Genomic DNA, 57,671 nt, shown 5'->3' on the forward strand with positions numbered 1-57,671 from the left:
CCACCGCCTAAAAATATGGCTTGGCTCAGTAGGATGACAAGTAATCCTGCAGAAAAACTTCGACGAAAATGCATCTTTATTCATTAAGAGCATCCAAGGGCAAAAAATCCAGTCTATTTTTAGAGGGGATACTTGATCTTCGTCAAGTGATCAGTCGGTCAGAAGAGAGATAATTTTCTGATTTCCTAGCGACTTCGCAAGGTCAATCGGCGACTTTCCCCACTTGTCCTTTGTTTCATTATCAGCACCGGCCGCCAAAAGAAGTTTGATGAGTTCCATTTTTTCATTTATGATCGCACTATGAAGTTTAGTAGAACCATAGGAATCTAACTTGTCTAAATCTTTTTCGATCGTTAACAAAGATTTAACTGCATCCCAATTTTCATTAATAATGGCTAAGTCAAGTGCCGTTTTCCCTTTTTTATTTCGAATCTCAGCAGCCGGATTTTTTTGTATCAGAAAATCCAAAATTGACTGTCTGCCACCTACAACCGCGTGGTGAATGGCCGTATTGCCATCGTTATTCTGCAAATCAATATTGGCGCCCGCATTCAATAAAATATCAATGATTGTGGGTTTTTGTTTATCTGAATCCACACCTGTGCCCATATGAATCATAGCGATCAATGCCGAACTTCCTTCGTTGTTTACTTGATCAACTGGTGCACCTGATTGGAGCAGGAATTTAAGTAAGTCGATGTTTTGGATAAAAACGGCATTCATCAAAGGCGTTATGCCAAATTTATTGACGGCCTGAATATTAGCACCTGCTTCGATTAAAAATTTAGCATTGTCCTTCATGATAAAATCGAGTTGGGCTGCGGAAATCAGAGGTGTCTCCGTATAAAAATCTATAGTTTCCAAATTAGCGCCCTTCTTTAGAAAAAGAGCAAAGATACCTTTGTCGATTTTTCTCGTCTTTGTTATATAATAATGAAAATGGCTTCTTTGCGAATCGTTACTTCCAAGCTTGAAGTTTGGATCTACTCCCGCATCCAATAAAAATTGAATCACTTCTTTCTTATTAAAGTTGATAGCAACTCCAAGAGGCGTAGCTCCAGATTTCATAGTCGGATTTAAACTTGAGCCTTTTTTAATCAAAAAACTAGCAAGCTCTACATTTCCTAATTCTGCTGCATAATGGAGTAACGTATAACCATCGCTAGATCTAACAGAGTTTACATCATAGCCTTTATTTACTTTTTCCATAATGGATTTTGGATCTCTCATTTTTGAAATGTCGAGATCGGCGCCATGAAGGTTTGAGATAAAAAATAAGAGCAAGAAATGTGAATAAATTTGTTTCATGTGAGCTCCCTTGACCAGAAACCAATTAGAACCGTTTTTTAACCAACGTCAAGTCGTATGATAAACCATTCTGAATCCATTTTTATCTTTTGTATAATATCCTTTCAACTTGGACTCGATTTTGAATCCAAAACTTGAATAGAATTTTATGGCAGGGCTATCCTCTTCCACCTCCAAAGTAATCCGTTTTGTATTTTGATTCGCATATTTTTTGAATGCGCTTTCCAGAAGTGCCTTACCAATACCCTGACCCTGATAGGGAGAGCGGACGGCTAAGTTATAAATTCTTAAGTTATTTAGAATAGAATGATGGCGAATGAGGATTGTAATTTGTCCGATCGCATAGTTAGTATGATCTGTAGCAACCAAGATGCTCTTTTTGGCTAAAAGATATTTTAACTGTCTCGAATTAAAAGAAACATCAGAACTGAAACATTCCGATTCGATCAGAAGAAGTGCCTCAAGATCGCCAGAGACTCCTAAACGTATCCTGTAATTTTTCATACCGCACAACTAGCACTCCATTTTGGCAGCATCGAAATAGGATGATAACTTCTTTTGGTCCAAGCAAGCGAAGGGACTCCCCAATCATCGCCTGCATTGCAAAATGTTGAATCTTTCCAATATCTTGCTAAGAATTCACTCCAAATAAACTCTGCCGATCCCTTAAAATTCCTATCAGTTTTCTCAATGATGATATTACAAGTGTCATTGTTTAGGATTTCGCCAAAAGTGAAACCAGCCAATTTTCCATCGATATTTAAGGTCATCCCCGTCAGATTCAATTCCCGAAAATGATTTAATGCACGCAAGGTGGACTGGTAATCTGCATCTCTTTTTTTCTGTTGGTGAATCTCATTTTGAAAATTAGATTGGGGGTGCCACTTATCCAAAAGCTCGATACAATCACCTAATCTTGATATGTCGTAAGGTAAACATTCGACATCTGAATAGTTTTTTAAAAAAGAATTTCTGGCATTGCGTTTGGATGCGTATCTGCTGCCTTTGAGATCAATAATGCTTTGTGTCTCATATATATAGTCACTATAAGGTTCATGAAGATTTAGATTTGGAATAAAACCCGATTCTTTCTCATCAACAAAATCGATGTTTATGATGGGCCAACCAAAGAGATGTGCTAATTTTTTGAAGGAGACAAAGGCTGATTTTTTATCCCCAGGCCCTCGTGGTACAAGTGGCACGTAGCTTTTCCCATTATTGGAAATTAATATCAAACAATCATTTTCAATTTTCCACCAGGTAGTATTGTCAACATCCCATATGAAGATTGAGGAAAAAGTGGAGCAAGAATGTTGTACTTCTTGGTTTAATAATAAAGGTTCCAATATGGATCTATGTTCCAAGGCTAATCGAACGAAACCTTCTTCCTTTAATTCATGACCTTCTGAGAGCACTCTACCTCCAAAATTTGATCAATACTGCCCCTCTCAAACATGGAAAGTCGCAAAAAAGGCCACCGTGCTGATTTAAATTGGGACGATGATATCCTATTATTTTACAATTTCCAATCTATTTTCTTTTTTTCTCAACTTACTTGCGAGGTCGGCATCACAACTTCGTACCGTGTATGATTTCGAATTCTTAAACGGAAAAGACTCTAAATCCCGACAGGAAACATGTGGATTTTAGTACAAATCCTTACTATTTCAATCTGTTCCGTCGGCTTTTTTCTGTGCACCGTGCCCTAGTTCGGAAAACATGGAGATAGTGACACCAAAATAGAAGGTGGATTATGAAACGCACGGAACTTGAACGCAGAGAACGCGATCTGCGAAAAATGGAAAAGAAAAAAATCGTAAATGGAGAGAAGGAAAGCATGAGTGTCGGTGACTATATCGATGCCCTATTTGGCTTATTCCGTTACGACACCGAAGAGATTTTTAATGCATCAGATGATGAAAATGTATTAGAAGTACTCGAAAACATGAAAGGCGAACATCCTGAAAAACAATGGGATGTGATTATCAGAAAAGCCGTAAACAAAACGAAAGTGAACCAGAAAGAGAAGGCGTATGAAGCGCTTAGAACTCTGGCAGGAGTAGAGGCTGGAGTTGCTTAGCAACTCCGCCATTTTGGTTTAATTACACATCCGCATAAATCGAAGTATTTAAGAACCTGGAAATATTGTCCAAGTTTCTCGCGATATCACGGTAGAGAAGTGCTGATAGAAAATTAGATTTCTTTTGGAATTTTTTCTTACGTATCTTTGATTCATTCTTCTTTAAAATTTGAATCATCTTTCCTCTAAACTCGCGACTCTGCGTCCGTATCTGCGGGTTGCCTAAAATATCAAAAGATCCACTCTTTTCTAAATTGCTAAGGAGCAATTCATAATGCTCTTTTAAAAGTTCAATTTGAGCCTTGATATTGGCTTGGAAACCTTTATCTAAGATAAGCTTTTGTCTATGTGCCTTTCTTATTTTGCGAGCTATCCCAGCAAAATTATCCCCCATTTCTTCAACAGCTTTCACCCGCTCCATGATTCCTAGGACATCCTTACCATAAGAACCCGTAATCCCTGTTTCTTGGATCTGGTTTAGATATTCCATAACTTCGGATCGAGTGACATCAAGCTCCTCTTCTTTTTTAAGCACTTGTATCACTCTGCCTGCGTTGTAAGGATCCAGGATCAACTGTTCTGTCAGACGGAAAAAGTCATAGGTTTCTCGAATGATCTTTTTTGTGTACTCACTGAGCTCCACCATGGCAAGTTCAGTCGTTTTCACAGCGCCAGATTGGAGAAGACGGATCGAATTCTTATCTTTTCGTCCTGTTTTATTCGCTAGGGCATCCACAATTTTGCTTACAAATTTGGTAAGTGAATTCACAAACCAGATGAGTATCAAAGTGTTCATCACATTGAACATGGTATGGAACAATGAGATATGAAATCTTGTGGATTCTTTATCTGTCAGAGGATCACCCGGGATCAGATCATCAATCAGGCCGGTAAAAACTCTAAAAAATAGAAGAGCCCATATCACACCGAAGATGTTAAAAACCGTATGAGCTAAAGCTGCCTTCTTTGCATTTCGATTCCCAGCGATGGCAGCCAAGTTTGCCGTAATCGTGGTCCCGATATTTTCTCCTAAAATCATCCCGTAAGCTGCATCGATCGGGATGAATCCGGAAAAAGCAAGAGTGATGGTAATGGTCGTCGAAGCAGAGGAAGATTGGATGATGATGGTAAGTAAGGCACCAATGAGAACGAACAGAAGTATCGTATTAAATCCCATATTCGTGTATTGCTGCAGAAATTGAAATGTTTCCGGATTTTTCGCGGAATCGGGGACAGATGATTTAAGATAATCTAGACCGAGAAATAAAAATCCAAATCCGATGAGAAAACTCCCCCAACCCGACCGACTTTCCTTGGAAGAAAAATGAAGAACCATACCCGCTGCAATCGCTGGCAAAGCAAACGTAGAAATATTGAACTTAAATCCGATCACGGATACAATCCAAGCTGTAATGGTCGTACCAATGTTGGCACCCATGATCACTCCGACTGCTTCTGTTAATTGCATGAGTCCGGCATTTACAAATCCAACAACGAGAACTGTCGTTGCTGAGGAAGATTGGATCGTGGAGGTAATAAAGATCCCGCTAAAGACTGCAGAAACTCTATTTCGGGTCATGGACGAAAGGAAGGATCGCAAACGATCGCCAGCGACACGTTGCAGGGATTCACTCAGAAGCTTCATCCCGTAGATGAAAATTGCCAGACCACCGAGTACTTGGATGAGTAGAGACCAGTTCATATTTTTTTTTAAACCGATTGTAAAAATCTCAGAAGCGACTTTGGTACCAACCTTTTATTAGGTTGCACATTTTTTTTCCGCTGGGATTTTGTTTAGAATATGTCAAATACGATCACTACAGGAAAGGTTGTAGGATTTTCTTACCACCTGAAAAACTCTAAAGGAGAGACTCTGGACCAATCAGAAGAACCTCTTATGTACCTTCATGGCGAAGGAAATATCATTCCAGGTTTGGAAAAAGAATTGGAGGGTCTGAAAGACGGAGATTCTAAGAAAGTGGAAGTTTCTCCTGAGGATGGCTACGGGACATATGACGAGACCCTTATATTTCAAGTCCCCAAAGCGGAACTTCCACCGGAAGCAGAACTTGAAATAGGAATGGAATTCCAGACCGATACTGCAGATGGAAAGATGGTACTATACCTCCAAGAGATTCGTGAGGCAGACGTTGTACTTAACGGCAATCACCCGTTAGCTGGCGAAACTTTACACTTTGATGTGACGATTAAAACGGTCAGAGAGGCCACAAAAGAAGAATTGCAGCATGGACACGTACACGGACCAGGCGGACACCACCACCACTAGAAGATCGTAAAGCACACATTATTTACTCTGAATCATTTTATCACTTGCTATTTTTACGAGTCAATTTAAAGTGGTGGGAGATTCAGAGTATTGTAGATTTTTCACCGCCGAAGTAGTCCTTTCTAGCTTGCACGCCGATAGCTTTCTTAAGTTTTCCTGCATTTCCCTGGAGTTCCTACCACAACCCACCTTAAACCTTGGGTCACCCGTCGATTGAAACTTCCAGAATACAGAGTCCAAATTTGACTTTAGAGGACATAATATGTCAGTAAACATTTACGTTGGAAACCTTTCTTATGACATGACCGAAGGCAAGCTTAGCGAGCTTTTTGGTGCACACGGCGCAGTAACTTCTGCTAAGATCATCACTGATCAGTATTCTGGACGATCGAAAGGTTTTGGCTTTATCGAAATGAAAGATGGTCAGGAAGCTGACAATGCGATTAAAGATTTGAACGGTAAGAACATCCTTAACCGTGAGATGAAAGTAAACATCGCAAAACCAAAAACTAACAACTGGAGATAGTCTCCATTTGTTGCCACTGTGGTGGGTTCTTAGAACTCACGACGGTGGTTTTAATTTCTTTCACCCTTCTCTTAAATCCTCTGGTAATATTTCTACACTAAATCCTTTAGCCATCTTTAGCACCTGTTCATCGCTAATCCCGTGTTGATTCTTTCCATTATGTCGATTCTCTACAGTGCAGACAAAAAGTTGGTATTCATACTTTTTGGCTAAATCTAGATAGGGCTGCATTTCCCACAAAAGTGCAAAGGTCTGGTCCACGAGAATGATACTTTCTTCCATTTGCATCGCCTCTTCCACATTGCTTTGGCATGCCTTGTAGGCTAAATGGTTTCTTTTGTAATCAAATTGATACTCTCCCTTTTCATTGGTAAAATAGGAATCTAGAGAGAAACAGGAAAGCATCCTGTTTTTCACAAGCAAAGAGGCAAGAGTTGTTTTTCCAGCTCCTGGAAGGCCGCGTAGTAAGATGAGAGATTTATCTTTCATTTTTTAGTATTTGAATCAATTAAATGTTCGCAACTGTCTCTGCCAAGCCAAAGGATGAAACCTAATTACTTTCGGAGAACTGATTATGCCTTACACTTTTTATAAAGTTTTACATCTGGTCGGGATTTTTCTCTTTTTTCTTTCGCTTGGTGGAATTGCTCTGTTTACCATCAATGGTGGAAAAAAAACGACTAATACTTGGCGGGCTAAGGTCGCCATTACTCATGGCATTGCCACCTTACTTGTTTTAATTGGCGGATTTGGTCTTGCAGCAAAACTTTATGGGACCACTTGGCCGATGTGGCTGTACCCAAAAATTCTCATTTGGTTTGTCTTTGCGGGAGTTCTCGGTGCTGCCTATCGATCGAAAGCCATCGCACAGAGTCTTTGGATCGCGCTGCCCGTACTGGGTCTGATTGCCTCACTCCTGGCGATCTATAAACCTTTTTAGACCATTTTCCTCTCTTTTCCTGCCTTTGTGCGAAAGCTTGGGCGGGGAAAAGCCTCCTCTGCCTTCCAAAAATACCCGATTTTTCCGAATTTTATCCGTTTTTAAGGATTTTCTCATACATTTGGAAGAAAAAATTTCCAAATATTCAATATAGCAGATCTTTTTGTTGACTAAAGCGGAAATTATCCTTGGATGGCGCTACCAGCCGAACAAGGAGGCCTGAGATGAAACAAAATATGAAAAAAGAATTCTTGAGGATTTGTCTCTGCGCGCTCCTGCTTGGATCTTCGCTGCTGGCGCAAGGATCTCAAAAGGATAAAAATAAAACGGACAAGGTTGCTGAAAATGTTTTGGATTTAGATCCGCCTGCAGAGATTAAATATGAATCCCAGCCGAACGATGGAAAGGGCATTGACTCCATAAAACAAGAATTAGCGGAAGAAGAAAGAAAGAACGAAAAGGATTATTACGTTAATCCCAAGAGTTATGGCACCACGAGAATTCTAGTTCCGCAAACTTACGTGAAAACTTTGAGCCAGACTGGTATATCCTCTCTTAAAAACTTAGATTGGATTGAAGCGGGCCTTGACTACAGAACTCGCTATGAACACAGGGAAAATGACTTAAGAAGACCTGATGCTGGCGTCGACCGTCCTCTCCTACTTAGAACCAGGGGATATTTTGGAATCAAAGAAGTATTGGATCCGATTCGCTTTGCCGTCGAGATTGAAGATGCGCAGCGTGTGAACGGTAAATATGAGGTGGACAATCGCGATGTTAATCGTGCTGAACCAATCAATGCCTATGGTGAACTTTTTTTTAAAGATGGGGTAGGCCTCAATCGTCCACTTAGCATTCGCTATGGGATTATGTGCTTTGAATTTTTGGACCGAAGGCTAATCGGTCTAAATGAATGGAGAAATACAACCAATACCTTCCAGGGAGCCAAAATCTCTCTTGGCAAAGACCAAAACAATTGGAGCGTCGATTTCCTTGCACTTAAACCCTTGGAAAGACTCACGAATGAACTTGATAAACCAGTCAGAAATCAGTTGTTTGGGGGTGTCATCGGGCATATTCGTCACTTTTCGAAAATCATAACAATCGAACCTTTCTATCTAGGTCTCAAACAATCGAAATTGGACCAATCCAAGTTCAATGAAACAAAACTCGCCTTTGAACCGAACAATCGTATCGGAAGAGAAATTCATACCGTAGGTGTTAGATTCTATAATGTATATATGTCTGGCTTCGATTATGACATTTCAGCAATGACCCAATTTGGCGTAAATGATACAGACAAACAACAAAGGCATGAGGCTATGGCGTATACTTTTGAAACTGGTTATTCCTTCCAACATCCCTGGAAACCACGAGCAGGGTTTTTCTTTGGATATGTGTCAGGAGATAAAAATCCAAATGATAACACCAACCAAAGATTTGAGAGACTATACGGCTTTGCCAGACCTTGGTCTAGCAACGATTATATCCAAATGGAGAATTTAAAATCTCCAAAACTTGTTGTCGAATTCGAACCATTGCGAGGCGTAAAAGTTGATACCGCTGTTGTATGGTTTTATTTAGCAAGTGCCAAAGATAGATGGAGTGGAGTTGGCAATTTACGAGACCAAACAGGACAAAGTGGTGAATATATGGGATTCGAATACAATTTCAGAGCGAGATACGACCTAAATTCCCGCGTAAAGGCTAACATAGGCTATGCGTATTTTAAGCCAGGTGACTTCACTATCAATACCACAGGTCGGGAGATGAACTCCCACTTTGGATACTTAGAACTCATGTACAGTCTGTTTTAGGAGAAGGAAATGAATCGATCTAGAAATCTAGTAGTATTAATTATGATCTTAACCGCAAATTTTTATAATTGTAATGAAAAAAAAGAAAAAAATTTAAACGAGTATGGTGAGTACCTGAGATTATTACAAAATACTTCCAGTGGGAATTGTGCTGTGATTGAGAAAACAGAAACCGAAGCAGGTAAAATTGTTTACAATGCACAGGCTAGCGTAGTTGGATCAGGAAGGTGTCGTGAAAATAATTTCTTTTCCTTTTCGACCAATGCGGAAGAAACGATTTCAAAAGTGGCAGCTTATTATAACAGCATGACTCTCGTATTCAATAACTACTCTGATTGTTCAGAAATCGTAAAAACAGCGTTGGCTGCTCGGGAACAAATTACGGTTACTTCGATCTCTGAGGGTGCCAAAAATAGCACGACTGGATGCGTGAAAGTGGTACCAAAAGTTTATTTTTGCAAGGATTCCGAGAGTTTGACTTCACTTAGCAATCGCTATAGATATCTTTCGATTGCAAATGCTAAATCCGATATGCGCATCAATTATGATAGCACTGTCTCCATCAATGCTGTCACGAATAAAGCACTAGATTTGAAATACGAGGATGTTCCTCTTGGAAATCTCAGGATTGCTTCGGCTGCGGAAATCGCTTTGTTTGAAGGAGCAGAGTCAAATTCTCTTGTGTCAGCTACATTTCAGGATGCTGCTTGTTTTAAGAAAATCATTCTGGGAAACACGACATTAAAGACTGCTTTCAGTAAAATTCCGACAGTACAAGAATTTTTCAAAGAAGAAATCAACGTTTCCGATCGAAAGGCAGTGACAGAAACGATAACCCCCAATCTAGCATGTCGCTATGGTAGCGAAGTGACAGAGTTACCTGCGATTGGCACTACAGCGGCCTTGGGAATTTGTCCTGCATCATATCCCGTATTTTAAAGGATCTAAATTTTAAATCACTAAAGGAAATCAAAATGACAAAATTTTTAAAAAGAGTAACACTTTTCTCTCTTCTTTCTCTTCAAACGATAGGACTGATAGCAGGGGACCTAAGCCTGTTAAATGTATCTTATGATCCAACTCGTGAACTTTATGCAGAGTATAACAAAATGTTTGTGGACTATTGGAAAGCAAAGACTGGTGAAGAGTTAAAAATCAAACAATCTCACGGTGGAAGCGGCAAACAAGCAAGATCCGTCATTGATGGACTGGAGGCGGACATCGTAACGCTTGCCCTCGCTTACGATATAGATATCATTGCTTCGAAAGGACTAATCTCACGTGATTGGGCTAAATCGCTTCCCAACAATAGCACGCCTTATACTTCGACCATTGTATTTGTGGTCAGAAAGGGAAATCCGAAAAAGATTAAAGATTGGGATGACTTAATCAATCCGAATATCGGTGTCATTACTCCCAATCCAAAAACAAGTGGCGGTGCTCGCTGGAATTATTTAGCCGCATGGTCATTTGCTGATAAAAAATTTAACAAAGACAAGGCGAAAGTGATGGCGTTTATGAAGACACTTTTTAAAAACGTTCCTGTACTTGATTCTGGAGCACGAGGTTCAAGTACAACCTTTGCGAAAAATGAAATAGGTGATGTGCTACTCACATGGGAAAATGAATCTTTTTTAATACTTGATGAATTCGGTAAAGATAAATTTGAAGTCGTCTTTCCTTCCAGAAGTATTCTCGCAGAGCCTCCGGTAGCACTTGTAGAAACAAATGCCCAAAAGCATAAAACTTTAGAAGCATCGAAGGCATATTTGAAATCCCTATATTCTGAGCCCGCTCAAGAAATCATCGCCAAACATGGCTACCGACCACGGAGCGCGACCGCATTCAAAAAGTATGAAACCAAGTTTCCAAAAATTGAAATGGTAACAATCGATGCAGATTTTGGCGGTTGGGTGAATGCCCAAAAGGATCATTTTGCAGATGGAGCTTCCTTCGATCAAATTTTTGCAAAATGAGGATCTGTTTCTCCTATTTTTTTTAGTCTGATGAATAGGTAGATACCATGACTCCATTGGCAGACGTCCCCTTTTCCATATTAGATCTATCTCCCGTGGTTGCGGGAGATTCTGTTTCGGATGCGTTTCAAAATACTGTTCGGCTCGCTAAATTAGCAGAGGAATTGGGATACAACCGATTTTGGCTGGCGGAACATCACAATATGCCTGGCATCGCAAGCTCAGCCACAGCCGTCTTGATCGGACATGTCGCAAGCCACACCTCCATGATCCGAGTGGGATCTGGAGGGATCATGCTACCAAACCATGCGCCGCTTGTTGTCGCAGAACAATTTGGAACGCTCGCATCCCTCCATCCAAATCGAATCGACTTAGGGATCGGTAGGGCTCCTGGAACAGACCCCGAGACCACTCTCGCACTGAGACGTCAGCCCACATCTTTAGGACAAGAGTTGCCAGCACTACTCAAAGAATTACGCTCTTATTTATCTCCACCTTACCCTGGTCAGAGGGTGAGGTCGATACAGTCAGAAGGAAAAGAGATTCCGATTTGGCTTCTTGGATCTAGTGGCTACAGTGCAGAACTTGCAGGGAGACTCGGTTTACCCTTTAGTTTCGCTGGACATTTTGCACCCGAGCAAATGATGTATGCCATCGATCTCTATCGTCGTGTATTTACTCCTTCAGAACATCTAGAGAAACCTTATGTGATGATGGGAGTGAACCTTCTCATTGCAGATAGTGTTGAAGAAGCAAATGAATTAGCTAGCTCTCAAATATTAAGTTTTTTAAGTCTATTAAAAGGTGCACCAAGGCAAATGGAACCGCCGAAACCTGAATCCTTAAAACATTTAAATTTACAGGAACAGGCATTTCTCCATCAAAGATTACAATCCTCCATCTTTGGTGATAAGGATTTAGTTACAGAAAAAATATCCGAATTGTTGGGTAGAACACATTCCGATGAACTCATTTTTAATACGATGGTTTACGATTTCGATGTCAGATTGGAATCCTATCGGATACTTGCTGACATCGGAAACTTGAGACTTGATCCATCGCCAAGCATCGGCTAGATGCACCTTCGATAGAATTCTATTTTTTTCTATATCGACTGTAAAGTTGATTCAGGTAATAGCCGATCGTAGCGAAAACAGCAAGGCAGGGCAGGATCCAAATCAGATAATACGTGAGCTCTAAAAAAAGATTCAAAAGGCCTATGAATGCATTCTTGTAGGCAGGAATTTGAATGGCATCTGATGGCGTGGGTGTGGTATAGCTGACGTTTATAGTTGCCCATTTCACTCTATCCGTGATTTTCCAAGTTTCCTGTTCCGCTAAATCCAATTGGTCTTCACTATTCGAGACAGAATCCTCTACCTGTTGCCAATTCTTAGCTCCAGCCGTAATTTGCCCGCTAGCCAAATTCCTTCGGCGTTGTCTTACAGTTTCACGACTGGCCTTTCGTTTCTGCCAAACCATAACTTCCGTATGATCCGTAGTTGAAATATCTTCTGATAACAAAAGTCCCAATTTATCTAAGTCTTGTAAGGCGTCATATAAAGCATTAGCTGATACATGGATTTTTGCCGTCATAAAAGGTGACGTACTATTGACTGCGGAGCTTGATTCCAGATAACCATATTTCGAGATAAAGACTAATAGCTCTTTTCTCGTTTTGATTAAATCATTACAGTGATAGGATAACTGGATGTTATATTCTAGTAGTCTTTCTTTACTTGTATTGATGGGTGAAAATACTTTACCTAACTGATTTTCCGGCTTTTGTTCGATTGGAATCGGAGTGGATTCTCCAGATATAGATAATGTTGATTCGTCCGTGACGGGACTTACGACTGGTGATGCCTTTCTGGAAGCAAAAGATTCCTCCTGCGTTTCACTTGGTTGCTCTGCGTTCTTCCCACAAGACAGAATTAAGAAGAGAATCATCAAAATAAGCTTTAGTTTCAAAAAGATGCTCCGAATTTAAGTACCTATACTAATGATAACAATCACGGAGATTAAATTTTCAGCAGGTATGAGAATATTTTGCCTGCGTTAAAAAATAATCTGTGTGATTAAAGCGATGAAAATTTAAACTAACCTTTATCATATTTTTCTAACTTTGTATACTCAAATTTCCAGCTTTCTTTTTTTTTAGTTTAGACTACTAGTCTAAATCCCAAATTAAAAACAATTCCAACAAATAGATTAACTCTTATTATGTGATTTCTTTTCTGTCTTTTGACAAATAGATTTGATTATAATTGTAATGCAAAGTATCATTCAGTATAATCTCTTTTAGAAAGAAACCCATGCATCTTTCTATCAATGAAGAAAGCAAATGAAAAACAAATTAATACGAATCCTACTCGTCGAGGATGAGGAGATCATCGCACTTCAACAAAAAAGAAGTTTAGAGAACGAAGGTTATGTTGTCCTTCATTTTCACGATGGCGAATCGGCGGTAGAATACTGTAAAACCCATGCTACTGACGTCGATTTGATACTCATGGATATTGATTTAGGTGAAGGGATTGATGGAACAGAAACAGCTATCCAAGTCTTAAAAACTCAGGAAATACCGATTATCTTTGTCTCATCCCATTCAGAAAAGGAATTTGTCGAAAAAACGGATTCGATTCCAAACTACGGTTATGTCATCAAAGGTTCAGGAAGTTTTGTCATCGAAGCAGCCATCAAAATGGCATTAAAACTATCCACCGCAATAAAAGAAAAAAATCAAATCAATCATAAACTTTCAGCAACACTAGATGCGTTGCCCGATCTTATTTTTGAAGTCGGCCTCAGTGGAACCTATTACGATTTTCACACACCGCGAAATGATCTCTTGTATATTTCGCCCGATGAAATTTTAGGAAAGAATATCTCCGATGTATTGCCCAAAGCGGCCGCAGAAACGGGGATGAAAGCAATCTTAGAGGCATCAACCTCTGGCAGTTCGATCGGTCATCAAATCGAATTAGAAGTCCCCGCGGGACCAAGGTGGTTTGAGCTGTCTGTGGTTCGAAAAAAAGACTCGGATGGCGAAGAACCCAAATTTATAGTAGTTTCCCGAGATATCACCATAAACAAGTTAGCCGAAAAAAAGATCACTCGATTAAATCATGCATATACTGCGCTCACTCATTGCAATCAAGCGATTGTTCATAGTAAGACAAGACAGGATCTTTTTGACCAAATCTGTCAAAACTTGGTAACGAATGGTGAAATGACCACTGCCTGGATCGGAATCATAGATGAATTCACAGGGAGAATCGAACCGAAAGCACATTCAGGCAAGGGCTCAGAATGGTTGAAAGAAATTACGCTCACAAATCAGTTACAACATCCGTTTGGTCTTGGTACTATTGGGAATAGTATCAGAAATCAGGAAGGTTTTTTTTGCCAAGATATGAGTGCTGATCCAAGCTTTTCCGATTGGCGCGAACATTCCAAGACGTACCAGTGGTCGTCTGTCGCAGGAGTTCCATTAGTAGAAGGAGGTAGAGTCATCGGTGTACTTTTGGTTTTTTCTTCCGAGAGAAATGCATATGATGACGATATAAAAAATCTTCTGAATGAGATGGCAGCAGATATCGGCTATGCACTTGATAACTTTACTCTAAATCAATCTAAGGAAGCAGCTGAAATTTTTATTCGCACCTTAACGGATATTTTACCTAGTATGTTAGGCTACTGGACGGTGGAATTAAAATGTCGGTTTGCCAATAAAGCTTATATCGATTGGTTTGGAAAAAATCCAGATGAAATCATCGGAGTGGGAATCGAGGAAGTTTTAGGAGAGGTTCTGTTCCAAAAGAATGAATCATATATAAAACAAGTTCTTTTAGGCATTCCTCAAACTTTTGAGAGAACGATTGTCAAACCAAATGGAAAGATTGGATATACTCTCGCCCAATACATTCCTGACCTTAGAAACGGCATCGTGATCGGCTTCATTGCTTTGGTTACGGATATCTCAGTAGAAAAATTATCTGAAATTGCCCAACATAAAGCAGAACATCTTTCCCGAGCAACCTTAGATGCACTCAGCGCGCATATCGCAATATTAGACGAGGAAAGTAGGGTCATCTACGTCAATCAGGCTTGGAAAGATTTTGCCGATACCAATCAATTGCATTCTGCCAATTATTCTATTGGAATGAATTATATTGAAATCTGCTCTTCCACAGAAGGACCGTTCGCTGAAGAATCGGAATCGTTTTTAAAGAGTCTGCAAGATGTAATGGATGGAAAGTTGGAAGATTTTTCTCTTGAATACCAATGCCATAGTCCCATAGAAAAACGCTGGTTTGTCGCCAGAATCACGAAATTTAAAGGGGATGGTCCTGTAAGAATCGTGGTAGCTCACGAAAATATCACAAAACGAAAACTGGCCGAGTTTGGTTTAATCGAAAATGAAGCAAAGTTCAAAACGATATTAGAACATATTGTCGATTCCGTCATTATCATTGATATCGAAGGAAATATCCGTATGGCAAACGAGTCAACGGTAAACATGTTTGGCTATGGATTGAGAGAACTTACCGGTAAAAATATTAAAATTTTAATGCCTACTCCCTTTCGAGAAGAACATGATACCTATCTATCCAACTACCATTCCACAGGGATCAAAAAAATCATAGGAAAAGGAAGAGAAATCTCTGCATTAAAAAAGAACGGAGAAGTATTTCCCATCGATCTATCTGTATCAGAATGGATGTTTGAAGGTGAAAAATTTTTTACAGGTATTGTGAAAGACATCACTTACAAAAAGTCGATGGAATCGCATTTAAAACAATCTCAAAAACTGGAAGCTCTCGGCCAAATCTCCGGTGGCATTGCACATGATTTTAATAATATCTTAGCCATTCTTATGGGAAATTTAGAACTAATTGCTAGGAAAATTCCGATTGAGGATTTGAAAGTGAGAAGTAAGATCGATGCTTCCTTGCGAGCAGTTGATCGCGGCTCTCAGCTAACAAAAAAATTATTATCCTTCGCTAGGAAACAAGCCTTCTCTCCTCAAATTTTTGATTTAAATGAAGTGATTAGGGATAATGAAGAAATGTTAGCGAGGGTAATCGGGAAGGAAATTGAAATCCAAGTTGAAACTTCTGCCGAGCCTTTGCTCGTTAGTTTAGATAAAAATGAACTCCAAAATGTAATCTTAAATTTAGCCATCAATGCTCGAGACGCGATGGATCATGCGGGAACACTTACACTACGAACGGAAAGATCCAATAAATTTTTTGATCCAGAAAATAACATACCCAGTGAAAATGAAAAACTCTTTGCGGAGTTGACCATTCTAGATACTGGTTCAGGCATTCCAGAAGAGATTAAGGAGAAAATTTTTGAACCCTTTTTCACAACGAAGGCAAAAGACAAAGGCACAGGTCTTGGGCTATCTCTCACTTACGGTTTCATGAAACAATCCGATGGTTTTATCAAAGTTTATTCAGAACTCGGAAAAGGAACATGTTTTAAATTATTTTTTCCTTTAACAGAGGATATGTTATCTTCTAATGAGAAGAAAGTCATAGAAAAAGAGGACGCTCGAGATAACACAAAAAACAAAAACTTTACGGTCTTATTGGTTGATGACGAACTTCCTATGCTAAAAATTGCTGCTTATATTTTAACAGATCTTGGCTATCAGATTTTCACTGCCGCCAGTAGCCTGGAGGCAATGGAACAACTGAGAATACATAAAATAGATCTGATCATCACTGATATCATTATGCCTGGTGAGACTAACGGGATAGCTCTAGCAAAATTTGTCCAAACAAACTATCCGCAATTAAAGATCATATTATCATCTGGATTTCCAGGCCATTTGCATGAAAAGGAATCCGCAGATCTTCGAAGTTTTACTTTCATCGAAAAACCGTACCGCATCAAAGAGTTTGAACAAAAAGTTTGGGAAAAATTATATGATAAAATTTAATAAAGCAATCATCATTGATGATGACATTGATATTATCGATATCATTGAACCCATTTTAGAAGAAATAGGCTTCATTTCGATTCAGAAGATCGTGCAATCAGCAGACATTCAAAAGATTTATAAAGATGATATCGATTTGATCATACTTGATTTATTTATGCCCGAAATGGACGGTGTTGAAATCCTACGTTATTTGGGAGAAAAAAGTTCAAAATCTCACATCGTATTGGTGAGTGGCCATAGCAAACAAGTGTTAGCAAGCGCTGAACAAGTTGCAAAAGCATACGGATTAAATATTTTGGGCACGATCACCAAACCTTTTTCCATCAATACTTTATTTGAATTGATTCGGAAGTTTAATGAAATCCCAGACAAAGTTAAAAAAATTGCCATTCCTGCAGATGAATTTACAATCGAATTTTTTAAAGAAGCGTTTTCCGAAAAATATTTCCAACTCTATTACCAACCTCAGCTTGATTTAAAAAAAAAGGAAGTGAGTGGTTTTGAATCTCTAATCCGAATCAACCATCCAAAATTCGGACTCTTGTTTCCAGATCAATTTTTACCAATTATCGAAAAGCTAGGCCTCATGACGGAAATGACAATGTTTGTGATCTCAGAAGCCATATCCTTCTTAGGTGGACTGAAGAAAAAAGGATATGAGAAAAGTATTTCCATTAACATAAGTATACTTGATCTGCTTGATACGAGTCTTCCCGAACAAATTGAACATCTAGCAAAAAAATATGAGATCAATCCAAAATTCATTATGATTGAACTCATCGAGACAGGAAAAATTGGCAACAATCCTCGTTGCCTCGAAATTTTAACAAGGCTTTCTATGAAAGGCTTTAGTCTCTCGATAGATGATTTCGGTACTGGGTACTCTTCTTTAGAACAACTTGTGAATGCACCGTTTGATGAATTAAAAATCGATAGAAGTTTTGTTTTAAATCTATCCGACAAGCGAGAATCTAGAACCATCATTGAGTCCGTTGTTGCACTGGCGCATAATATATCGTTAAGTGTAGTCGCCGAAGGGATCGAGACGAAAGAGATAGCAGGGATACTCGCAGACATTGGTGTCGATCGAGGCCAGGGTTATTTTTTTAGTGTTCCGATCCCTGCAAAGTCTGTAGAAGGTTATCTCACGAATTTTACCTTCGCATAGTTGTTTTTACCTTTGTTTTGAAAGTATTTTTTCTTAATAAAATTTGACAAGTGAGCCTTCTAAAAAAGACTTGAAATGAGAATCAATCTCATCTTTAGAAAGAATATAAAAATGCGGAACACCATGGCTCACCAACTCCCTACAAAATCCAAAATCTTGTCTCTTTTCCTAATCATTTTACTTATCGAGTGCCAACCACAAGAGAAAAACGACCAAGTTTCTCTGCTAGCCGCCATTGCTTTGGCAAGTGGTACTACTTCTGTGGTAACGACTCTTTCTGTCTCAGGATTTAGTAAACCCGAGGCCATAGGAGTCAATTCTGCTGACGGAACACTTTATGTGGCAGACACGACCAACAAACAAATTAAGAAAATTACCAAAGAAACCGAGGTGACCGTATTTTTGGATACGAATGGACTCGCAAGTTACCCACTCAACAATCCAGAGGGAATCTGTGTGGATGCATCTGGCAATGTGTTCGTAAATAATACCAAAAACCATAATATCATTCGCATCACATCAGCAGGTTCCGCCTCCATTTATGCAGGGGGAAACGCAGTTTCTGGAACAACAAATGGCGCAGGCACAACGGCTCGTTTTTTTGAACCTGAAGGGATTTTCTGTGGCTCATCTAACACGTTCTATGTGGCAGACGTGGACAATAACCAGATACGTAAAATTTCAGATACTGCTGCCAACGTAACACTTTATGCAGGTTCATCAGCAGGTACTTCTGGTTTTATCAATGGACAAAGCACCGATGCGAGATTCTATAACCCTAAGGGAATCACAGCGGATAGCTCTGGCAATGTTTTTGTTGCTGACAATTTAAATCATGTCATCCGAAAAATCTCTACCGCTGGTGATGTAACCACTTTTGCTGGTTCGTCAGCGGGAACGGCAGGAAATGTAGACGGAACGGGAACCGCTGCAAGATTTAACAAACCATATGCACTGACCATTGATAGTTCTAATAATGTCTATGTTTCTGATTCAAGCAATCATTCTATACGAAAAATTACTCCCGCAGGAGTAGTAACCACGGTTGCGGGGAACGGTGTTGCCGGTAGTGCAGACGGATCCGGAACAGCTGCCTCCTTTAACGATCCAAGAGGAATTACTTATGACAGCACGAACAAGGTTATCTATGTTAGCTGCGCGGGTGATAACAAAATCAGAAAAATTACTAATCCGTAATTTCAAAAGTGAAATTAATTTCTATTACCATAAAGATAAATTCTTTTAATATTTTATTAATAGGTTTATCTTTTGTTTTTTTAACTATAGGAAACTGTACTCGTAATCGTACAGAGATTACATTAGAATCCCTGCTCAATGGATCGTTGTACACAACATCACGAACCTATGATACAACGGCTATTTTTTCAAACTTAGGAAACAACGTCATTCTTGCAGGTTACACTTCTCTCTCAAATGAAGCAACTACCTTTAAAACCGCTGCCGATAGCTACTCTCAAAACTGTGCTAATACGACCGCTTTGCAAAATTTACAAGACCTTTGGAAAGTCAACTTTACAAAACTTAAGAGCATTGAAATTGTACAGTTTGGGCCAGCTGTGCAAGGTGGGTATTATGAAACCATTGATCCTTGGCCAACTTCCTATCTCTCTAATCCCGCTGATACCTCGGCTATCAATGAGTTTATCGTAGGTTCAACGACTATAAATACATCTAACATTGCCTCACTCAACAAACTGGCAAAGGGTTTGCCTGCCATTGAGTATCTTTTATTTGACGATGGAACAGGAAATTCGAGTCTGATTTCGATTTGCAATAACTTAACGGGACGCAGGTTATCATTCCTTGTTTCCTTAATTTCAGATTACGCAACAAATGCAGGATCATTAAAGAACGCTTGGTCTGAAACTGGTGGAAATTTTTTAAAAGAGCTCACCTCCGCAGGACTGGGCAGTAGCTTCTTTGAAACTAAAAAACTAGCACTAGATTCTCTTATCACTCAAATGGTGACTGTTCTCAATAATTTAGTCGATAAAAAACTCGGCTACCCATCAGGACTCAATATCGCCTCTGGTGGAACAATTCGCGCCTCAGCAATTGAATCTCGTTATGCGGATGCTTCGATGGATGGGCTTGTTGCAAATTTAGTTTCGCTCCAAGTTTTTTATACAGGAAATGGAGGGGCCGGGATATCCGACTACGTTCGCGCTACAAATCCTATACTAGATCGTAAGATTATTTTCCAGATAGAAGAAGCTATCTCAAAATCAAAACAGGTATCTAACCTCCGTATATCTCTCACTTCGAATGATCTTTCAAAAATTCGCGATGCTTATGAAGCCATACGAGCTTTAAGAATTACCTTAACTACAGATTTATCTGCACTTTCGGGTACAGGAACGAGTACCGTTACTGGGGACGGAGATTAGGCAATGATACTGAAGCTAAATTTGCAAATTGCTTTCCTTCTCTTTCTGTTTCCACTGGCTCTCTCCTCCCAGGAACCGAAAAAAAATCAGGAAACCAAACCACTTACGGAAGAAGAGAAAAAGAAAATTGAAAAGTTTGAGGATTATTCTTCCACGAAAGGCCAGATCAATGTCATAGGTAGCAACAAAGACTCACTCAAAAAAATTCCTGGTTCGGCAACCGTAGTGTCAAAAAAATTCTTAGAGGAAACACAGCCAGTAGATGCGATGGAAATCTTACGAAGAGTTCCTGGAGCCTCCATACGCTTCCAAGATGCCGCCGGTTTAACACCAAACATTGGTTTTAGAGGAGTCAGTAACGAAGAATCTCGTAAAACTTTGATCCTCGAAGATGGAATTCTAACATCTCTTAGCCCGTATGGCCAACCCGAAAGTTATTATGCGCCACAAATTGACCGGATGCAGAGAGTCGAAATCATCAAAGGTTCCGGTTCAATCCTTTTCGGACCATCAACCATCGGCGGGATCGTCAATTTTGTCACACGACGCCCACCCGCGACGCCTACTTTCTCGAACAAGAGCATCGGTGGCGAGAACGGATATATGTCAAACTTTGCACAATATGGCGGAATGTTTGGTAAAACCGGAATCGATGTTTCCTACTTACACAAACAAGGTGATGGTTTCAGGGATTACCAGGGTTTTAAGTTAGATGACGTATCCGTAAAAATCATCCATGAGATCAATGAAAAACACTCTGTTACCTTTAAGCTGGGGTATCAAGTACAAGATGCACAATCAACTTACTTGGGCCTCTCCCAAGGTTTGTTTTGGAAAAACCCCCGAATCAATCCTGCGGCTTATGATAGAAAGTATCTGAACCGAAACTCTGCAGTCATCGGACACGAGTATACAATTTCGGAAAACACAAGGCTCATAACAAGAATCTATACAAACAACGCTGTTAGGAATTGGCAACGACAAGACTTTGCGTACAATAACTTAAATACATTCGGAGAACCAGCTCAACCACCTAGCGATAACTTTGCGACATTTAGCCCAGGAATCATCGGAGTTCGGCCAGGCGATGTCATTTATATGCGAAACTCAACTCCGTTAAGGAACCAAAATTTTGCTACGACTGGTATCGATGTTAAACTAGAGACCGAGTTTAAAACTGGCGAACTCAAACACGAGGTTGATGCTGGTATACGAGCACATCTTGAGAAGAACAGGGTGAGTACAGAGTCGGTTCCGTATCCAAATTTAAAAGACGGCTTCCCGTATAGCCAACAAGACCGAAATGCAAAGGCATACTCGATTTACGCACAAGATCGAATCAGTCTCACGGAAAAATTTAAAATCATCCCTGGCGTTAGATACGAATGGATCGAGCAAGGCGTATATAACAAACGTAGATATGCGACTAACCAAGATGTAACAAATCGATTAGCGACAAAAACGGGCGATATCTTGTTTGTGAACCAGGGAAACGAAAGTTATACGAAAATTCTCCTGCCAGGTATTGGAACTACGTACGATTTAACCGATACCTTTACATGGTTCACAGGAGTCCATAGGGGATTTTCTCCTCCCACCTACGGAACAGCTGTCAGTCCTACGGGAACAGACTACCGTCTCAAAGCAGAAACATCCATCAATTATGAAACAGGACTTCGTGGCGATCTGACAAACTATCTTTATGCAGAAGTAGTCGGGTATGTGATGTATTTTAGGGATCAAATCATCAATACAAATGAGATCGGCGGTGATGTGGGAACCAGGCCAGTAAACAGTGGTAAGTCGATTCACCGTGGAAGTGAAAATACAGTTACCTTCGATTTTGGTAAATTTTTTGGATGGTCGTGGAATGTTCCATTAGATTTAATTTACACGTATACAAATGCAAAATCGCTCACTTATACACCGTTTCCATACGTGACAAATGCTGATGGCACCACTCAACTTGTAAATCGTCCAGCATTTACCTTGGATGAGAAAGGACATTTGATGAATAACGATACAAACGGGAACCAACTACCCTACGTGCCAATGAATGTCTATACTGCTTCTCTTGGGGCCAGTCATCGAAATGGTTATTACATCCGAGGTGAATACCAGTACGTTGATCGTCAATATTCTGATCTCACCAACTCACCAAACGAGAGTACAGATGGAAACAGAGGGATCATCCCTGCCGTGGGTCTCGTCAATGCTTCTCTCGGTTATAAAGATCCTGTCAAAAAATGGTCTATTTTTGTGACTGGAAAAAACCTTCAAGACAGAGAGTATGTCTCGGGAAGACTACCGATCGGAATCCAGCCAGGGCCATTTCGACAAATCAATTTTGGTGTAAGTTTTGAGTTATAAATTTAAAAACCGATGTATTTAATTCTGAAATGCAAAAATCCATATTAGGTTCTATTTTTTAACTTCCTCATTACTTTTAGAAACGGCATATAGAAAATCCTAAAGAGATTGGTAAAATCTTTTCCGTTTTCATCCTCTGCCAGACCAAAAATGAGTTCTTCTTTTGCTGTGGGAATATATAAGGTCCCATAAAAATAATCCCAAAATCCAAAAATAGCGCCTAAATTTTTATCAAGGTGCTTTGGACCAATGCTGTGATGGATTTGGTGTTGAGCTGGACTTAGCAAAATATAACTCAATGTCTTTGGAAAATTCAACCAAACATGAGTATGTCGAAGGTTGCTATACAGATGAAATAAAAAGAGTCCAAAGTTGACTCCCGCTAAGGTGTACATGGTGATCCCGGGAAAGAACAAAACGAAAACTCCTGTTACAATACCAGTGCTGATCCCACTCAGTGTATTTAAAAGGAGGCTCTCTATTGGATGGATCCGGTAAACGGTGAAGGGATTCAGAGTCTTTGCCGAGTGATGGAATTTATGAAATTCCCAAAGAACTTTATATTTATGTTCCAGACGATGGATATAAAAGCGACTAAAGTCATAGGCACATAGAAAGATAAACGTATAGATTATCTGAATCCATACCGTGGAACCCAGATTGAATGTTCCCACTAAGGATTGTAAAGTTGAAAATGTAAGGATGGAAACTGATAAGGAAGTGATAACAAAGTAAGATAGAAATGATGTATATAGAATTGTTTCTACAAAATAATACACATAATCAGTAATAGAAGAAGGATGTTTCCAATGCGCGAAATCAAAAGATTCGCGAAGCACATTGCTCATGGTTAATTGTTTGTTTTTCCAAAGAGAGAGTAAGATAGTTAAAAAACCAAGCACAAGTGCACTCAATAGATATAACCATGAGAGTCTTCCGGTGGTTTTTAAAATGTTTAAGATAGGAAGTGCTAGAACATCTAAAAACGAACTGAGCAAAGAACTGAAAGGAAAATGCTCGATTTTTAAATCCATAGAATCTAAACTAATGCTATGAAGCTTTTTGTCCGCGTCAATATCCTTATCCTTATTTCGATTTTCTTTACCTCAGGATGCCGGTCGGTCACCTATGCAGATCCGAGTCACGTACAAGGAACAAAACAATGGGGAGTCAAAGAAGTCAGAGAGACTTCCGAGAGTATGGTTAACTCACTCTCAAATCATTATTTTACAGAAATCAAAAACGGTTATTTCGAATGGGAACGATTTAAGAACAATACCTCGGAACACATTGATACCGATCTCATCAGCAATGAAATCTCAACGGGACTTGTCAAAAGAAATGTCCCGTTTGTAGACACGAGACTTCGTGAAAATTCCAGTAAAGAAGTCAGTTTTGGTCAAACAGGTATGGTAAATGGTGAAACCAGAGTCGCCATCGGAAAATTTAAATCTCCATCGCATGCATTAAAAGGCGAGTTAAATGATTTAGTAAATTACGAGAGTGGTAAAAAGATTCAGTATATTGTGGTAACATTAAGATTAATCAAATTGGATTCCACCAGAGTAGAATGGATGGAACAATCAAAGTTTTTAAAAATAAGCACCGTCGAAGGATATGGACTTTAAACTTTATTTATCAGTGTCTGAGAAAAATCCATACTGGATCGGTATTTTTCCAAAAGGTTTCACGATACGAATCGACTTCGCCTTACTATTGCTAATCGGAATATCTATTCTCTTTGTATGAGAGGGCGTAATCCAAATGTATTCTGGTAAAAAACGAACATAACGATATTCTTTAGATGTATCTAAGTCTTCTTTGATATTTTTGGCTGTCCCTTCGATTGCGACTTTACTCCATTCCGCGCCTTTTACTAAACCAAAGACCATGATCGCTAATCCAATCGCCCCTAGCTCATTTATATTATTGGTAACCCCGAGATACGTTAATCCTCCTCCTGCGGCGATAATAAGTGAGCTTGCTACTATTATCGCAGTAATTTTTACTCCACCTTTCGCTCCTTCTTTAAGAGCCGATGCCGACATTCTCTGAAAGTATTTTGAATCCTCGATTAGCTCATGTATGGAATTATCTCTCGTTAAATGCCTCTGATTCCATGAATATGTTGTTAATTCAGGTTAGGCTTTGTTTTAATTACTGGCTCTGCACCGGGTCCGCCAAAAATAAGTGTAAATCCAGCAGGAGCCACTTTCATATTCGAAAGAGAACGTAAATTTTTGTTTTCTGGGGCAAGGATGGATGCTTTCTTAAAATCAACTCTTGCTTCCTCCCAGTTGCCGCAAGACAACCAGAGACTGGCTAAAAGTACACGCAAAGTAGGGTCATCAAACTGACCTTCGGCACTCCATTCGCCTGACAATAAATTGCCCGCGTAACGAGCCTCAATCGCGGCTTTTTCAAATTGTTTATCTCGAGCAAAATACAAACCAAGAAGGATATGCATATAAATGATTTCTGCTTCGGACGCATAATATCCTTCACCAGTTTCTAAATAAAAAAACGATCTTAATTCCCTAGAAGCACTAAACCTAAGCCGCTCTTTGCTAGTTTCCGCCAATTCTGCTAGATCGGAATAATCAAACTTATCCTTTAAGAAACCGATATGTGCCTTTTCCAATGTTGTAATAAATTGCCCAGATTCTCCTGATGGAAATCTCTCAAAAGCCAATTCTGGATTTGTGTCTGCCCAAGCATCTTTTGCTCCTTGATAGTCTTTGCGAACAAGAAGGCTTTTACAATTCAGAAGAGAAATAATTAAAAAAAAACCCACAAAGATTGTGGGCTTTTTAACAAATCTTAGTCGAAACAAAAGATTTTTATTATTTTGCTACAACTTGAAAAGTCACTCGTCTATTGATCGCATCTGTTTCTGAAAATCCAGAAATAGGTGCAGAAGAACCAGCAGCTTTTGTTACAATTCTGTCTGCAGGAATGCCTTGTTTTACGAGAGCATCTTTTACAGCATCAGAACGAATTTGTGAGTAATAGCTATTTCCTTTTTTTCCGCCCTCAGCTTCTTCTGGACCAGATGCATCAGCATGTCCGATGATTTGGAGAGCATATTCAGCCGGAAGTTTGTTCAAAGCTTCTTTAATATAAGCAACGTTATCTTTTGCCCAAGTATTAAAATCTTCCTTTTGGATGTCGGCTTGCTTGTATGCAAAACCTCTCTTACGAGCACCGTCTGGATAGCGGTAATCTTTAAGAGCTGTGTTGATTTCATCCAACATAACTAAACTCATGTCCCGGTTAGCGACCGTATCAGTAGTAGTAGTGGATGTAGTTTCTGGAGCTGGTTCCGTTTTTGGTTCTGTAGAAGAACAATTTACGATTATGAGAGAAATACCAGCGATGATTGCGAGATTCGAAAGAATTGCTTTTTTCATCAGTTGACCTACCTTATACTGTCCATAGTTTAGTTCTTTTCACTAGATAACAACCGAAAATGCAAATAAATGTCACCGTTTCTGAAGATTACACGGATTCCAGGCTAGATGTTTTCCTAAAAGAAAATGCTGGCGATGATCTTTCTCGCTCTACCGTCCAAAAATGGATTGATTCTGGATTTGTCACAGACATTGCTACGGGCAAGTCCATTCAGAAAAACGGATACCGTGTCACACCTGGGGAAACCTTTTCGATTCTGATACCACCGAGACCAGCCTCCCGCCTCGATCCCATCCCTATGGATATCCCCATTCTTTATGATGAGGAGGAATTTATGGTCATCCACAAGAAACCAGGCATTGCTTGTCATAGTGGGCCAGGAGATGACCAACCTTCCCTCGTCAATGGGCTTCTCTATCAATTCAAACAACTCTCCAGCGTTGGTGGCGAACGTAGGCCGGGCATTGTCCATCGATTGGACAAACCGACGGAGGGGGCACTCGTGATCGCCAAGTCGGACAGAGCACATGCAGCTCTTTCAAAAATGTTCCAAGACCGGAAAGTGAAAAAACAATACAATGCATGGGTTTTACAATCTCCCGTCGAAGCACAAGCAACGATTCGTATGCCTATCGGTCGAAACCCGGTGGAAAGGATTAAAATGTGTGTGAGGGAAGATGGACGTGATGCCATTACACATTACAAAACCGAAGAGATCATTCAAACACAAACTGGTAGAAAGTTTTCTTTTCTTTCCGTAGAGATCGAAACAGGAAGAACGCACCAAATTCGTGTTCACCTACAAAAAATTGGATGCCCTGTGGTTGGAGATAGTTTATATTCTAAATCCGCCAAGGAATATGCCCAATATGGTATGTTACTATTTGCACGGAGCATTCAATTTCCACACCCATTCCAAGAAGGTAAAGTCATAGATATCGAATTGGAACTACCGGAAAGATTTAAAACGTTTGCGAGAAAATGTAAAAGCTATTGATTTCTTTACCAGATGAGTTAGATTAGATTTAACATGGAAAAATTGATACGCAAAGTTTTAGTTCCCGTAGATGGATCAGAAAGTTCCAAGCGCGCACTCGAGATGGCACTCGCCATTGCACAAGCGAGTAAAGCAGAGTGCATTGTCCTAGAGGTAATTGAAGATTTTGGACCTCTTCCTGGTTATTATGATGCGGCTCCTGCAGGAAAAGACCGAGTCAAATGGATATCAGAACAAAGATTTGAAAAAGTGCATCCAGCCTTAGAGAGTACCCAAGTCAACTGGAGAAGGGTCGTTGTGGAAGGTTACCCTGCGGAAGAAATCATCAATGTCTCCGAGTCAGAAAAGGTTGATATGATCGTCATGGGAAGTCGAGGTCATGGAGTCATCGGAAGATTTTTAGTGGGAAGTGTTTCCGATCGGGTTGTGCACCATGCTTCCTGTAGCGTAACGGTTGTAAGGTAATACTCCTCTGATTATATTTATAGAACTTGATATATATTTACAGGATTGTCTTTACCTCTTAGATGGATCTCTCCTAAAGAAACAAAGTTGTATTCAGACATGATATTTGCTCTTAAACTTTCTGAAATTAAGATATCAGCTCCATATTCCTTACAGAGAGATTCCATCCGACTTGCTACATTGACCGTGTCTCCGATGACTGTGTATTCTAAACGTTCGCGAGTTCCTATATTTCCGACAATGACTTCCCCGTAGTTGATAGCAATTCCATGAGTTAATTCTGCTTTTCCGGCTTTGTTCTGTTCGGCGTTAAACTCTTTCAAAGCTGTACGCATATTTAAGGCTGCAGATAATGCATTTTCAGCATCAAGGGATGTTGTGGTGGGTGTTCCAAATGTGGCCATGATCGCATCTCCAATATATTTATCAAGAGTTCCATTAAACTTAAACAACACCTCTACCATTCGAGAATGGTAACGAGATAATAATTCGACAACTTCTTCTGGCGAAAGTGACTCGCTCAATTTTGTAAAGCCTCGAATATCACAAAACATGACTGCCACTTTCGACCTTGTTCCGCCAGGCTGAAAGAAATTATCATCTGCTGCCGTTATCTTGTCGGCGATACCTGGTGAAAAATAACGCTGCATTTGTGCTTTATCTTTTTCTAGACTCACCGCTTTTCTAACGGTTGTTCGTGCGATCCAAGTAAGAAAGGTAAGCGCCATACTTCCAAAAAAAAAAGGGATAGCAACATGTACTACAAAGTAAAGAAAATAACTAACCTTATCCGAAAGAACATGTTCATTAAACGTCTTCGTATTCATATCTCCCGCAATGGAAACAGCAAACACAAAAAAGCCTATTTGGCCGATTGTAAATACGATGCCAACAATTGCTGGGTAAATCGGTTTTAAGGCAAAACTATTCAGAATCATCAAGCCGACACTGAATGTATAAATCGAAGACTTCAACAGGAAGGCTGGAGTAACGGAAGTGCCGCCTACCGCCAAGTACCAGATAATGACTAAGATCGTTAATGACAGTCCATCCAGTAAGGCACTTAAGGTTCCGACTAAAGTAAGTAACTTCTTTTGTCGGATTAGAAAAAGAAAAAGACAAATCATAGTGATGACAAAAAAGAATGTAAGACTGGCATACATTCTTTCAAAATGATTGGCTTCCGGAGAAAAACTTCCTCCTAGCATTGTGAGGAAAAAAAATATCTTTAATAAGAAGGAGATACGAAGTCCCTCGTATTCTCTTTCAAGTAATAATTCGTCAGTTTTTGTCATGCCTTTAGGAACGTATCCCTCTCGCCCTTTTTCAAAATCAATAATTGATTCATCTGCCAAAATGATGGATTGTCCACTGAATTTTTTTGGAACCTTTTTTTCAAATCTGCCAATTTTTCAAATTCGTAAAAAGATTTGCTGTTGATCTTCAATGCCTGAATGAAACACCTTGGGTGATCCTTCAACAATGATGTTACTCTTACGACTTCTATTTCTGGCGCTATTATTTTGGTTTTTACAACCTTCCTTTGATGCCATTTATTACTATCACTTTGGTGAAGTGACAAACAGTGATGCCCTTTATCCTTATTTGTTTGTTAAGGATTTCAATCTCTCTCACACTTTAGTGAATGGCTGGGTTACTCCACCTTCACATTGTTTGTTTCCTGATTTGATCGTCATCTATATCCTTTCCAAATTCACTAGTAACATTTACTTGATCCACTTTGGATTTGCATTTTTCTGTTTTTTTTCCGTAATTTTTCTGCTTAGAGCATTAGGCCATTCGAGGAGCGTTGGACTTGTCGCAGCTTTACTCTTTCTCAGGATCGGAGAGATGTTCCCTCAAAGCTGGGGTCAATTTTTTCTACCTTCCTTTCATGGAACCGAATTTTTATTACTTGGAGTTTCTTTAAATATCCTTAAATTTAAGGAGACATTATCGTATAGACGTTCTCTCTTATTGGGCTTTGTTTTCGCACTCTCGGTTTACTCTGAACTTTGGTTTTTGGTACATTCATTTTTACCACTAACCCTTGTTTGTTTGGTTAGCGAACGCATACGACCAAACAAAATCCTAACTGCTGTTGCGTCTGGAGCCTCTTTTTATTATATATTTCTATATTTTCAAAGACAAACGGGTATCGGCTCCTATCTTCCCAAACAATTTCCCTTAAAGGAATCCTTAAAAGATGCCTATACCTCCTTATCCCAAAATCCAGGAGATTTTTTTGGTCAACTTTTTAGTTTGTCAAAAAATTTGCCAGGGAACGATTTCCTCCTCCCACTATTCGCGATTTTATTTTTCTTAACAATTTTTCAGAGCCTAAAATACAGAAATCAGCTAAAATTTTTGATCTTACCGTTTGGATTTTTATTAAGCTTAATTTTCGTTATGATTAGCAAAATTGAACCAAATGCACGTTATTTTTATTTTTTACCTCTATCTTGCGTCTCTTTATTCTTTTTTCAACTACAAGCAAAACCAAAAATGATGAAGCTAATTTCCTACATTTTCCTGATAGGGCTAATCTTTGTTTCGCATCGTTATTGGACCTCCGAATCAATTCAGGCAAAGATCAATTCTGGTAAAAATTTGCAGGAGCAAAGAATTAGCTGTGCCATAGAAACGCTTTCGCAATGGGGAATTTCACCCGGCGCCGCGACATATTGGCCAACTAAATACTTGCGCGCGTTTAGTGACGCCAAATTACAACTTGTCCCTTTTACACCGGAAGGCATTTATTACCCTTGGGTGCATAATTTAAATTGGGACAAATCACATCCATCCCTTCTACCGAATGCTTTCAAATGGGGGATTGCTGTACCTGGTCAAAATCAACTTTTTGGAAGGACCGGGATCGAAAACATTGTCTGTTCCGATTGGTTGCTAATGCGTATTTCCAAGTAGGTGTATTTTTTTTTGTAGATTTTTATCAATTTCTTTTGGATGCTATGGTTCAAAGGAACTTCCATGATAGAACTATTCTCAGACCCTACCGTTTGGGCTGCCCTCATTACGCTCACTGGCTTAGAGATCGTACTCGGTATCGATAATATAATATTCATTTCCATTCTCTCGTCACGTCTTGCCAAAAACCAGCAGAAAAGTGCCCGCCAGGTAGGTCTTATTCTTGCCATGCTAACGAGAATTATGTTACTTTTTTCACTTTCCCTGATCATGAAATTAACAGAGCCTTTCTTCACAATCCTTGGACACGCGATCAGTGGACGGGACTTGATTTTGATTGTCGGAGGACTCTTTCTAATCGGGAAATCCACGACAGAAATCCATCATAAATTGGAAGGGGAAGCAGAATCCTCAGAGAGTGAAAAAAAGAAGGTTACATTTACGAATGTGATCATTCAGATCATGATTCTGGACATTGTCTTTTCCTTAGATTCTGTTATCACTGCCGTAGGTATGACAGATAATTTACTAATCATGATCACCGCAGTTGTCTTGTCAGTAGGATTTATGTTACTGGCAAGCGGAGGAATTTCCGACTTTGTCGATAGACATCCTACAATCAAAATTCTCGCTCTTAGCTTTCTAATATTGATCGGACTAGCACTCGTTGGCGAAGGGATGGAGATGCATATACCAAAAGGATATATCTATTTTGCTATGGCTTTTTCTATCGCGGTAGAATTCCTAAACATGAAAGTTAGAGGGTCGAGCAGCAAACCCGTAGTTTTAAAAGGTAAATAGCATGAAAAGGCAAACGTTTTTAAGAAAATTTATATCCTTAACATCGTTTGTCTTTCTTCCATCACTTCTAAGGTCGCAGGAAAACAATATGTCAAAAGATAATTTTTCGAATGAATTAGAGAATGCCAAGTCATTGAAAGAGTTATCTCAAGTTTTAACAAAACTAAGAGAGGCAGAAAAAAATTTAGCGATCGATGGAACTTGGAGTTTGGGAACTGTTTTTTCACATTGTGCCCAAAGCATTCAATATTCAATCAATGGCTACCCTGATATGAAATCTACTCTATTCAGAAGTACGATTGGAAGCGCGGCCTTTGCCGTCTTCTCTCTACGCGGAAAGATGAGACATGGTCTGGAAGAACCGATTCCCGGATCGGAAAAGCTTGATCTCCAAATTCCATTTTCAACCGGACATAAAGAACTTTTGGAAGCTATCGCTTATTTTGAAACTAAAAAATCTGAAGATCTGAAGCCTCATTTTGCATATGGAAACTTAAATAAAGAAGAATATGATCAGGCACATGCACTTCATATTAAAAATCACTTTGAAAGAATTACTTTTATTTGAGTCTAGGGACTCTTGACAGTCGAGATTTTTTCCACCAAACGTTCAATAGATAGAATTTTGGATAGATACATATCCACCATATCATCCAAACCCTCCTCCTTTAAAAACGACTGATCTTCCGATAATGAAATGTCAGAACTAATCAACACGACAGGAATTTTCAGATCTCCTCTCATGGCTTCCCATTCATGCAAAAAAGAAATTCCATCCATAACTGGCATTTCCTTATCAGTGACGATCAAAGTTGGCTTAATGCGTGCTAGATGATTTAAAGCCTCTTCCCCGTTTGCTGCCTCAATTACAATCCATTTTTTACGTCTCAATTCTTCCGCCAAACGGGAACGATACGTATCTGAGTCGTCAACCAGAAGCACAGATTTTAGATGTCTGGAAAACTGAATTTGAAATATAGAACCTTTGCCTAACTCACTTCTTATTCTAAGTTTGCTAAAATGAGCATCTAAGATATTGATACAAAGTTTTAATCCAAGCCCACTTCCAAGTTCACCATTTGTGCCAGCCCTACTCTTGGTTGTTTTCTCACCCATGATTCTAGATATAACATCTTCTTCCATTCCTATACCAGAATCTCGAATTTCTATCGCGACCCAATCACCTTTAGTATTCTCCAAGATGTCAACACTTGTCTTTGGATAGGAAAATTTTACTGCATTTGTGAGAATATTGATGAACACTTCCTCAAGTAATGCCCGATCGCCAATGATGTAACTATCGTTCTCGACGACCATGTTCAATTGGATTTCTTTAATCGTTGCGATAGGCTTAATAAAGTTTAACACATCCGTAAGTAGTTCTTTGAGTGAAAACAGACTCTGCTGTAATTTAATTCCGTCTGAATCGAATCGACTGACATCGAGTAAAGATTTGAGCATTCTTAGAGAATTATTTAATCCGTCTTTGCATAAGGAGATAAATTTAAGTTTTTCGCCATCAGGCATCGTCGCAAATTTAAACTGCAATACGTCGAGGATTTGGTTTACGCCAATAAGCGGGGATCTTAAATCATGCGACATTAGGGAGACGAAACTCGCTTTCCACCTGTTTGCTTTTAATAATTCTTTTGTTCGCTCCTGTACTTTGTTTTCCAACTCTTCATTATTTTTGATGAGCTGACGGGAGATTTTTTCTTCAGACTTAAATATCTCGACAATGGACCGAGTCAGGATATAGGATTGGGGAACAAGAAAAAAAATCACATTATAATACCCAAGTGTAATCTTAATATTTAGATAATTTCCATTATATAGTATATCAAGAATCGCACCCAAACAGATTAACGTTAAACTAAATAGATAAAGTAAACTGTCTTTCTTTTGTTCGATCACAGCCCTCACGGTAAATATTCCCCCAAGAATGAAAAAGAATATGACACCAAACTCAAATGGATATGAAAGCGCTCCTAAATAAGACACCGGCGTGAATAAGCACACTAAAATATATATTAAACAATATACTTTTGTGAAAGATATGATTGGTTTAAATCTTTGGTTTAAAAACAAAAGATATAAAACCTGACTACCGTTATAGATACTTATAGGAAGTCCAATTTTCGAGATTCGAATCAATAAAGTGCACCACTCATCAGGAAAAATATTAAATAATATTCGCCCTTGAGAGAGAGTAAGAAGCATAAGGATGATTCCAATATAAAGAAATCCTAGATGGAAGGAGGCTGCCTCCGATTTTCTCAAACCATAAATTGAAAAATGATAAAATGCCAAAATGCCGAGAATTAAAATGATCAACCAATTGATAATATAGCTCTCTGCACCGGCTGAATAGATTTTATCGATTCTCCCTAGAGTTATGTACTCTTTCATCCCCGCTATTTTATGGGTATAATTTGAAACTTCTAATTGGATTCTTAACCGTTTCTTGTAACTCTGAATGGGAAAAATTTTCGTATGATAAGAAGGTCTGTGCACCATTTCGTATTCAGATACGATTCCATTTTCGTACTTTAACTCCCCATCAATGTAAAGTCGATAGGCTGTATGAATCACAGGCACAGCTAGTGCCAATGCCTCATGTGATTCTGGCAATATGACATCAAGACGGTATGTGCCATAACCAAAACTAGGTAGATTATTTCCGTCTTTCTTTAAAGACGTCCAATGTTTACCTGCGGGTTGTAAGTATCCATTTTCTGGGTCTACTTCATTTGGATTGAGAAGCTGTTTCCAGAAAAAACGCCACTCTCCTCTCAGCTCTAGATTTGACTTCGAGATGAACCAATTCTGTGCATCTAGGATTCCCGCTTCGCCTACTGGTACTGATTTTTTTTGTGCACAAGAAAATGTTAAGAGTAGAACGGCGAGTGCAAAAATAGCTTTGCAATGGTTTAACTTTTGGTTATGTTGAAATTCAAATCTGTTGAAGTAGCTCACGTGGAACCTATAAAAATTGCAATCTTAGAAGATCATTCTGTCGTAACCGAAGGCATCATCTCCGTCCTCAAAACGAAGCCTTTCTTTCAAGTATTGGGAGAGTTCCGAACTTGCACAGAAATTAAAAAATTTCTGAGTGAAACGGAAGTTCAGTTTTTGTTACTAGACGTGGATCTTCCGGACGGCAGCGGACTTGATGTTCTTAGAGAAGTAAAAGCAAAATACCCAACTACAAAAGTTGCTATGTTTACCCTTCACTCGGGACAGATGTATGTCGAAAATGCTATGAAAGCAAAAGCAGATGGTTACATACTCAAATCAGATCCTATCTCTCAACTACCCACTGTTATCGAGACGATTTTAAATGGAGATTATTTTGTCTCTGACGGAATCAGCTCCGTGGTGCTTCCCTTTTCATCCTTTCAAATCGAAATTTTACAACTTCTCATCCAAGGCCTTTCTCAAAACGAAATTGCCGATCAAATCAACAAATCGAGAAAAACAGTAGAATACCACCTCAACCAGATGCGAACAAAGTTTTCTTGTAAAAATAATAACGAATTGATCTCAAAATACCAGAAAGAAATGCAAAAGTAGTTTAATAGTCATCCTGCTTCCTCGATGGTGATTTAGAATCACTATATATGAAACATATCTATTTACTTCGACATGCCAAATCAGAATGGGACGAACCTTATCTTTCCGATGAAAAACGAGGTCTTTCAGAAAGAGGAAGAAAACAAGTCAAGGCGCTCAGGTCCTATTTACTTGATTACCAGTTAGATATCGATGCTGCCTTCGTCTCCCCTGCCACCCGCGCGGAAAAAACATATGCTTCCCTTAGAAAGGAATTTCTCCGGTTGCCAAGACCAGAAAGCAATGGATCGATTTACGAAGCTGGAGGTGAAGATTTGCTTTTTCTCTGCCACGGGATTCCAAACAACATTCACTCTGCCATGATCGTCGGTCATAACCCAGGTCTCGAAGAGTTTGCCAATGGACTGCTCTTTGGAAATACGGAGCCAAGCCGAATACAAAAATTCCCAACCGCAGGTTTCATGGGTCTAACATTCGCAGGTGAAAATTGGAAAGAACTAGCATGGGGCACCGCTCGGCTCAAAGTCTTCTGGATTCCAGGAAAAATTGGTAAGGAATGAAAGCATTATTTTCAGAGGAACGCATACACACCCGGGTGGACGAACTGGGTCGCGAGATTTCCAGAGACTTTTTAGGCCAAGATTTGCTTCTCATCGGAGTTCTGAATGGTGGCTTCATTTTTACCGCTGATCTTTGCAGGTCTATTGCCATTCCTCATGAAATTGATTTCATAGGTGCCTCCTCTTATGGAGACGGAACATCTTCTACAGGAACCATCGAATATACTAAATTATTAAAGAACTCCATAGAGAAAAAATCCATATTGATTGTGGAAGATATTGTTGATACAGGTAAAACTTTAGAATTTCTTGTGAATGACTTACTCAAACAGAATCCAAAGGAATTAAAGATTGCGGCACTCTTTTGGAAGAAAGAAAAGGCAAATCCAAACTTAAAAGTGGATTATCCCGGATTTGTCATTCAAGATGAATTTTTAGTAGGCTATGGCTTAGACTATGCTGGAAAATATAGAAATCTTCCTTACGTGGCCAAATTCGAAGCTAAGGATCTAGAATGAAAGAAGCAATATTTAATCAAAAATTTGGTAATCTCAGCACCTTTCCCATACTAAAAGAAGAGGTTCTAAAAAAGGCAGAAGGCGTAATTAGAAACTCGGAGGATTTAAATCTCACTCGGATCAATCCATTGGCCTTTGCAGCAAAACACGACTTAGGTGAGGATGAAACGGTAGACTTTTTTGTCCATGCCACTAAAGTAGGACTGTTTGATTTTGCTTATAATTTACTTTGCCCGCTTTGCGGAGGAATCGTTCATACCCATTACAAATTGGACCAAATCCAAAGTAAAGATTTCCATTGTGTCGTTTGTAATTTTGTAGTTCCGACCCTACTTGATGACCAAGTGGAAGTTTCTTTTGAATTGCACCCTTCCCTCTATGAAAACAATGTAGACCCTTTTGCTTCCTTAGAAGAATACTATGACTACTATTTTTCAAAAAATTATGTAAAATCGGAACAACTCATTTCTTGGATACGTAAGACGATTCGAAAATTCGCTGTTTTAAAACCAGATGAAAAGTTTGAATTTGATATTGACCTCGTATTAGGTGAAGATATGGGAGAGATATTACAGATCGTCTCCATCAATAGAAATGCTGCCGCCTTCTTTAAGGCAGATAAAAATGCAGAACCCATCGACTCTCATATTTACGTAGACCTTTTGGATTCTGGTTTTCTGCCGAGTGAAAAAAGCTTAAAACCAGGCAAGTATCATATTACGGTTCAAAATCGATCTCATGCAATTGCAGGCATTCAAGCTTTAACACCTAACTCAGAAATTCTGCAGTCAATTTATAAAAAATTTCCTACAAAGATCACACCATTTCTCACGGCAAAAATGCTCTTAAACAATCAGTCGTTTAGAGAATTATTTAGAATCCATAAACTTTCCCCAGATCTCAATCTAAATGTAAAGTCGCTCACGATCATGTTCACAGACCTTAGAGGTTCTACAGAAATGTACGACCAAGCCGGCGATATCCTTGCTTACAGGCTCGTCCAAGAACACTTCCAACTCCTTACAGACACGGTCAGAGAATATAAAGGAGCAATCGTAAAAACGATGGGAGATGCCATTATGGCTACGTTCTCAACTCCCATAGAAGGACTACTAGCATCCTTAGAGATGCTTAAAAAAATTGAAGGGATGAACCTTGCATGGAAGAATGAAGGGTATGAAATCGGTTTGAAGGTAGGCTTAAATGAAGGATCTGCTTTAGCGGTCGTTAATGATGAGAGACTTGATTACTTTGGCCAATCAATCAACATCGCTGCGCGAGTCCAAGGACTTGCCAGTTCAGGAGAGATTTGGATCTCAGAATCCGTTTGGAATGCTCCCGGGACCCAGGCAGAAGTGATCAAATCAGGATTCCAGTCCGAAAGACTATCTGCACGGCTTAAAGGTGTTGGCACACCGGCCACCGTGTTTAAACTTATGCCAGCTTCTCTTACCTAGCCTCGGAGGAGACTTCTACCTCAGGTAGACTTGCCCGCAAATAACCGGATTTTAAGATTAACTCTTGTCCCTTTTCACTCGTAAGATAAGTAATGAAGGCATCAATCTTATCACCTTGGTCGGTTTTATAGATTGCGAAAAGTTCCCTTGCTAATTTATATTTTCGATCAAAAACATTTCGCGCAGATGGTGTCACATATTCGTCTTTTGGAGTCCGTGCATATTCAAGGGCTTTGATTTTATCCTTATGATCAACTGTCGCACTCCCCATTCCCATAAAGCCGATCGCATGCGGATTGGATTCAAGGAAGTTGGCCATTTCCGCATTGTCCTTCACGATCTTTGCATCAGAGGAAATGTTTCGCTTTCGATTTTTTTTCATATGCAACTGCACCTAAATCTTTTTGGCGAAGGATATGGTTTTCAAAATAATCGAGTGTTCCTGATTTTTCATTGCGAGCAACAATTTGTATGGGCTGGTCAGGACCACCTAACTCTTTCCAGTTCTTAATGGTTCCAGAAAATATATCTGATATTTGTGTGAGATGGATTTTTCCGAGAAAATGATTTCGATTCACAACGATAGCCACGCCGTCATAAGCAATTCTTACTTTATCCAAATTGCCCGTTTTGCGCAAATCATCCGTTTCACTTTGTGTGAGATCACGAGAGGAAACGGCAATATCGATAACACCTTTTCTAAGAAGGTCGATCCCTTGTTCGGACCCGCCACCTTCTACTTTTACAAGGATATCAGAATTCGTATTTTGATACTCCGATCCGAGATAACGCATCATCGCATTCATGGTCTCGGAACCAGCAATCGTCAACGTCTGTTTTTCCTTACAATTAGAAATTCCCATTGTAATCAAAATGTAAAATAGCAATAACCGTTTTTTCATGACTAGGAAGGGGATGAATCATGCAAAAGCATCCGTCAATCGTAAAAAACGTAATTATTTTTCGATTCGTACGTTTATTTTTTTCCCGTGACCCCGATGCTTAAGGTGTGAGAACAATCGTAATCGGAATCCTCTTTCTTCTCTCCTTTCCGTCCCGAGCAGAGGGTATAGAGCCAGTCAAATTGCAATGGAAATGGGAAGAAAAGCAAGTATTGGAACTCAATGAATACCATGATGTGAATTTCCGAGTCGGAACCAGAAGTGTTTCCCGGGAGGACAGAAACAGAATCCTTTTAAAAACGACAAAGTGCGATTCCGTTGGCTGTCAAGTTTCGGCATTTTTTGATACCTACATACGATTTGGCAAAACGACTGGACCATTTCAAAAAGACAAAAATTTCGAATCGGATTTTAAAATCTTAAGAAATGGAAAATACGAAGTAGCAGATCAATACATCATGCCCAATTTGAGAAGTTTCCCAACTTTTCCTGATTCGCCCGTGCTCGTCGGAGATACATGGAAATTACCAGCAGAGGAGTCTTTCGATTTCTCCGGCGAACGGATCAAAATTGATGTGGAACCTGAATACAGTTATCTGGGCAAGGCTAAATGGCAATTTCAAAATCAAACGGGTTTCGCAGATAAGATCAGTTACACATATCCTATCTATTTCAACAAAACTGATAAAAGTAAAAGAAATGCAAATTCTCCAAATAAAATATTTGGCTTCGCTCGAGGGATTGTCTACTTCAATGCGGAGAAAGGACTTCCAGAATTTAAGGAGGTTAAGCTCTCGTATACATTTATCTTACAAGATGGAACAGTACAGGAAGCAAGTTATGATATCCAGGGGATTTACCAGTCACGTAAAAGTCTAAATACAGTCGAAAAAGAAAAAATCACCGAAGATGTGTTAAAGGATCTAATTGTAGATGATTTCTCAAAACCAAATCCACTTAAGTTAAACCAGGCGACCGAATCACCAGTTTCAGTAAGGACCTCGGAGGATGGAGTGATTTTTTCATTGGATTCCATTTTATTTGATTTTAACGATTCGAAGTTAAAAACCGAAGCAGAATCCGCGATCAAAAAGATTTCCGAAATTCTCAAAAAATATCCTGGTCGTGAAATCAGGGTTTCTGGCCATACAGATAGTACTGGAAGAAAGGAATACAATCAAAAACTATCTGAGGAGAGAGCAAAATCTGTATTACATGAGTTAGTTGATATACATAAAATGGAAGAATCCAAAATTTCGTTTAAAGGTTATGGCGATGCGATTCCCGTAGCACCCAATGATACAGATGAAAACCGTGCAAAAAACAGACGCGTTGAAATCACGCTTGTACTCGATTAGCCGATATTGATATCGAGTCCGACCGAGTAGGGAGCGACAACGGGCTCAGTTAAATTTTTGCCTCTTTCGACTAGAATCTCCATTTGTTTTCTGATCTCAGACATCAAGGCTACGATGCCCTCTCGTTTATTGGAGAGAAAAATCTGATGGTATGGTTCAATAGAAAAGGCAGTGCCTATGAGAACTTGGGCTTTTCTTGCTCTGTCTTCGCTTTTCCCAAAAACATGCCTTTCAAAACTACAGATCCATTCGAACAATCTTTCGGCAGAAGGGTATTGGATTAGATTTCTTGGTTTTGTGATGAGGAAGGTATAAGCTGTATCAACGAGCTGTTTTGCTCTTCTGATATTTTGTGGCGAGAGCTCTTTCGGAGTTGTTGGTAAGGGAGACCCTGCTTCCAAGCTATCGATAGCCGTGAATAGTTGTCGGATCTTTTCTATGGCGTGATCCGTATCTTTAAATTTTACGTTTAAGATGGATGCTGCTTGGTTTAAAGCGGTATGGCGAGCTCGACCTAGACGATAATCAAAATCCTTTCCATCGATATCAGCCTTTGGAACACCTAATTCAAATTCGGTTTCTTCCAACAAAACTCTTCCTACCGTCAAAAAACGTCTCAGCAATGTCCTTCCACCAGGATATAGTTTCAATTTTCGCTCAATTCTCTGGAGAGATTCTTCCACCTTACGAAGGATAGAATCCTTTGATCCTGAAATGATATATTTAACTGCCGTAGGCAGTACCATCAACTGTGCAGAGGGATCTTTTTTTAAAGCGTCTTCTAAACCACCATAGGCGACCTGAGCAACACCTGGCATAAAAGACACAAGATTATCATTTTCACCTGACATCATACCCTCGGGATAGAGGACTAGTTTACCATCAGAAGAAGATAAAATCTTTCGAGACATTTTAATCGCATCGCGATCGGCGCTACCTGTCAAAATAGAAAAGGCACCTACTCGTTTAATCAATTCGCCAACGAGTCCAAATCCCCAATTGAATATATTTCTTGAGGCCATAAAGTGGAATCTAGTTCCCATTTGATTTGCCACATGATACGCGATAATCGGTTCTACTTCGGAAGGATGGTTTGATAAATATAATAATCGTTTATTGCGAAACTCTCGAAGATACTTTAGATCCTCGCGCGCAATTTCTACACTATCGAGATTGAATAATAATTTGGAAAGTAAAGGAAAACTAAAATCTAGTGTTAGAGCAACAGGAAGTTCAAATGCGGGAGGAATGAAAGTTGATTTCATAGTCGGTGTGTAGATCAGATTGAAAAGGATACTATCGTTTTCTACCTTTTTTTATTCATGAATGTATCCCCATGTTTCAAGAATTTTTTTTACTTCCTTGCCCATCTCCTTTTGGATGCTAGATTCCGTAGTACCACTAAAGGCTCCATCATTATAGACCCAAGGTATGTCTGATGTCATCCAACCCATTGGATTTTTCTCCGAAAGTATAAACTCTCTTGTCTGGCTAGGATTGCTGAACGCTGTTTCAATGCCCCATTTCCCGAGCCTGTAGGAAACAGGTAACCCATCGCGGGAAAAACGAAAACTTCCTTCCATCTCTGGATTTACCGTATGAAACATAATTTCCACGGGTTCTACTCCCGTTTCCATTTCGAAGATCAGAGATTTTGCAGAACTTGACTGTATACTTACGGTAGACGATGTTTGCCATTGATAAAAAGAACCTTGTAGCGCTAGACTCCCGTTATCTCTGCATTTGCTCGTCGGACAAGGTGGGAGCCGAAGATGGATTCGATTCCGTGTAAGAAAATTACCGTTTTCAAAATCAATGCGAGCTCTCGCAAGTAAGTTTGAACCTTCTGCTAAAATGGAGAGATTTACTTTTTCTTCTGGATCTTTTTTTAAGTCATAGAGCTCTTCTTGCATCTGATGCGGCTCACCATCAAATGTTCTTCTAACAGTCGTAAAACCAGGGTATCTGCGAATGTATTTGTAAGCTTCCGTTCTCACAGATTCAGACATTCGTCCTTCTGTATAAATCTTATCTTCTTTCGGACAAGGTTCAGACGAAAGAATGCACACCGAGTAATCGACTCCCTTGAAGGAAAATGCTTCTGAATCAAGACCAATGAGTCCAAGCACTGTGGGAAGAATCGAAAGTAAGGAGGATTGCCCATCGATTTTGTTACGCACCGCTTTTAAGGGAGAAGGTAGTTTGATAAAGTATGGAACGTTAATCTCTTCATCGTAATGTGTTTCCCCATGCCCAAATCTTGTTTTCATAATGAAATGATAGCTATAATCATGATGTGGACTGAATAATTCTCCATGGTCCCCTGTAATGATGATCATGGAATTGTCATAAAGATCTAAAGCTTTTAACTTTTCGATTAATTTTCCAATCTCTCTATCTGTATAAACCATTTCACCAATATAACGCTGAACAGGTGATTCAAACTTATAGAATGCTTCCGCTGGTATAATTTTTTTCACATAGTTCATATCTTCTGGCGGGGGCGAATAAGAAGCATGGGGTGTATTCAAATTAAAATGCAAAAAAAATGGAATATCTTTTTTCTCCTCCACAAAGTCCAAAGCGTGTTTGGTCAATGCCTCTGTGTCAAAGATATCCATCCCGACTTGAAAGGAATTGTGAAAACCTAAATCAATTCCTACAGTCGTATAATCTAAAAAGAATACATTATTCATAATCGACTTTGTATAGTAACCCCTATCTCTAAGAATAGAAACCAGGTTCTCTCTTTTTTTGCCGTAGTATACTTTTCGCTGGTACGGCTTTGTCGTGAACCAAGAGTTACCAAGCCCTAAATTGGAAGAGTATTCTGAATGGAAAAAAGACATCATCGATGGTTTCGTCCAATTTCCATTCGAAAATGGATTTTCGAAAACTACGGATTCTTTGGCTAGCTGATCCATATTTGGTGTGATCGGATACGGAAATCCATAACTTCCAAAAAAGTCTTTCCGAGCAGAATCTAGGACAATCAAAATGATATTTGGTTTCTTTTCAAAATTATTTTGCATTAACAGTGGTTCTGCTAAAAATAAATGATCGTCCTTACTTTTCCAAGTGATTTTAAGATTTTTTTCAATTTGCAACCGCAGATGAAATTCATTCCAGACCTCAACATCTGTATCCTTAATCTCCCTCTCCATGAGGACCTTCTGGTTTGACTCTATGATCAAAACCCCATTGGCATTTCGTTTGTTTTGATTCTGATTGAGAAAACCTATTAGAGCCTCAAATTGATAGCTACCCGAAGCAATCTCAAATTCATAACTAGCATTTGGCGATAAATATAAAGAATCTAGAGAATGATTTACAAACAAGTTTTTGTCTGTATTAAATGTGATTTGTGTATTCTCCCATTTTCTTCCAATGGGAAGTTCGCTTTGCCTGCCCGGATTTTTTTTCCAGTGATACGTAAGAGGATCGGAGACTTCAGGCATGCCTGAAACCTTCGTGGAAGCTTTCTTCAACTCTCGCGTTAGATCATAAGATATCCCTGTAAATTTATTTCTTTCACCACATTGAAATAATAAAGCAGCGAGGAAAAATAAGACAAGGTTGAATCGAAAGTATCGAGAAAGACAAAGCATCTAAGACTAGAATAAAAAACTAATTTTTACTGGCAAGTGCCATCATACTCGATCGCTCCTGCGCTGATACCCGTTACCGAACCTGGACGAGCTGCATTGAAAATATCATACGCAGGTGAACCGAGAGTGTTGAGTATCCGTGTGGCCGTACAAGGAGAACTAGAGGAATAGTTGCGAAATTTCATGCTATAGGTGGTGGTCGTAACACTCTGCCGAGGGTCTACATAGACATTTAAGGTTGATATGGTGGAGATAGAGGACGTGCCACAAGCGCCATCGCTCACAACTCCTCCCGAACAGATATTATCAGCCGTTGTCGATGGATATTTGACTAAAGTGGGACAACCATAAAATACATTTCCCTTTAAACTCGTTAGATTGGTAGCCTCTGTCAGTCCGTCATGCAACAAACAATGGCGAGTGCTTGCTCCAACTTCCGTGTATAGAATGTTGTTTTGGACATTTGCATTTTGTGAGCTGGTTCCCAGAAAATATAACGGTATGGAAATATCTTCTGCCACACCAGAGTAGATCGTATTATAAAATATATTGGTTGCAAAAGTGTTCTGGTTGAGTGCCAGGCCGAGCGACCTGCAAGTATACGTGGAGTTGGCAAGAGAACACGTTCCGCCATCTATCATATTATTGTAAATATTGAGAGAAGAAGAAACACTATTAAAATAAGCACCGAAGGTAAAGGAATTACTCGTTCCATTATTTCTACTATTTCCGGCTGAAATATGATTTCCATCGACGATTGAGGTAGCACTTGGAGATGAAATATCTAGTCCATATGAAAATGAAGCAGAAGAGCCCGTCGCCGTCGCGTTTCCACCATAAATCCGATTGTTATTGATCGATACTACCCCACTTGCTGAATAAATTCCTCGTGTTGTCGCCGAACTCGAAGAGGTAACATTGCCGCCATGGATAGAATTGGAGAAGACGCTTCCGCCTGCGGGCATCCGAACACCATACGAAAACAGTCCACCAACGCCACCGTATACAGTATTACCTGATTTGAGGGAATTGTCCCCGAGAGCAAAGGAACCCATGGCTACTCCTAACGAAACACCAACCGACGTCTCCGCAGTTCCCGCACTTATGGAATTTCCATATATTTTTCCTGCCACAGAGTTATTATTTATGTGCAGACCTACACTCTCGGATCCTGAAAGAGAAGAAGAAAGTGTTCCTCCGTTGATTGTATTGTATCTAATTAAAGTTAAATCAGGTGAGGACGCCGTTACGAGATAAAACCCATAGCTCTTGCAAGAGAGCGAACTGCAGGTTCCGCCAGTGATCGTATTGCTTTGTAGGAAGGGAAATAATCCGCCAGTCGAGCTGAAATAAAAGACTCCATAGGTTTCGCAGGATACAGGAGTGCAGCTTCCGCCAGTGATCGTGTTACTTAGTATCGCTCCCATTGTCGTATCACTTGTGTTACTGCCACCAAAATTACTTAGAAATAAGCCTGCTGCTTTATTGCCCGTCCCACCCTGAAGTGTATTATTCGATAGGATGACCTTTCCCGTGATTACGGATACTGCAACCGTTTCATTCGAATCGGTGGCTCCTATGATTTTAAAGCCATCGACATACGTCGCATTCGTAACAGCAGGATCAATGCGTAATGTAGGACAAGGATTAGGTCCACTAAACAAAGCACCGCCACAATCTGTAGGCGTAGATTTTTGAATGATCGTCTGCCTTGCCGAAGAATTGCGCGTTGCAAACGAGGTGCCAGGCGTATAACCACCGTATAATGACACGTTATTATATACAGTAATATTTGTGGTCGTCTCGTATGTTCCATCCTCGACCAATATGACACACGGAGGAGTACCGCAAGGATTCATAGCCCCAATCGCATACTGAATTGTGGCGTACGGGGAAGCTGCTGTGCCAGGATTGGCATCACTTCCTGAAGCGGTGCTCACATACTTCGTACTAGATGGAATCGTATAACGAACAGCAATCGAGCCAGAGGCTAACGAATTGCCTGCGGCGCTCGTACAAGTAAATGTATGCGAGACAGATGCCGGATTCCAAGTAGTACTTGTAGAAAGTGTGAGTGTATCATTTGTCAAATTCGTGGTGCTTACGGAGAATGATGCCGTTCCACCTGTTGTTAAATTTCCAGTTCCAAAGGTACAACTCGTATTTGTAACAGCTGCAGAAAATCGAAAGACTATCGATTGGTTTGTATTTAAAACTGAGAAATTAGCAGGCGTTTGAGCAAGTAAACTAAAACAATTCACTGTGACCGTCGCATCAGAGGTGGAAATGGTACCTGTCGCAGAGCTGAGAGCACATACATGAGAAGAGGGAGAGGATGTGACTGTAACAGAATAACCGCTTCCGATGGCCACATCCGTTGGAAACACAAAGCTTCCATTCGAAGTAACCGTTAATGAATCAGAATTGTTATTTGATAGGGTTAAATTTCCAGAAGCGATTCCGGAAACGTTCACGCGAATCGCACGTCCTGTGGTAGTACAGGAAATACTAAGATTGGAAATATTGTTTGCAGAAGTAAAGCTTCCGCTTCCGTTCGTAACCGAGCAAGTTTGTGTTGGATGGATGGGTGAAGTCGTGACAACAACAGAATACGTTGCTCCTACATTGTATGTGGTGGTAAATGCAAAGGATCCATCAGAAGAGAGGGAGAGAGTGTCTGTGCCGTTGTTTGTCAAAACGAGACCTGTCCCGAGTAAACCCGAGATGGAACCACCTAAGGTGTATCTTGTGGTACTGCAATTGACAACTATTGATTTGATATCTCCCGATACCAATGTTCCTGTTCCGCCCGAAACGGAGCAGGACTGAGTGGGATTTGTCGGCTGCGTTTTTACTACGACAGCGTAAGTCGCACCTTGTGCGATGAGAGTATCGAAAAAAACCTCTCCATTCGAATTGACATTTAAATTTTCCGAATCATTGAGCGTTAAGGCAAGACCTGATCCTTCCAGTCCGCTCACGGTCACAAATACTTTTCCGGTTGAGGTAATAGCAGTTCTTGTACTTTGGTTTCTCAGAAAACTAGCTAGTTCAATCCAACTTTGTTGCACGGGGGCGATGCAAGAGGTACAAAACGCCAATCCAATCCCGAACAAAAGCATATATCTGTTTTTTAAAAATGACATAATCATGCGCAAATTTTGTCCTCTATTGGATATAACAAATGAAGAGGGAAAAATTGTCTATAGATTCCACTGACTGGCCTTGAAACCAAAATTTGGAAGGAAAAGTTGTTTCTTTTTCCGTTTCTCCCAGTCATTTTAGCATTCTATGAGCATATGGCCGAATACGTTTACCCGTGAGGAATCTACATTCGTAAATAAAGATGGCGGTAAAATTTTTTATCAGATCTACCGCCCTATGTCGGGTGCCAAGCGTGTGCTCATTGTACATCATGGTTTCGGCGAACATAGCGGTCGTTATTCTAACCTCATTGATTCCTTTTCAAACAAAGAATTCGTAATTTATCTTTTAGATGCGCGTGGACACGGACGCTCGGACGGTAGAAGGGGTGTTGTAGGACATGTATCTGATTTTTTTGCCGATCTAAATCAGCTCATCGGGATCGCAAAACAACGAGAGGGCGTCAAAAAAATCACTCTTTTGGGACACTCCATGGGTGCCGTGATTTCCTTTCTATATACCGGCATCGACAACCACCAAGAGGACATTGATGCTCTGATCACGAGCGGACTAGCGATCAAAGTACAAACTGACCTAATGATGGAAGTAAAAAAAGGAATCGGTGGATTTTTAGCAAATGTTTTGCCAACACTTACAGTTCCGGCAGGCCTTGATGTTAATTTTTTATCTCATGATAAAAATGTTGTGGAGGCGTATGTGAATGATCCTCTTGTGCATGGAAACATCTCTTCCTACCTTGGTGATTTTTTACTCAACTGCTACGAGTTAGCTTTGAATACTGCAGCTAACATCAAAATACCGATTTACATGTTTCATGGAAAAGAAGATAAGATCGCTTTAGCTACTGGGAGCTCTGATGCATTTGAGCGAGTTGCCTCGATTGACAAAACTTTGAAATTATATGACGGATTGTATCATGAAACCATGAACGAACTTCCGAAAGATCGTGCGAACGTATTTAAAGAATTAGTGACATGGATAGACAAACATTAAGGAGAACATAGCCAATGGCGATTAGCAAAGAGATAGTTGGTAAAAAACTAGATCGATTTGAATTTACTGTGGAACGAGGCAAAATTAAAGAATTTTGTTTAGCGATCCATGAAAAAAACCCCATCTATTTTGACTTAGAAGAAGCGAAAAAGGCTGGTTATACGGACATTCCTGCACCACCTACGTTTCCGACGGTCATTATGTTTTGGGGATACCCGAAAATTTGGAATGATATGGCTGAGCTTGGGATCGATCTTTCCAAAATCTTGCACTTAAAAGAGGAATACACCTACCATAAAGTTTTGTATCCAGGAAAGGTATCTGCGCAGTCCGAAATTTCAGACGTGAAAGTAGGAAGAGCTGAGATTGTTACATTTAAAACTACAATCTACGATGCAGCAAATGATCCTATTCTCTCAGCCGAGATGGCGATTTTCATTCGTAAGGATTAACAGGAGAACAATTACTATGGCTAAAATCAATTTTGATCAAGTAGAAGTAGGACAATCTCTCACTCCGTTGGAGATAGATCCCATCACTCATGCGCATCTAGTTCGTTATGCGGGTGCATCTGGAGACTTCAATCCTATTCACAATGACCCTGATTTTGCAAGGAAAGCGGGTCTCGAGGGAACGATCTCTCATGGTATGTATGTGATGGCTCAAGTTGGTCGTTTGTGCACGTCATGGGCGGAGCAAAAGGACATTGCCTATTTTGGAGTCACTTTCAAAGCAATGACAAAACTCGGAGAGAAACTTACTGTAGTGGGAACCATAAAAAAGAAATTCGAAAAAGATGGTAAAAAAACAGTAACCGTTCTTGTGGAAGCAAAAAACGAAGCGGGAGAAGTGAAGGCAGGCGGAGATCTAGTCGTCAACGCAGTTTAAAAAGTTTCACTTTTTATGTTATGCGGGCACGGATTAAATTTTTACGTGCTCGCAAATTTTCAGTCATCAAAAACGATGACTATTAAAATGATCGCTTATCATTTTAATAAAAAATTTTACGTATTTTCACTCATCTTCATCAGTTTCTTTTCATTCTGTAAACCGTTAAATTTACGAAAAGATTGTGATCCAACATCCTTAGATTTTCTAAAAATATCTCTTCTCGTTCAATACTTACAGATTCGATCCGCTGGCTGTTACCCACCTTTTTTTGCTGCAAATATAGATCCTTCGGTTGCGAGTGAGTCGGCTCCAAATTCATCATCTGAAATTCGAGTTCCGCTTTGGGGATTTTTTTCTATCAATGCAGGTGCTGGTTTAGTACGAGATATTAAAATCAATGGAACCAAGGCCTATGTCGGCGGTGTTTTTGACTACATCGGACCAAACACTGGTTCCTTAGCCATGTTAAATGGAAGCGACCAAGTACTTCTTCCTCAGACCTCTTGTCCCTACTTTGAAATCGACGGGAATGTCAATCGCATCCTCAGCGATGGCAATGGAAATGCTTTCGTTGCTGGGACCTTTAATCATATCTTTGGAATCCCAAGACGAGCCATTGCCAAAATCAAAGCAGATTGTTCTATCGATACGACTTTTAATGTCAATATGGCGGATTCCGGTGCTGATGTCAGGACTCTTCTTCTCCACAATGGAAAATTGTATCTTGGTGGGGTCTTTTCTGGAACCTTTGCCACAACTGGATCCGATACCAGAACTCATCTTGCAGCCGTTAACCCCAGCTCAGGTGCTCTGGATACCAGTTGGAATCCAGTCATCACTGGTGGTGAAGTTAACGATATACAAACTGACAACACGGATCTCTATGTTGGTGGGCAGTTTAGCCAAATCGGAGGATCTACTTTGTCAAATCTTGCTCGGATCAATTTGACAACAGGTACCGTTGTGAATGCATTGGGAGATCCCGATGGTACGGTTCAATCTATCTTCCTTGAGGGAACAAATCTCTATGTGGGCGGCAGTTTTACCACGATATCGAGCAATACTGCCAATTATCTGGCTAAAATTGGCAATTCAGGATCTTTTATCTGGGGCAATACTCAACTTGATTCCACTGTCCGATCTGTATATATTTCAAATAACAAACTTTATGTGGCAGGTAATTTTTCCACTCCGAGACAAAGCCTTATCACTTTTGATCCAACGACCGGAAGTGATTTAACCAAAGACTTTAAAATTTTATCCGGCCTTGTCACTATGGTTCGCGAGGTAGATAATAAAATCTTTTTGATCGGAAGTTTTACTTCCATTTTAGATACATCCATTCCGTATGTCGCGAGCATTGACCCAACAAACGATACTCTCGTTTCTTGGAATGCCAACATCGGAGGACCCAACCAACAGGATTACGGAGATATCTTGAAATTTTCCAACGGTAATTATCTTGTTGGCGGCTCGTTTCCGACATTACAAGGTAAGGCGAGAAGCTACCTAGCTGAAATGGATTTAACGACGGGCCAACCTACAGATTGGAATCCTAGTTTTACGCATCCAGGAGGTATAGAAGTCATTCAAGCAATGCACATCTATCAGGATCAACTTTATATCGGAGGAGCTTTCACTGCAATTGGTGGTCAGACGAGGACTCGATTTGCTTCGTTTGATATCAAGTCGACACCATCTCTCAGCAACCTATCGATTTCGATTTCGGGATATACAAATAACGTCTATCGAATTTCGAACTTCGATAATAACATATTAATTACTGGCGGCTATGCGACGGTCAATGGGACATCAATCAATCATATAGTGACATTAAATCCAGAAAATAATCAACTAACTTTTGGTCTGAATCCAAATACTAACTTCAGTATTAAAGATTTCATAAAACTCTCGAATGGTAAGTTGGTCTTAGGAGGGGATTTTACGCAGATCAATGGCTCAACTGCTATCAACCGTTTTGCGGTGGTAAACGAATCAAATGGCAATCTATTACAATCACCATCTGGCACTGCGATTGGTAGCGCTTACAGTCTTGTGGAGTCAAATGGACGACTAATTATCGGATTTGATAACAATTCGGCACCTGGAGGTAGTACTGGATGCTGTTTAGGTATTTACGATATCGATAACTTCAACCCCATTACGCATTCACTTAACATTCTACCTGCCTCCGGTCAAAGAGTGAACTACGTTTATGCGAACTCTTCCGAACTATTTTTTATGGGTACGTTTAATAGTGTTCGTTCGCAGACCAAAAGCAATTTTGCTGCCGTTCTATCCGATACGCTTCAGCTAACTGACTTTTCCCCTACTTTCAATTCCGAAGTCTATCGAATGGGCGAATCAACTACAGATTATTTTTTCTTAGGAAGATTTTCTGCGGTTTCTGGAAGGAAAAGGTCCTACTTAGCTCGTATTCGAAAGAGTGATAAATCGCTAGTGAATTAGATTTTTAACCAATTTGCCTTGCTTTTCCAAGTGATGCAGATACAAATTTCTTAGAGGCTGAAAGCGATGAAACCAAAGATGTTCCTCCTTCTATTCTTATCTCTCTTCCACCTTTTCTGTAGCACGACCTCCAAGATCGTCACCAACCCGAATGGAGTCGAAGTGATTCTGCAAGGCAAATCCAAGGGCATTACACCCGTTACGATAGAGCTTAATAATTTCATAGGCGAAAAACATTTGGTAACATTTAGAAAGGATGACGTCCTTCTTAAGAAAGTTGAATTAGATAGAAAGGTAAATTGGTTCACGATTCTTCTTTCTCCCCTAGGTTTAGGACTTCCTCTGTTGTGGTTATCGGGGGCAAATGAGGAATATTTTTTTGATCTGCAAATACTTACCTGGTCAGATGTGTTCGAACCTAAAAATTTTGAATCTGCTGATAAGAAATGCAATTCTATTGGTTTCAGATTGCCTACCGATATGGAGATGAAATTTGCTTATGAAAGTGGTCTCACGCGAAAGTGGGGGGAATCTAAAAATTTATTTTGGACTTCTACAAGAATTGCCGATGGTGTCTATCACAAGTTAGATTCTTCGCTCGCCACAAACCAATTTGCAAACGAATTGTACTATACTTTCAATTCTGAAAATGGAGTCTTTGGAAAAAGTAGCCCAAACAATGCCTATTTGATCCGGTGTGTAAAATGACATATTATGCGATATTAATCTCTATTCCCTTTGCCGTTTTTAGTGCCTTTTTAATCCATTGGTTTACGATTCGAGCCATTCCTTCGGCAAAAGCACGCCTGGAGTTAATCAGAGGAGTCTATCTTGGATTTTCTTTTCAAATTTTAATCTTTGCACTTCTCTTGTTTTATCTAGGTCGATCGGTATTTTTAGCCCCGGTTTTCGCAGTCGCCTTCTCGTTCATAGGCGATTGGTTCAATTTACAATTTCCAATCGCACAGAAAAATAATGAGGATCCGATCATCGGCGGCATTGTCGGTTTTATTATGGCCCAATTTTTTTATCTCTCCGCTTTTTTTCAGTTGGTCCCAATTTCCATTCTGTATGTCGGAATCGTTCCTTATCTGATCTCTGCAGGCTTTGTTATTTTACCTGGGGTAATATTTTATTTCCGAGTTTACAATCCTAAAAGACCAAAACCAATCATGATCGCCGCTTTTATATACGGTTTGATTTTGTGCTTTTTTGTATCTCTGACTGTAAATGCGTATCTGCTTTATGGCGGCTATTGGATTTATCTTATGTTAGGTGGAGTTTTCTTTTTGGCCTCAGATGCCATTATGGGAGAGACGACGATACATGGAGAAAGGCACCCTGTTTGGGAATACCAGGTTCCATGGATTACTTATTTAATCGCACAAAGTTTCCTCTTAGTTGGATTTTTTTTACTCTCTCATACTCTACTTCATTGATGGATGTTGTCTCGTGATTCGTGGGTTCGTATTTATTAAAATGATTAACGATTAAGCTTTAGGCAGAGGGTCTCGAGCCGATCATAACTTATGGCCATACCCTCTTCTAAATGACTTCCCAAAGCTGCGTCTCGAACATCCTTGGATGGATACTTAACTGAGTTTTTCATTAATGTTTTTCCATTTTTCTCTTCCAGAATCAGTGTACTCATTGTTTCATTTGCCGTCGGACCAGCTTCCACCAATTCCGTATTTACAAGCTTTTCTGGTGCTAGCACCTCTTTATAAACACCAGAAACTCCCATTTTCATACCTTCTTCATTCTGCCAAACAAAACGAAACTTACCGCGAACGCGAAGGTCGACTTTACATTCTTGGAAGGTCCATCCACTCGGACCAATCATCCAGTGTTTCAATAATTCTGGTTTTGTGAAACAATCGAAAACCAATTTTCTCGGCACATCGAAGGTTCGAGTTATTTCTATCTCTAAGTCATTCAGTTTGTGGATCTTGATCGGTGTCATAGTTCAATAAATCTAAGAATCACAATCTTTGTAGCCTTTCCTAAAATGAAAAACAACATTCTCATTTCAGTCAGAAAGAAAGTGGGCATTTTTTATCATTTGAAAATCATCTGCATGTCTGAGGCTCATCTGAACCTACGAAAAGTGTGGATCGTTTTCGAACGACTCCAAAATCAAAAAAATGTTTGTCAATTTCTATGAAACGGAATCCAATACCCATCCGTAGGTAAGTTCCATGCCAATCTCACGATATCCCTTCTTGCTCCTGATTTCTATCTTTCTACTATCCGTTACTTCTTTACTACCCGTTCCTCTTAAGAATCAGTCTGGAGATTTGGATTTTGAATTTCCCGTTTCGAAAGTTCCACAATCCTATGATCAACTTCAGAACCAGAAATTTCCATCGAATGCAAATATTGAATTAGATTTTTCTGGCTTTCCTGAAGGAGCGACAACGGGACCTGATGGTGGCGCCGTTTATAAATGGAAAGAAAGAACCTACAAGTGGACATTTAAAGACGGTAGAGAGCTGACCTTTTGGAATCCTTCGAATTGGATTGTCACAAAAGAGAATCATACCTTTCATACCAATGGTGAGAACGGTAACGGACTTCCCAAGAACTTCCGATTTACCGACCCGAATGGATCAAGTCTTTCCCAATACTACCATAAGGCATTCCAAACCAACTTTTATTTTTATGAGAACTTTCAAGACAGATGGTTCTTTCAATTATTTCCGGAAAACCTTTTCACGAGTCGGGTAAAGAAATCAGGACGATTTCACTTTTACCACGAGCCAGAACATGAAGCTTGGATAGATGCCTTTTTAGAAGGAAATGCCTACAGTCGGTTTGAAGATTACATCGAAAAAACGGGATATACCACTTCCAAACAAATACCTGTCGTTTTCTTTAAAAATGCGAGTCCGTTTAGAAATTTTATCAATTTACAAAACGCCGATTGTGCAGGTGGTCGAGGTGGCATTTTCGGAATCAGTTTTTGCAGTTTATCGCCAATCGTTGGTTATGTTGGAAATGAAAAAGATGTTAGAGAAAAATCAAAAGCAGTCCATCATACCCACATGCTTTACCACGAATGGGGCCACCATCTACAGCAAGTCCAATGTGCCATTTTACGCAGAGATCAAAAATTACCAGAACAACAATTCTCAGCATGGTTTAATGAAGGGATGGCGGAATATTTGGGTTACATCGGTAGCAGCAAAAAAAGAGGAAATGATCGGATACTCTTTTTTGAAAAATATGTTTTACCAGGAAAAGAACCCCAGCTAACAAAAGAAGACCCCTATCTTTTGGGAGGGCAAACTTTTAGATACATCGCTGAGAATTACGGAGAAAAGGCAGTACTCGATATTTGGTCAAAATCTTGTTTAGGAGAAAAGGAAGATGTGATCTTTCGTAATCTAACATCAAAATCACCAGAGCAAATATTAAAAGCAGTATATAAAGATTTATCAAAATATAAAAAAGTACCAGAAATGGCTGAATTTATGGGAGATACCCTCAAAGACTGGGCAATTGATATCTACAGTTTAAATTATCTCAATGAAGATAGTGAACTTCCGCACCTCGATGATCCAAATTCTCGGCCTAATTTAAGAAAAGCCTTCGCCTTAGATACAAAATCCATCGAGGGTAAATTGGAAGGACAATTTACAACACCCAGAAAAGAACAAATTTATTTGTTTAAAGATGGCACGTATACGATTCGAGGAGCAAGCTACAAGGCCACCTTTTTCCAAAACCAAACAATTGTTTATTTATACGACGGACATGAGGTGACAGAATGGCCGAAGGGGAATCTTACCTGGAAACACAAAGATGGGAAAGTTTATCAATTTTGAGATTTGTTTTCTAGTATGTCATCCTACCAAAAATTTATATTTTCCGCATCGAATTTAGTCCTCTTACTAAAACAAATTCGAGTAACCCCAGAGAACGATTGTAGAAATGCAGCTAGCGATCACTTCATTTCTCCAAATGTGTCTTAAGGAAATTCTCGACTGCTTCCGCTTGGATCGCATAACCGAGCCCAGAATGTTTGGTTTCACTTAAGGCAATCTGGTATCTTGCCACTCCGACCAATTCCCGTTTCGCATTGATCAGGGGAGCACCAGAAAACCCAGGAAAAAATATGCGATCTAACTGAATGTAAGTTCGATTCGGTTCGGTAGGATCACCACCAAGTACATTTGGTTTCGAAACATGAGAGATGAAAAAAGATTCCTCTTCGCCAAACGGAGTTCCCATAGAATAGACGGTGTCGCCGTAGTCGGCCTCCTTCCCAGGAAAGACATCTAAAAACGGTACCTCATCCGAATCATTTTCCAATTTCAAAAGAGCCAGATCGATCGCCACATCCTTTTCGATTAAGGTAGCGGTGAGGTTTTTATATGAGACATAAACTTTTTTCTGTCCCTGCAATACATGAGCCGTCGTTAGGATGTGGCCATCTCTTGAAACAAAAAACCCGGATCCAATCCAGGCATTTCCTGGTGTTTTCGGTTCTAACGAGATAGATATAACACGTGCTTGCAGATACGCAGCTAATGGAGATGTTGAGTTGGTGTCATCCGATTTATGACAACTTTCAAGCGTTAGAATTATTATAAAAATTAAATTTATTGCCTTCATGAAAAAAAAACCTCGTTCACTTCAAAAAAAAAGAATATTAAGATTCTGCAGAATGATGACACGCGTTAGAAAAAAATATTGCAACTTATTCTAAAACAGAATTCACTAATCGACAGGAGAAAAAAATGAAAACCAAAATCTTAAGCATTCTACTCATTGCTATGATCACAATCACAAATTGCAAAAAAGAAAAGGACGATAAAACGGGCCAACTGGGATTATTATTCCTACTCACAAATAGCTCTACGGCGGCAACCCAAACGAGTGATGTCACAACACCAGTTGGACAGTCCACTTCTGTTTCCTCTGCCATCTCTGGTATCTCTTCCAGTGTCACAACGACAACGAATACTTCTTCGTTTACCATGAAGGATAAAAATGCCATGGATCGAGAGGAGATGTTCGCCATCAATTCCGTATTACGTTATGGCAAAGACTCTCAAAAAGCAAAGGATGCCGTTGTCACCATGTTGAAAAAGAAAGTAGAATTTGCTAAAAGCCAGGCCGCAAAAGCTAACGCCGAAAAAAGACTCACAGCTTGGAGTTCTTCTACGACGGATTCCGATGGTTTTACTTCCTACACATTCAGCGGAACTGTGAAAGGTGCCACTTACTCAAAAGGGGAGACGGACATTACAGCTTTAACAAGTGGATCCACTTCTTGTAAAGTTACTACTTATACTACTGCAAGCAAGGTTGACCAAGGTACAGCTGCCTTTACAAACGGAAGCTATAAGACAAAATTCAGTGGAACTTCAACGGGAACCACAGGCTTAACTTCACAGACTAAAACTTCTGCGGATGTTACCTTTACTAATTTTGGGACACTTTATTCAGATATCTACAAAGCCATTGCCTTATTAAAAAAATACAGTGGAACTTCCATCTTCACCTCTACGAAACCAGAATGTTCTGTTTACCAAGCTTATTATGCAGACTTCGATGCTACGTATAACCAAGCAACCATCGCTGGAACACTAAGCTACACGACAGATAGCAATACTCTATTAAAATATAGTAGTTCCACAAGCTATTCCATTTCAGGAACATTTACTTCGACTTCAAATTCCACAGCAGGCCTCACCATCACGCAAGGTGGTAAAACTGCGAGCAATGTGACTCTGAAAGATTTAAAATTTACAGGTCTTTCTGATTACAGTTCCGCATCTGGAACTCTTTCTGGAAAGTACACGATTACCATCACAGGTACAGTTTCGGGATCTGCTATCAACGAAACGCTTGCGGTCATCTTCTAAGGCCAATTTTGATGGGGTTTGCTCTTGGCGGGCCCCGTCTTTCTATCTCTCTTCCAGAGAGGCGAAATCGACTCCTACCAAAAAAATGCATTTACGATCAGGAGATTCCTTCATAGTGTAGACTCATATTCCTTGAGGTTTCTATGCCAGAATTCTTTTATACTGATCCATTCCCCTTGGGTGAAGATACCACTCCGTACAAACTTCTCACAAAAGATTTTGTCAGCACAGTCCCTTTCGGTGACAAAGAAATCCTAAAAGTGGAACCAGAGGGACTAACCTTTCTCGCACAAAGAGCGATGGAAGACATTGCCTTTTATCTCAGGCCAGGCCACTTACAAAAAGTAAGAAATATTTTAGATGATCCTGAGGCTACCAAAAACGATCGATTCGTTGCTATGGCCTTACTTAAAAATGCCGTGATTGCCTCTGACAAACAGTTGCCATCCTGCCAAGACACTGGTACGGGCATTGTCGTGGCAAAAAAGGGGGAATATGTGATCACGGGCAGTGATGATGCCGAAGCGCTTTCTCGAGGCATTTATAATACATATGTAGAACGTAATTTGCGTTATTCGCAAGTTGTCCCCTTAAGCATGTATGAAGAAATCAATTCTGGTTCGAACTTACCAGCTCAAGTGGATATCTACTCCACTCCCGGCAATAAATACAGTTTTCTCTTCTTGGCAAAAGGCGGTGGATCGGCAAATAAAACCTACCTTTACCAAGAGACAAAGGCCCTCTTAAACCCCGCTTCCCTTGAAAAATTTATCTCCGAAAAAGTAGCAGGTCTTGGCACTTCCGCCTGCCCTCCATATCACATAGCGGTAGTTATTGGCGGAACATCTGCCGAAGCTAACCTAAAGACT

The 57,671-nt window shown here is 39.8% G+C and carries 53 protein-coding genes (2 of these 53 running past the window's edge); 33 read left to right on the top strand and 20 right to left on the bottom strand.

Annotation, left to right across the window (positions count from 1 at the left end):
* From EHQ58_RS06710 to EHQ58_RS06725, 4 genes are all read right to left on the bottom strand, one after another.
* On the bottom strand, positions 1-74 hold the 5' portion of the coding sequence (locus EHQ58_RS06710) for an LIC_11090 family protein (RefSeq protein ID WP_210412786.1). It extends 382 nt beyond the left edge of the window; 74 of the gene's 456 nt are visible here — the first part of the coding sequence; its start codon is at positions 72-74; its stop codon lies off the left edge, out of view.
* 76 nt (positions 75-150) lie between these two features.
* Positions 151-1,308 (bottom strand): ankyrin repeat domain-containing protein, encoded by a 1,158-nt coding sequence (locus EHQ58_RS06715; protein ID WP_135623112.1) that lies wholly within the window; start codon positions 1,306-1,308, stop codon positions 151-153.
* A 48-nt stretch (positions 1,309-1,356) separates the two neighbouring features.
* Complete coding sequence (locus tag EHQ58_RS06720; protein ID WP_135623113.1) at positions 1,357-1,812, bottom strand: GNAT family N-acetyltransferase; 456 nt, start codon at positions 1,810-1,812, stop codon at positions 1,357-1,359.
* Complete coding sequence (locus EHQ58_RS06725) at positions 1,809-2,723, bottom strand: DUF2156 domain-containing protein (protein WP_135623114.1); 915 nt, start codon at positions 2,721-2,723, stop codon at positions 1,809-1,811. The genes EHQ58_RS06720 and EHQ58_RS06725 overlap by 4 nt, the downstream gene beginning before the upstream one ends.
* Positions 2,724-3,061: 338 nt before the next feature.
* On the opposite strand from EHQ58_RS06725, the gene EHQ58_RS06730 reads away from it, so the two are divergent.
* The gene (locus EHQ58_RS06730) at positions 3,062-3,388 is read left to right on the top strand and encodes an LB_289 family protein (protein ID WP_135623115.1); all 327 of its coding nucleotides are present in this window, start codon (positions 3,062-3,064) and stop codon (positions 3,386-3,388) included.
* A 22-nt stretch (positions 3,389-3,410) separates the two neighbouring features.
* Here the strand turns inward: EHQ58_RS06730 and EHQ58_RS06735 are convergent, their stop codons facing one another.
* Positions 3,411-5,090 (bottom strand): Na/Pi cotransporter family protein, encoded by a 1,680-nt coding sequence (locus EHQ58_RS06735; protein ID WP_135623116.1) that lies wholly within the window; start codon positions 5,088-5,090, stop codon positions 3,411-3,413.
* A gap of 99 nt (positions 5,091-5,189) precedes the next feature.
* Here EHQ58_RS06735 and EHQ58_RS06740 point away from each other — a divergent pair, with 99 nt between their 5' ends.
* Together EHQ58_RS06740 and EHQ58_RS06745 are read left to right on the top strand one after the other, a co-directional pair.
* The gene (locus tag EHQ58_RS06740; protein WP_135623117.1) at positions 5,190-5,675 is read left to right on the top strand and encodes an FKBP-type peptidyl-prolyl cis-trans isomerase; all 486 of its coding nucleotides are present in this window, start codon (positions 5,190-5,192) and stop codon (positions 5,673-5,675) included.
* Between the two features lie 262 nt (positions 5,676-5,937).
* A complete protein-coding gene (locus tag EHQ58_RS06745) occupies positions 5,938-6,201 on the top strand; it encodes an RNA recognition motif domain-containing protein (RefSeq protein WP_135623118.1) in 264 nt (87 codons plus the stop codon).
* Positions 6,202-6,261: 60 nt separating this feature from the next.
* Here the strand turns inward: EHQ58_RS06745 and EHQ58_RS06750 are convergent, their stop codons facing one another.
* On the bottom strand, positions 6,262-6,690 hold the full coding sequence (locus tag EHQ58_RS06750) for an AAA family ATPase (RefSeq protein WP_135623119.1): 429 nt from the start codon (positions 6,688-6,690) through the stop codon (positions 6,262-6,264).
* Between the two features lie 85 nt (positions 6,691-6,775).
* Between EHQ58_RS06750 and EHQ58_RS06755 the strand changes: the two genes are divergently transcribed.
* The 5 genes from EHQ58_RS06755 to EHQ58_RS06775 all read left to right on the top strand — a co-directional run bounded on the left by EHQ58_RS06755 (position 6,776) and on the right by EHQ58_RS06775 (position 12,010).
* On the top strand, positions 6,776-7,141 hold the full coding sequence (locus EHQ58_RS06755) for a hypothetical protein (RefSeq protein ID WP_135623120.1): 366 nt from the start codon (positions 6,776-6,778) through the stop codon (positions 7,139-7,141).
* 224 nt (positions 7,142-7,365) lie between these two features.
* A complete protein-coding gene (locus EHQ58_RS06760; RefSeq protein WP_135623121.1) occupies positions 7,366-8,958 on the top strand; it encodes an alginate export family protein in 1,593 nt (530 codons plus the stop codon).
* A 9-nt stretch (positions 8,959-8,967) separates the two neighbouring features.
* The gene (locus tag EHQ58_RS06765; RefSeq protein ID WP_135623122.1) at positions 8,968-9,897 is read left to right on the top strand and encodes a hypothetical protein; all 930 of its coding nucleotides are present in this window, start codon (positions 8,968-8,970) and stop codon (positions 9,895-9,897) included.
* A gap of 35 nt (positions 9,898-9,932) precedes the next feature.
* Complete coding sequence (locus EHQ58_RS06770) at positions 9,933-10,934, top strand: sulfate ABC transporter substrate-binding protein (protein ID WP_135623123.1); 1,002 nt, start codon at positions 9,933-9,935, stop codon at positions 10,932-10,934.
* 47 nt (positions 10,935-10,981) lie between these two features.
* Entirely contained in the window at positions 10,982-12,010 is a 1,029-nt protein-coding gene (locus EHQ58_RS06775) for an LLM class flavin-dependent oxidoreductase (RefSeq protein ID WP_135623124.1), read from the top strand.
* 19 nt (positions 12,011-12,029) lie between these two features.
* Here the strand turns inward: EHQ58_RS06775 and EHQ58_RS06780 are convergent, their stop codons facing one another.
* Positions 12,030-12,905 carry a DUF4349 domain-containing protein gene (locus EHQ58_RS06780; RefSeq protein ID WP_246047203.1) on the bottom strand — a complete coding sequence of 292 codons (876 nt, stop codon included), beginning with the start codon at positions 12,903-12,905 and terminating at the stop codon, positions 12,030-12,032.
* A gap of 373 nt (positions 12,906-13,278) precedes the next feature.
* Between EHQ58_RS06780 and EHQ58_RS06785 the strand changes: the two genes are divergently transcribed.
* The 5 genes from EHQ58_RS06785 to EHQ58_RS06805 all read left to right on the top strand — a co-directional run bounded on the left by EHQ58_RS06785 (position 13,279) and on the right by EHQ58_RS06805 (position 22,836).
* Positions 13,279-16,887 carry a PAS domain S-box protein gene (locus EHQ58_RS06785; protein ID WP_135623125.1) on the top strand — a complete coding sequence of 1,203 codons (3,609 nt, stop codon included), beginning with the start codon at positions 13,279-13,281 and terminating at the stop codon, positions 16,885-16,887.
* Entirely contained in the window at positions 16,874-18,058 is a 1,185-nt protein-coding gene (locus EHQ58_RS06790) for an EAL domain-containing response regulator (RefSeq protein WP_167883554.1), read from the top strand. Before EHQ58_RS06785 ends, EHQ58_RS06790 begins: the two co-directional genes overlap by 14 nt.
* 123 nt (positions 18,059-18,181) lie before the next feature.
* Positions 18,182-19,255, top strand: a complete 1,074-nt coding sequence (locus EHQ58_RS06795) for an SMP-30/gluconolactonase/LRE family protein (RefSeq protein ID WP_167883555.1) — start codon at positions 18,182-18,184, stop codon at positions 19,253-19,255.
* 8 nt (positions 19,256-19,263) lie between these two features.
* Positions 19,264-20,466: an imelysin family protein gene (locus EHQ58_RS06800; protein ID WP_167883556.1), complete on the top strand. Its 1,203-nt coding sequence runs from the start codon at positions 19,264-19,266 to the stop codon at positions 20,464-20,466.
* A 3-nt stretch (positions 20,467-20,469) separates the two neighbouring features.
* The gene (locus EHQ58_RS06805) at positions 20,470-22,836 is read left to right on the top strand and encodes a TonB-dependent receptor family protein (protein WP_135623129.1); all 2,367 of its coding nucleotides are present in this window, start codon (positions 20,470-20,472) and stop codon (positions 22,834-22,836) included.
* 44 nt (positions 22,837-22,880) lie between these two features.
* Here the strand turns inward: EHQ58_RS06805 and EHQ58_RS06810 are convergent, their stop codons facing one another.
* Positions 22,881-23,870, bottom strand: a complete 990-nt coding sequence (locus tag EHQ58_RS06810) for a sterol desaturase family protein (RefSeq protein ID WP_135623130.1) — start codon at positions 23,868-23,870, stop codon at positions 22,881-22,883.
* Between the two features lie 18 nt (positions 23,871-23,888).
* Between EHQ58_RS06810 and EHQ58_RS06815 the strand changes: the two genes are divergently transcribed.
* Positions 23,889-24,464: a penicillin-binding protein activator LpoB gene (locus EHQ58_RS06815; RefSeq protein ID WP_135623131.1), complete on the top strand. Its 576-nt coding sequence runs from the start codon at positions 23,889-23,891 to the stop codon at positions 24,462-24,464.
* 3 nt (positions 24,465-24,467) lie between these two features.
* Here EHQ58_RS06815 and EHQ58_RS06820 read toward each other — a convergent pair whose 3' ends face one another.
* From EHQ58_RS06820 to loa22, 3 genes are all read right to left on the bottom strand, one after another.
* Entirely contained in the window at positions 24,468-24,884 is a 417-nt protein-coding gene (locus EHQ58_RS06820; RefSeq protein ID WP_135623132.1) for a hypothetical protein, read from the bottom strand.
* A gap of 83 nt (positions 24,885-24,967) precedes the next feature.
* Positions 24,968-25,630, bottom strand: a complete 663-nt coding sequence (locus EHQ58_RS06825) for a hypothetical protein (protein ID WP_135623133.1) — start codon at positions 25,628-25,630, stop codon at positions 24,968-24,970.
* Between the two features lie 49 nt (positions 25,631-25,679).
* Entirely contained in the window at positions 25,680-26,246 is a 567-nt protein-coding gene (loa22, locus tag EHQ58_RS06830; RefSeq protein WP_135623134.1) for an OmpA family outer membrane lipoprotein Loa22, read from the bottom strand.
* A gap of 59 nt (positions 26,247-26,305) precedes the next feature.
* Here loa22 and EHQ58_RS06835 point away from each other — a divergent pair, with 59 nt between their 5' ends.
* Both EHQ58_RS06835 and EHQ58_RS06840 read left to right on the top strand, forming a co-directional pair.
* On the top strand, positions 26,306-27,244 hold the full coding sequence (locus EHQ58_RS06835) for an RluA family pseudouridine synthase (protein WP_135623135.1): 939 nt from the start codon (positions 26,306-26,308) through the stop codon (positions 27,242-27,244).
* Between the two features lie 33 nt (positions 27,245-27,277).
* Positions 27,278-27,709 (top strand): universal stress protein, encoded by a 432-nt coding sequence (locus EHQ58_RS06840; RefSeq protein ID WP_135623136.1) that lies wholly within the window; start codon positions 27,278-27,280, stop codon positions 27,707-27,709.
* Between the two features lie 17 nt (positions 27,710-27,726).
* On the opposite strand, the gene EHQ58_RS06845 is transcribed toward EHQ58_RS06840, so the two are convergent.
* On the bottom strand, positions 27,727-29,004 hold the full coding sequence (locus EHQ58_RS06845; protein ID WP_135623137.1) for an adenylate/guanylate cyclase domain-containing protein: 1,278 nt from the start codon (positions 29,002-29,004) through the stop codon (positions 27,727-27,729).
* 190 nt (positions 29,005-29,194) lie between these two features.
* Between EHQ58_RS06845 and EHQ58_RS06850 the strand changes: the two genes are divergently transcribed.
* The 3 genes from EHQ58_RS06850 to EHQ58_RS06860 all read left to right on the top strand — a co-directional run bounded on the left by EHQ58_RS06850 (position 29,195) and on the right by EHQ58_RS06860 (position 32,003).
* Positions 29,195-30,634, top strand: coding sequence for a hypothetical protein (locus tag EHQ58_RS06850; protein WP_135623138.1), 1,440 nt, complete (start codon positions 29,195-29,197; stop codon positions 30,632-30,634).
* Positions 30,635-30,700: 66 nt separating this feature from the next.
* Entirely contained in the window at positions 30,701-31,435 is a 735-nt protein-coding gene (locus EHQ58_RS06855; RefSeq protein ID WP_425460477.1) for a TerC family protein, read from the top strand.
* An 88-nt stretch (positions 31,436-31,523) separates the two neighbouring features.
* Positions 31,524-32,003 (top strand): DUF1569 domain-containing protein, encoded by a 480-nt coding sequence (locus EHQ58_RS06860; RefSeq protein WP_167883557.1) that lies wholly within the window; start codon positions 31,524-31,526, stop codon positions 32,001-32,003.
* A gap of 2 nt (positions 32,004-32,005) precedes the next feature.
* Here the strand turns inward: EHQ58_RS06860 and EHQ58_RS06865 are convergent, their stop codons facing one another.
* Positions 32,006-34,411, bottom strand: a complete 2,406-nt coding sequence (locus EHQ58_RS06865) for a hybrid sensor histidine kinase/response regulator (protein ID WP_135623141.1) — start codon at positions 34,409-34,411, stop codon at positions 32,006-32,008.
* On the opposite strand from EHQ58_RS06865, the gene EHQ58_RS06870 reads away from it, so the two are divergent.
* From EHQ58_RS06870 to EHQ58_RS06885, 4 genes are read left to right on the top strand one after another with little or no spacing between them, the layout of a single operon-like run.
* Positions 34,412-35,008, top strand: a complete 597-nt coding sequence (locus EHQ58_RS06870; protein ID WP_135623142.1) for a response regulator — start codon at positions 34,412-34,414, stop codon at positions 35,006-35,008. It abuts the gene before it with no gap.
* 47 nt (positions 35,009-35,055) lie between these two features.
* On the top strand, positions 35,056-35,568 hold the full coding sequence (locus EHQ58_RS06875; RefSeq protein WP_135623143.1) for a SixA phosphatase family protein: 513 nt from the start codon (positions 35,056-35,058) through the stop codon (positions 35,566-35,568).
* A complete protein-coding gene (gene hpt / locus EHQ58_RS06880) occupies positions 35,565-36,086 on the top strand; it encodes a hypoxanthine phosphoribosyltransferase (protein WP_135623144.1) in 522 nt (173 codons plus the stop codon). Before EHQ58_RS06875 ends, hpt begins: the two co-directional genes overlap by 4 nt.
* Positions 36,083-37,543, top strand: a complete 1,461-nt coding sequence (locus tag EHQ58_RS06885; protein ID WP_135623145.1) for an adenylate/guanylate cyclase domain-containing protein — start codon at positions 36,083-36,085, stop codon at positions 37,541-37,543. Before hpt ends, EHQ58_RS06885 begins: the two co-directional genes overlap by 4 nt.
* On the opposite strand, the gene EHQ58_RS18895 is transcribed toward EHQ58_RS06885, so the two are convergent.
* Both EHQ58_RS18895 and EHQ58_RS18900 read right to left on the bottom strand, forming a co-directional pair.
* Entirely contained in the window at positions 37,536-37,925 is a 390-nt protein-coding gene (locus EHQ58_RS18895) for a substrate-binding domain-containing protein (protein WP_246047205.1), read from the bottom strand. The two genes, EHQ58_RS06885 and EHQ58_RS18895, sit on opposite strands and share 8 nt — an antisense overlap.
* Positions 37,891-38,445, bottom strand: a complete 555-nt coding sequence (locus EHQ58_RS18900) for a substrate-binding domain-containing protein (RefSeq protein ID WP_246047207.1) — start codon at positions 38,443-38,445, stop codon at positions 37,891-37,893. Before EHQ58_RS18900 ends, EHQ58_RS18895 begins: the two co-directional genes overlap by 35 nt.
* A 107-nt stretch (positions 38,446-38,552) precedes the next feature.
* Between EHQ58_RS18900 and EHQ58_RS06895 the strand changes: the two genes are divergently transcribed.
* The gene (locus tag EHQ58_RS06895) at positions 38,553-39,803 is read left to right on the top strand and encodes an OmpA family protein (protein ID WP_135623146.1); all 1,251 of its coding nucleotides are present in this window, start codon (positions 38,553-38,555) and stop codon (positions 39,801-39,803) included.
* Here the strand turns inward: EHQ58_RS06895 and EHQ58_RS06900 are convergent.
* Genes EHQ58_RS06900 through EHQ58_RS06910 form a run of 3 tightly spaced genes read right to left on the bottom strand, consistent with a single transcriptional unit; the run spans position 39,800 to position 46,482 of the window.
* Positions 39,800-41,068 (bottom strand): 1-acyl-sn-glycerol-3-phosphate acyltransferase, encoded by a 1,269-nt coding sequence (locus EHQ58_RS06900; RefSeq protein ID WP_135623147.1) that lies wholly within the window; start codon positions 41,066-41,068, stop codon positions 39,800-39,802. The genes EHQ58_RS06895 and EHQ58_RS06900 overlap by 4 nt on opposite strands.
* A gap of 51 nt (positions 41,069-41,119) precedes the next feature.
* A complete protein-coding gene (locus tag EHQ58_RS06905; RefSeq protein ID WP_135623148.1) occupies positions 41,120-43,411 on the bottom strand; it encodes a sulfatase in 2,292 nt (763 codons plus the stop codon).
* Positions 43,412-43,437: 26 nt separating this feature from the next.
* On the bottom strand, positions 43,438-46,482 hold the full coding sequence (locus tag EHQ58_RS06910) for a hypothetical protein (RefSeq protein WP_135623149.1): 3,045 nt from the start codon (positions 46,480-46,482) through the stop codon (positions 43,438-43,440).
* 220 nt (positions 46,483-46,702) lie between these two features.
* Here EHQ58_RS06910 and EHQ58_RS06915 point away from each other — a divergent pair, with 220 nt between their 5' ends.
* The 6 genes from EHQ58_RS06915 to EHQ58_RS06940 all read left to right on the top strand — a co-directional run bounded on the left by EHQ58_RS06915 (position 46,703) and on the right by EHQ58_RS06940 (position 52,368).
* Positions 46,703-47,569 (top strand): alpha/beta hydrolase, encoded by an 867-nt coding sequence (locus tag EHQ58_RS06915; protein ID WP_135623150.1) that lies wholly within the window; start codon positions 46,703-46,705, stop codon positions 47,567-47,569.
* 14 nt (positions 47,570-47,583) lie between these two features.
* Positions 47,584-48,021 (top strand): FAS1-like dehydratase domain-containing protein, encoded by a 438-nt coding sequence (locus EHQ58_RS06920; RefSeq protein ID WP_135623151.1) that lies wholly within the window; start codon positions 47,584-47,586, stop codon positions 48,019-48,021.
* Positions 48,022-48,037: 16 nt separating this feature from the next.
* Positions 48,038-48,457, top strand: a complete 420-nt coding sequence (locus EHQ58_RS06925; protein WP_135623152.1) for a MaoC/PaaZ C-terminal domain-containing protein — start codon at positions 48,038-48,040, stop codon at positions 48,455-48,457.
* Positions 48,458-48,532: 75 nt separating this feature from the next.
* A complete protein-coding gene (locus EHQ58_RS06930) occupies positions 48,533-50,929 on the top strand; it encodes an autotransporter outer membrane beta-barrel domain-containing protein (RefSeq protein WP_167883558.1) in 2,397 nt (798 codons plus the stop codon).
* 66 nt (positions 50,930-50,995) lie between these two features.
* Positions 50,996-51,637 (top strand): hypothetical protein, encoded by a 642-nt coding sequence (locus EHQ58_RS06935; protein ID WP_135623154.1) that lies wholly within the window; start codon positions 50,996-50,998, stop codon positions 51,635-51,637.
* Positions 51,634-52,368: a lysoplasmalogenase gene (locus EHQ58_RS06940; RefSeq protein ID WP_135623155.1), complete on the top strand. Its 735-nt coding sequence runs from the start codon at positions 51,634-51,636 to the stop codon at positions 52,366-52,368. The genes EHQ58_RS06935 and EHQ58_RS06940 overlap by 4 nt, the downstream gene beginning before the upstream one ends.
* 44 nt (positions 52,369-52,412) lie before the next feature.
* On the opposite strand, the gene EHQ58_RS06945 is transcribed toward EHQ58_RS06940, so the two are convergent.
* The gene (locus EHQ58_RS06945; protein ID WP_135623156.1) at positions 52,413-52,892 is read right to left on the bottom strand and encodes an SRPBCC family protein; all 480 of its coding nucleotides are present in this window, start codon (positions 52,890-52,892) and stop codon (positions 52,413-52,415) included.
* A 235-nt stretch (positions 52,893-53,127) separates the two neighbouring features.
* Here EHQ58_RS06945 and EHQ58_RS06950 point away from each other — a divergent pair, with 235 nt between their 5' ends.
* Complete coding sequence (locus EHQ58_RS06950; protein ID WP_135623157.1) at positions 53,128-54,756, top strand: hypothetical protein; 1,629 nt, start codon at positions 53,128-53,130, stop codon at positions 54,754-54,756.
* A 124-nt stretch (positions 54,757-54,880) separates the two neighbouring features.
* Here the strand turns inward: EHQ58_RS06950 and EHQ58_RS06955 are convergent, their stop codons facing one another.
* Positions 54,881-55,546 (bottom strand): S1 family peptidase, encoded by a 666-nt coding sequence (locus EHQ58_RS06955; RefSeq protein ID WP_135623158.1) that lies wholly within the window; start codon positions 55,544-55,546, stop codon positions 54,881-54,883.
* Between the two features lie 125 nt (positions 55,547-55,671).
* Here EHQ58_RS06955 and EHQ58_RS06960 point away from each other — a divergent pair, with 125 nt between their 5' ends.
* Complete coding sequence (locus EHQ58_RS06960; RefSeq protein ID WP_135623159.1) at positions 55,672-56,802, top strand: hypothetical protein; 1,131 nt, start codon at positions 55,672-55,674, stop codon at positions 56,800-56,802.
* Between the two features lie 143 nt (positions 56,803-56,945).
* On the top strand, positions 56,946-57,671 hold the 5' portion of the coding sequence (locus EHQ58_RS06965) for a fumarate hydratase (RefSeq protein ID WP_135623160.1). The gene runs 888 nt beyond the window's last position; only the first 726 of its 1,614 coding nucleotides appear in the window; its start codon is at positions 56,946-56,948; its stop codon lies beyond the right edge, outside the window.

This window comes from Leptospira ognonensis, from assembly GCF_004770745.1.
GTDB lineage: Bacteria > Spirochaetota > Leptospiria > Leptospirales > Leptospiraceae > Leptospira_A > Leptospira_A ognonensis.

Excerpts from the sequence above, each read along its gene's own strand:
- EHQ58_RS06715 (WP_135623112.1), bottom strand. The coding sequence starts at position 1,308 with ATGAAACAAATTTATTCACATTTCTTGCTCTTATTTTTTATCTCAAAC.
- EHQ58_RS06720 (WP_135623113.1), bottom strand. The coding sequence starts at position 1,812 with ATGAAAAATTACAGGATACGTTTAGGAGTCTCTGGCGATCTTGAGGCA.
- EHQ58_RS06730 (WP_135623115.1), top strand. The coding sequence starts at position 3,062 with ATGAAACGCACGGAACTTGAACGCAGAGAACGCGATCTGCGAAAAATG.
- EHQ58_RS06735 (WP_135623116.1), bottom strand. The coding sequence starts at position 5,090 with ATGAACTGGTCTCTACTCATCCAAGTACTCGGTGGTCTGGCAATTTTC.
- EHQ58_RS06740 (WP_135623117.1), top strand. The coding sequence starts at position 5,190 with ATGTCAAATACGATCACTACAGGAAAGGTTGTAGGATTTTCTTACCAC.
- EHQ58_RS06745 (WP_135623118.1), top strand. The coding sequence starts at position 5,938 with ATGTCAGTAAACATTTACGTTGGAAACCTTTCTTATGACATGACCGAA.
- EHQ58_RS06750 (WP_135623119.1), bottom strand. The coding sequence starts at position 6,690 with ATGAAAGATAAATCTCTCATCTTACTACGCGGCCTTCCAGGAGCTGGA.
- EHQ58_RS06755 (WP_135623120.1), top strand. The coding sequence starts at position 6,776 with ATGCCTTACACTTTTTATAAAGTTTTACATCTGGTCGGGATTTTTCTC.
- EHQ58_RS06760 (WP_135623121.1), top strand. The coding sequence starts at position 7,366 with ATGAAACAAAATATGAAAAAAGAATTCTTGAGGATTTGTCTCTGCGCG.
- EHQ58_RS06765 (WP_135623122.1), top strand. The coding sequence starts at position 8,968 with ATGAATCGATCTAGAAATCTAGTAGTATTAATTATGATCTTAACCGCA.
- EHQ58_RS06770 (WP_135623123.1), top strand. The coding sequence starts at position 9,933 with ATGACAAAATTTTTAAAAAGAGTAACACTTTTCTCTCTTCTTTCTCTT.
- EHQ58_RS06775 (WP_135623124.1), top strand. The coding sequence starts at position 10,982 with ATGACTCCATTGGCAGACGTCCCCTTTTCCATATTAGATCTATCTCCC.
- EHQ58_RS06785 (WP_135623125.1), top strand. The coding sequence starts at position 13,279 with ATGAAAAACAAATTAATACGAATCCTACTCGTCGAGGATGAGGAGATC.
- EHQ58_RS06790 (WP_167883554.1), top strand. The coding sequence starts at position 16,874 with ATGATAAAATTTAATAAAGCAATCATCATTGATGATGACATTGATATT.
- EHQ58_RS06795 (WP_167883555.1), top strand. The coding sequence starts at position 18,182 with ATGGCTCACCAACTCCCTACAAAATCCAAAATCTTGTCTCTTTTCCTA.
- EHQ58_RS06805 (WP_135623129.1), top strand. The coding sequence starts at position 20,470 with ATGATACTGAAGCTAAATTTGCAAATTGCTTTCCTTCTCTTTCTGTTT.
- EHQ58_RS06810 (WP_135623130.1), bottom strand. The coding sequence starts at position 23,870 with ATGGATTTAAAAATCGAGCATTTTCCTTTCAGTTCTTTGCTCAGTTCG.
- EHQ58_RS06815 (WP_135623131.1), top strand. The coding sequence starts at position 23,889 with ATGAAGCTTTTTGTCCGCGTCAATATCCTTATCCTTATTTCGATTTTC.
- EHQ58_RS06820 (WP_135623132.1), bottom strand. The coding sequence starts at position 24,884 with ATGTCGGCATCGGCTCTTAAAGAAGGAGCGAAAGGTGGAGTAAAAATT.
- loa22 (WP_135623134.1), bottom strand. The coding sequence starts at position 26,246 with ATGAAAAAAGCAATTCTTTCGAATCTCGCAATCATCGCTGGTATTTCT.
- EHQ58_RS06835 (WP_135623135.1), top strand. The coding sequence starts at position 26,306 with ATGCAAATAAATGTCACCGTTTCTGAAGATTACACGGATTCCAGGCTA.
- EHQ58_RS06840 (WP_135623136.1), top strand. The coding sequence starts at position 27,278 with ATGGAAAAATTGATACGCAAAGTTTTAGTTCCCGTAGATGGATCAGAA.
- EHQ58_RS06845 (WP_135623137.1), bottom strand. The coding sequence starts at position 29,004 with ATGACAAAAACTGACGAATTATTACTTGAAAGAGAATACGAGGGACTT.
- EHQ58_RS06850 (WP_135623138.1), top strand. The coding sequence starts at position 29,195 with ATGTTACTCTTACGACTTCTATTTCTGGCGCTATTATTTTGGTTTTTA.
- EHQ58_RS06860 (WP_167883557.1), top strand. The coding sequence starts at position 31,524 with ATGTCAAAAGATAATTTTTCGAATGAATTAGAGAATGCCAAGTCATTG.
- EHQ58_RS06875 (WP_135623143.1), top strand. The coding sequence starts at position 35,056 with ATGAAACATATCTATTTACTTCGACATGCCAAATCAGAATGGGACGAA.
- hpt (WP_135623144.1), top strand. The coding sequence starts at position 35,565 with ATGAAAGCATTATTTTCAGAGGAACGCATACACACCCGGGTGGACGAA.
- EHQ58_RS06885 (WP_135623145.1), top strand. The coding sequence starts at position 36,083 with ATGAAAGAAGCAATATTTAATCAAAAATTTGGTAATCTCAGCACCTTT.
- EHQ58_RS18895 (WP_246047205.1), bottom strand. The coding sequence starts at position 37,925 with ATGAAAAAAAATCGAAAGCGAAACATTTCCTCTGATGCAAAGATCGTG.
- EHQ58_RS18900 (WP_246047207.1), bottom strand. The coding sequence starts at position 38,445 with ATGAAAAAACGGTTATTGCTATTTTACATTTTGATTACAATGGGAATT.
- EHQ58_RS06900 (WP_135623147.1), bottom strand. The coding sequence starts at position 41,068 with ATGAAATCAACTTTCATTCCTCCCGCATTTGAACTTCCTGTTGCTCTA.
- EHQ58_RS06905 (WP_135623148.1), bottom strand. The coding sequence starts at position 43,411 with ATGCTTTGTCTTTCTCGATACTTTCGATTCAACCTTGTCTTATTTTTC.
- EHQ58_RS06915 (WP_135623150.1), top strand. The coding sequence starts at position 46,703 with ATGAGCATATGGCCGAATACGTTTACCCGTGAGGAATCTACATTCGTA.
- EHQ58_RS06920 (WP_135623151.1), top strand. The coding sequence starts at position 47,584 with ATGGCGATTAGCAAAGAGATAGTTGGTAAAAAACTAGATCGATTTGAA.
- EHQ58_RS06925 (WP_135623152.1), top strand. The coding sequence starts at position 48,038 with ATGGCTAAAATCAATTTTGATCAAGTAGAAGTAGGACAATCTCTCACT.
- EHQ58_RS06930 (WP_167883558.1), top strand. The coding sequence starts at position 48,533 with ATGACTATTAAAATGATCGCTTATCATTTTAATAAAAAATTTTACGTA.
- EHQ58_RS06935 (WP_135623154.1), top strand. The coding sequence starts at position 50,996 with ATGAAACCAAAGATGTTCCTCCTTCTATTCTTATCTCTCTTCCACCTT.
- EHQ58_RS06940 (WP_135623155.1), top strand. The coding sequence starts at position 51,634 with ATGACATATTATGCGATATTAATCTCTATTCCCTTTGCCGTTTTTAGT.
- EHQ58_RS06945 (WP_135623156.1), bottom strand. The coding sequence starts at position 52,892 with ATGACACCGATCAAGATCCACAAACTGAATGACTTAGAGATAGAAATA.
- EHQ58_RS06950 (WP_135623157.1), top strand. The coding sequence starts at position 53,128 with ATGCCAATCTCACGATATCCCTTCTTGCTCCTGATTTCTATCTTTCTA.
- EHQ58_RS06955 (WP_135623158.1), bottom strand. The coding sequence starts at position 55,546 with ATGAAGGCAATAAATTTAATTTTTATAATAATTCTAACGCTTGAAAGT.
- EHQ58_RS06960 (WP_135623159.1), top strand. The coding sequence starts at position 55,672 with ATGAAAACCAAAATCTTAAGCATTCTACTCATTGCTATGATCACAATC.